Source organism: Yimella sp. RIT 621 (assembly GCF_004146205.1).
Lineage (GTDB): Bacteria > Actinomycetota > Actinomycetes > Actinomycetales > Dermatophilaceae > Yimella > Yimella lutea.
Genome location: NZ_SEIP01000014.1, coordinates 1 through 57,671 on the forward strand (window position 1 = coordinate 1; position 57,671 = coordinate 57,671).

Annotated in this window: 50 protein-coding genes, 3 tRNA genes and 1 other RNA gene (1 of these 54 running past the window's edge); 32 read left to right on the forward strand and 22 right to left on the reverse strand. The window is 67.1% G+C overall.

Annotated features, from left to right (window positions below; all coding sequences use genetic code 11):
* Positions 1 to 62: 62 nt before the first annotated feature.
* A tRNA-Asn gene (locus tag EU513_RS12965) sits at positions 63 to 135 on the forward strand.
* Between the two features lie 43 nt (positions 136 to 178).
* On the opposite strand, the gene EU513_RS12970 is transcribed toward EU513_RS12965, so the two are convergent.
* Complete coding sequence (locus tag EU513_RS12970; protein ID WP_240796052.1) at positions 179 to 1,231, reverse strand: nitronate monooxygenase; 1,053 nt, start codon at positions 1,229 to 1,231, stop codon at positions 179 to 181.
* 285 nt (positions 1,232 to 1,516) lie between these two features.
* Here EU513_RS12970 and EU513_RS12975 point away from each other — a divergent pair, with 285 nt between their 5' ends.
* On the forward strand, positions 1,517 to 3,475 hold the full coding sequence (locus EU513_RS12975; protein WP_129626757.1) for a PhoX family phosphatase: 1,959 nt from the start codon (positions 1,517 to 1,519) through the stop codon (positions 3,473 to 3,475).
* On the opposite strand, the gene EU513_RS12980 is transcribed toward EU513_RS12975, so the two are convergent.
* From EU513_RS12980 to EU513_RS13000, 5 genes are all read right to left on the reverse strand, one after another.
* Positions 3,469 to 3,798, reverse strand: a complete 330-nt coding sequence (locus EU513_RS12980) for a hypothetical protein (RefSeq protein ID WP_129626610.1) — start codon at positions 3,796 to 3,798, stop codon at positions 3,469 to 3,471. The genes EU513_RS12975 and EU513_RS12980 overlap by 7 nt on opposite strands.
* A gap of 58 nt (positions 3,799 to 3,856) precedes the next feature.
* The gene (locus EU513_RS12985; protein WP_129626612.1) at positions 3,857 to 4,306 is read right to left on the reverse strand and encodes an SRPBCC family protein; all 450 of its coding nucleotides are present in this window, start codon (positions 4,304 to 4,306) and stop codon (positions 3,857 to 3,859) included.
* 37 nt (positions 4,307 to 4,343) lie between these two features.
* Positions 4,344 to 5,933 (reverse strand): NAD(P)/FAD-dependent oxidoreductase, encoded by a 1,590-nt coding sequence (locus EU513_RS12990; RefSeq protein ID WP_129626614.1) that lies wholly within the window; start codon positions 5,931 to 5,933, stop codon positions 4,344 to 4,346.
* A gap of 86 nt (positions 5,934 to 6,019) precedes the next feature.
* A complete protein-coding gene (locus EU513_RS12995; RefSeq protein ID WP_129626616.1) occupies positions 6,020 to 6,574 on the reverse strand; it encodes a Dps family protein in 555 nt (184 codons plus the stop codon).
* A 114-nt stretch (positions 6,575 to 6,688) separates the two neighbouring features.
* Positions 6,689 to 7,873, reverse strand: a complete 1,185-nt coding sequence (locus EU513_RS13000; protein WP_129626618.1) for a CdaR family transcriptional regulator — start codon at positions 7,871 to 7,873, stop codon at positions 6,689 to 6,691.
* 95 nt (positions 7,874 to 7,968) lie between these two features.
* On the opposite strand from EU513_RS13000, the gene EU513_RS13005 reads away from it, so the two are divergent.
* From EU513_RS13005 to EU513_RS13025, 5 genes are all read left to right on the forward strand, one after another.
* The gene (locus EU513_RS13005) at positions 7,969 to 9,054 is read left to right on the forward strand and encodes a ferredoxin reductase (RefSeq protein ID WP_129626620.1); all 1,086 of its coding nucleotides are present in this window, start codon (positions 7,969 to 7,971) and stop codon (positions 9,052 to 9,054) included.
* Between the two features lie 24 nt (positions 9,055 to 9,078).
* Entirely contained in the window at positions 9,079 to 10,266 is a 1,188-nt protein-coding gene (locus EU513_RS13010; RefSeq protein WP_129626623.1) for an acyl-CoA desaturase, read from the forward strand.
* A gap of 104 nt (positions 10,267 to 10,370) precedes the next feature.
* A complete protein-coding gene (locus EU513_RS13015) occupies positions 10,371 to 10,760 on the forward strand; it encodes a PPOX class F420-dependent oxidoreductase (RefSeq protein WP_129626625.1) in 390 nt (129 codons plus the stop codon).
* 44 nt (positions 10,761 to 10,804) lie between these two features.
* Entirely contained in the window at positions 10,805 to 12,217 is a 1,413-nt protein-coding gene (locus EU513_RS13020; protein ID WP_129626627.1) for a DUF6226 family protein, read from the forward strand.
* Positions 12,218 to 12,271: 54 nt separating this feature from the next.
* Entirely contained in the window at positions 12,272 to 13,705 is a 1,434-nt protein-coding gene (locus tag EU513_RS13025) for an HNH endonuclease signature motif containing protein (protein WP_129626629.1), read from the forward strand.
* Positions 13,706 to 13,789: 84 nt separating this feature from the next.
* Here the strand turns inward: EU513_RS13025 and EU513_RS13030 are convergent, their stop codons facing one another.
* Complete coding sequence (locus EU513_RS13030; protein WP_240796057.1) at positions 13,790 to 14,368, reverse strand: DUF1349 domain-containing protein; 579 nt, start codon at positions 14,366 to 14,368, stop codon at positions 13,790 to 13,792.
* A 129-nt stretch (positions 14,369 to 14,497) separates the two neighbouring features.
* Positions 14,498 to 14,571 (reverse strand) — tRNA-Ile (locus EU513_RS13035).
* Positions 14,572 to 14,858: 287 nt separating this feature from the next.
* On the opposite strand from EU513_RS13035, the gene EU513_RS13040 reads away from it, so the two are divergent.
* Positions 14,859 to 16,325 (forward strand): serine/threonine-protein kinase, encoded by a 1,467-nt coding sequence (locus EU513_RS13040; protein ID WP_129626633.1) that lies wholly within the window; start codon positions 14,859 to 14,861, stop codon positions 16,323 to 16,325.
* Between the two features lie 174 nt (positions 16,326 to 16,499).
* Complete coding sequence (locus tag EU513_RS13045; protein WP_129626636.1) at positions 16,500 to 17,012, forward strand: DUF3145 domain-containing protein; 513 nt, start codon at positions 16,500 to 16,502, stop codon at positions 17,010 to 17,012.
* 57 nt (positions 17,013 to 17,069) lie between these two features.
* Here the strand turns inward: EU513_RS13045 and EU513_RS13050 are convergent, their stop codons facing one another.
* The 6 genes from EU513_RS13050 to EU513_RS13075 all read right to left on the reverse strand — a co-directional run bounded on the left by EU513_RS13050 (position 17,070) and on the right by EU513_RS13075 (position 23,678).
* Positions 17,070 to 18,518: an acyl-CoA carboxylase subunit beta gene (locus EU513_RS13050; protein ID WP_129626638.1), complete on the reverse strand. Its 1,449-nt coding sequence runs from the start codon at positions 18,516 to 18,518 to the stop codon at positions 17,070 to 17,072.
* Positions 18,518 to 19,762, reverse strand: coding sequence for a beta-ketoacyl-ACP synthase II (fabF, locus tag EU513_RS13055; protein WP_129626640.1), 1,245 nt, complete (start codon positions 19,760 to 19,762; stop codon positions 18,518 to 18,520). Before fabF ends, EU513_RS13050 begins: the two co-directional genes overlap by 1 nt.
* Before the next feature lie 116 nt (positions 19,763 to 19,878).
* Positions 19,879 to 20,127, reverse strand: a complete 249-nt coding sequence (locus EU513_RS13060; protein ID WP_129626642.1) for an acyl carrier protein — start codon at positions 20,125 to 20,127, stop codon at positions 19,879 to 19,881.
* A gap of 89 nt (positions 20,128 to 20,216) precedes the next feature.
* Positions 20,217 to 21,266 (reverse strand): beta-ketoacyl-ACP synthase III, encoded by a 1,050-nt coding sequence (locus EU513_RS13065; protein WP_129626644.1) that lies wholly within the window; start codon positions 21,264 to 21,266, stop codon positions 20,217 to 20,219.
* On the reverse strand, positions 21,266 to 22,441 hold the full coding sequence (locus EU513_RS13070) for an acyltransferase domain-containing protein (protein ID WP_129626646.1): 1,176 nt from the start codon (positions 22,439 to 22,441) through the stop codon (positions 21,266 to 21,268). Before EU513_RS13070 ends, EU513_RS13065 begins: the two co-directional genes overlap by 1 nt.
* 82 nt (positions 22,442 to 22,523) lie before the next feature.
* Positions 22,524 to 23,678, reverse strand: coding sequence for a CdaR family transcriptional regulator (locus EU513_RS13075; RefSeq protein ID WP_129626648.1), 1,155 nt, complete (start codon positions 23,676 to 23,678; stop codon positions 22,524 to 22,526).
* A gap of 103 nt (positions 23,679 to 23,781) precedes the next feature.
* Here EU513_RS13075 and EU513_RS13080 point away from each other — a divergent pair, with 103 nt between their 5' ends.
* Complete coding sequence (locus EU513_RS13080) at positions 23,782 to 24,903, forward strand: glycerophosphodiester phosphodiesterase (RefSeq protein ID WP_205744783.1); 1,122 nt, start codon at positions 23,782 to 23,784, stop codon at positions 24,901 to 24,903.
* A 73-nt stretch (positions 24,904 to 24,976) separates the two neighbouring features.
* On the opposite strand, the gene aceE is transcribed toward EU513_RS13080, so the two are convergent.
* On the reverse strand, positions 24,977 to 27,742 hold the full coding sequence (gene aceE, locus EU513_RS13085; RefSeq protein WP_370447361.1) for a pyruvate dehydrogenase (acetyl-transferring), homodimeric type: 2,766 nt from the start codon (positions 27,740 to 27,742) through the stop codon (positions 24,977 to 24,979).
* Between the two features lie 221 nt (positions 27,743 to 27,963).
* On the opposite strand from aceE, the gene EU513_RS13090 reads away from it, so the two are divergent.
* The 7 genes from EU513_RS13090 (at position 27,964) to EU513_RS13120 (ending at position 33,323) form a co-directional block, all read left to right on the forward strand.
* Positions 27,964 to 28,383, forward strand: a complete 420-nt coding sequence (locus tag EU513_RS13090; RefSeq protein WP_129626654.1) for a DUF3052 domain-containing protein — start codon at positions 27,964 to 27,966, stop codon at positions 28,381 to 28,383.
* A gap of 13 nt (positions 28,384 to 28,396) precedes the next feature.
* On the forward strand, positions 28,397 to 28,864 hold the full coding sequence (locus EU513_RS13095) for a peroxiredoxin (RefSeq protein ID WP_129626656.1): 468 nt from the start codon (positions 28,397 to 28,399) through the stop codon (positions 28,862 to 28,864).
* A 46-nt stretch (positions 28,865 to 28,910) separates the two neighbouring features.
* Positions 28,911 to 28,983 (forward strand) — tRNA-Val (locus EU513_RS13100).
* Positions 28,984 to 29,299: 316 nt separating this feature from the next.
* Positions 29,300 to 30,184: a Nif3-like dinuclear metal center hexameric protein gene (locus tag EU513_RS13105; RefSeq protein WP_129626657.1), complete on the forward strand. Its 885-nt coding sequence runs from the start codon at positions 29,300 to 29,302 to the stop codon at positions 30,182 to 30,184.
* Complete coding sequence (locus EU513_RS13110; RefSeq protein ID WP_129626659.1) at positions 30,181 to 30,921, forward strand: zinc ribbon domain-containing protein; 741 nt, start codon at positions 30,181 to 30,183, stop codon at positions 30,919 to 30,921. The genes EU513_RS13105 and EU513_RS13110 overlap by 4 nt, the downstream gene beginning before the upstream one ends.
* A 7-nt stretch (positions 30,922 to 30,928) precedes the next feature.
* Positions 30,929 to 32,131, forward strand: a complete 1,203-nt coding sequence (locus tag EU513_RS13115; protein ID WP_129626661.1) for a bifunctional RNase H/acid phosphatase — start codon at positions 30,929 to 30,931, stop codon at positions 32,129 to 32,131.
* A gap of 7 nt (positions 32,132 to 32,138) precedes the next feature.
* The gene (locus EU513_RS13120; protein ID WP_129626663.1) at positions 32,139 to 33,323 is read left to right on the forward strand and encodes an O-succinylhomoserine sulfhydrylase; all 1,185 of its coding nucleotides are present in this window, start codon (positions 32,139 to 32,141) and stop codon (positions 33,321 to 33,323) included.
* A 48-nt stretch (positions 33,324 to 33,371) separates the two neighbouring features.
* Here EU513_RS13120 and EU513_RS13125 read toward each other — a convergent pair whose 3' ends face one another.
* Together EU513_RS13125 and EU513_RS13130 are read right to left on the reverse strand one after the other, a co-directional pair.
* Entirely contained in the window at positions 33,372 to 34,436 is a 1,065-nt protein-coding gene (locus EU513_RS13125; RefSeq protein WP_240796053.1) for an SLC13 family permease, read from the reverse strand.
* On the reverse strand, positions 34,429 to 35,178 hold the full coding sequence (locus EU513_RS13130) for a YaaA family protein (RefSeq protein WP_129626667.1): 750 nt from the start codon (positions 35,176 to 35,178) through the stop codon (positions 34,429 to 34,431). Before EU513_RS13130 ends, EU513_RS13125 begins: the two co-directional genes overlap by 8 nt.
* An 82-nt stretch (positions 35,179 to 35,260) precedes the next feature.
* Here EU513_RS13130 and EU513_RS13135 point away from each other — a divergent pair, with 82 nt between their 5' ends.
* The 4 genes from EU513_RS13135 (at position 35,261) to EU513_RS13150 (ending at position 38,908) form a co-directional block, all read left to right on the forward strand.
* Positions 35,261 to 36,700, forward strand: a complete 1,440-nt coding sequence (locus EU513_RS13135; RefSeq protein ID WP_129626669.1) for an RNB domain-containing ribonuclease — start codon at positions 35,261 to 35,263, stop codon at positions 36,698 to 36,700.
* Positions 36,701 to 36,732: 32 nt separating this feature from the next.
* An RNA gene (gene rnpB, locus EU513_RS13140) (RNase P RNA component class A) lies at positions 36,733 to 37,082 on the forward strand.
* A 478-nt stretch (positions 37,083 to 37,560) separates the two neighbouring features.
* Entirely contained in the window at positions 37,561 to 38,007 is a 447-nt protein-coding gene (locus EU513_RS15985) for a hypothetical protein (RefSeq protein ID WP_205744784.1), read from the forward strand.
* Positions 38,008 to 38,053: 46 nt separating this feature from the next.
* Positions 38,054 to 38,908, forward strand: a complete 855-nt coding sequence (locus tag EU513_RS13150; protein ID WP_129626671.1) for a phosphatidylinositol-specific phospholipase C/glycerophosphodiester phosphodiesterase family protein — start codon at positions 38,054 to 38,056, stop codon at positions 38,906 to 38,908.
* Positions 38,909 to 38,975: 67 nt separating this feature from the next.
* On the opposite strand, the gene EU513_RS13155 is transcribed toward EU513_RS13150, so the two are convergent.
* Complete coding sequence (locus EU513_RS13155; protein ID WP_205744786.1) at positions 38,976 to 40,418, reverse strand: GuaB1 family IMP dehydrogenase-related protein; 1,443 nt, start codon at positions 40,416 to 40,418, stop codon at positions 38,976 to 38,978.
* 144 nt (positions 40,419 to 40,562) lie between these two features.
* On the opposite strand from EU513_RS13155, the gene EU513_RS13160 reads away from it, so the two are divergent.
* The 3 genes from EU513_RS13160 (at position 40,563) to EU513_RS13165 (ending at position 42,701) form a co-directional block, all read left to right on the forward strand.
* The gene (locus tag EU513_RS13160) at positions 40,563 to 41,222 is read left to right on the forward strand and encodes an MBL fold metallo-hydrolase (protein WP_129626675.1); all 660 of its coding nucleotides are present in this window, start codon (positions 40,563 to 40,565) and stop codon (positions 41,220 to 41,222) included.
* 60 nt (positions 41,223 to 41,282) lie between these two features.
* Positions 41,283 to 41,459: a hypothetical protein gene (locus tag EU513_RS15990; RefSeq protein WP_168990280.1), complete on the forward strand. Its 177-nt coding sequence runs from the start codon at positions 41,283 to 41,285 to the stop codon at positions 41,457 to 41,459.
* A gap of 102 nt (positions 41,460 to 41,561) precedes the next feature.
* Positions 41,562 to 42,701: a peptidoglycan bridge formation glycyltransferase FemA/FemB family protein gene (locus tag EU513_RS13165; RefSeq protein ID WP_129626677.1), complete on the forward strand. Its 1,140-nt coding sequence runs from the start codon at positions 41,562 to 41,564 to the stop codon at positions 42,699 to 42,701.
* A 60-nt stretch (positions 42,702 to 42,761) separates the two neighbouring features.
* On the opposite strand, the gene ppgK is transcribed toward EU513_RS13165, so the two are convergent.
* Both ppgK and map read right to left on the reverse strand, forming a co-directional pair.
* Positions 42,762 to 43,526: a polyphosphate--glucose phosphotransferase gene (gene ppgK / locus EU513_RS13170; RefSeq protein ID WP_129626679.1), complete on the reverse strand. Its 765-nt coding sequence runs from the start codon at positions 43,524 to 43,526 to the stop codon at positions 42,762 to 42,764.
* A 20-nt stretch (positions 43,527 to 43,546) separates the two neighbouring features.
* Positions 43,547 to 44,407 (reverse strand): type I methionyl aminopeptidase, encoded by an 861-nt coding sequence (gene map / locus EU513_RS13175; protein WP_129626681.1) that lies wholly within the window; start codon positions 44,405 to 44,407, stop codon positions 43,547 to 43,549.
* A 98-nt stretch (positions 44,408 to 44,505) separates the two neighbouring features.
* Here map and EU513_RS13180 point away from each other — a divergent pair, with 98 nt between their 5' ends.
* Complete coding sequence (locus EU513_RS13180; protein WP_129626683.1) at positions 44,506 to 44,682, forward strand: methionine aminopeptidase; 177 nt, start codon at positions 44,506 to 44,508, stop codon at positions 44,680 to 44,682.
* A gap of 74 nt (positions 44,683 to 44,756) precedes the next feature.
* On the opposite strand, the gene EU513_RS13185 is transcribed toward EU513_RS13180, so the two are convergent.
* Entirely contained in the window at positions 44,757 to 45,944 is a 1,188-nt protein-coding gene (locus tag EU513_RS13185) for an MFS transporter (protein ID WP_129626685.1), read from the reverse strand.
* Between the two features lie 114 nt (positions 45,945 to 46,058).
* Here EU513_RS13185 and EU513_RS13190 point away from each other — a divergent pair, with 114 nt between their 5' ends.
* The gene (locus EU513_RS13190) at positions 46,059 to 47,117 is read left to right on the forward strand and encodes an NAD(P)-dependent alcohol dehydrogenase (protein ID WP_129626687.1); all 1,059 of its coding nucleotides are present in this window, start codon (positions 46,059 to 46,061) and stop codon (positions 47,115 to 47,117) included.
* 3 nt (positions 47,118 to 47,120) lie between these two features.
* Positions 47,121 to 48,299 (forward strand): MFS transporter, encoded by a 1,179-nt coding sequence (locus EU513_RS13195; protein ID WP_129626689.1) that lies wholly within the window; start codon positions 47,121 to 47,123, stop codon positions 48,297 to 48,299.
* A gap of 12 nt (positions 48,300 to 48,311) precedes the next feature.
* On the opposite strand, the gene panB is transcribed toward EU513_RS13195, so the two are convergent.
* Positions 48,312 to 49,190 (reverse strand): 3-methyl-2-oxobutanoate hydroxymethyltransferase, encoded by an 879-nt coding sequence (panB, locus tag EU513_RS13200; protein WP_129626691.1) that lies wholly within the window; start codon positions 49,188 to 49,190, stop codon positions 48,312 to 48,314.
* Positions 49,191 to 49,438: 248 nt separating this feature from the next.
* On the opposite strand from panB, the gene EU513_RS13205 reads away from it, so the two are divergent.
* The 5 genes from EU513_RS13205 to EU513_RS13225 all read left to right on the forward strand — a co-directional run.
* Positions 49,439 to 51,688, forward strand: coding sequence for an immune inhibitor A domain-containing protein (locus tag EU513_RS13205; protein ID WP_240796054.1), 2,250 nt, complete (start codon positions 49,439 to 49,441; stop codon positions 51,686 to 51,688).
* A 103-nt stretch (positions 51,689 to 51,791) separates the two neighbouring features.
* Entirely contained in the window at positions 51,792 to 53,129 is a 1,338-nt protein-coding gene (glnA, locus tag EU513_RS13210) for a type I glutamate--ammonia ligase (protein ID WP_129626695.1), read from the forward strand.
* Positions 53,126 to 56,116, forward strand: coding sequence for a bifunctional [glutamine synthetase] adenylyltransferase/[glutamine synthetase]-adenylyl-L-tyrosine phosphorylase (locus tag EU513_RS13215; protein ID WP_129626697.1), 2,991 nt, complete (start codon positions 53,126 to 53,128; stop codon positions 56,114 to 56,116). Before glnA ends, EU513_RS13215 begins: the two co-directional genes overlap by 4 nt.
* Positions 56,117 to 56,185: 69 nt before the next feature.
* A complete protein-coding gene (gene hisD, locus EU513_RS13220; protein ID WP_129626699.1) occupies positions 56,186 to 57,520 on the forward strand; it encodes a histidinol dehydrogenase in 1,335 nt (444 codons plus the stop codon).
* Positions 57,517 to 57,671, forward strand: the beginning of a protein-coding gene (locus EU513_RS13225; RefSeq protein ID WP_129626701.1) for a histidinol-phosphate transaminase. It continues 979 nt past the right edge of the window; only the first 155 of its 1,134 coding nucleotides appear in the window; the start codon lies at positions 57,517 to 57,519; its stop codon lies beyond the right edge, outside the window. The genes hisD and EU513_RS13225 overlap by 4 nt, the downstream gene beginning before the upstream one ends.

Consider the following 57,671-nt stretch of genomic DNA (forward strand, 5'->3'; position numbering starts at 1 on the left):
TCGATTCGGCGGTTGGGCGCCCGATTTGCTAGAGTTTCGTCTCGCGCCCACCAGGGACCCATTCCCCTGTAGCTCAATTGGCAGAGCAGCCGGCTGTTAACCGGCAGGTTGTTGGTTCGAGTCCAACCGGGGGAGCGCACAAGCCCCGACCAGTTCGCTGGTCGGGGCTTCTTCGTGCCTAGGCATCGTGCATCTGTTCCTGCGCAGCTCGCCACAGGTCGTTCGTGATCTGCGCGCCACCGCCGCTCGGCAGGTCGCGCCACCCGGTGCCGGCCCACAGGTGGACGAACCGCGGATCGTTGGCTGCCGTTGCCGCTTTCCGCAACGGCTGGGTGACCTGGTGAACCGCGGGATAGGCCGCCGGCGCGTCGTGATCGAAGCGGTCGATGAAATCGTTGCGCAAACCGCGGGCGAAGCGCCCGGTGAAGCAGCGCGTCACCGCCGTCTCGGTGAAACGCGGGTCGCGCAGCGCGGCGCGGTGAATGGCGGACGTGCCGGCCTCGTCGGCGTCCAGGAAGGCGGTCCCGAGTTGGACGGCGTCCGCCAAAGCCAGGGCGTCGGCGATGGATGAGCCGGCCGACAGGCCACCCGCCGCGATGATCGGCAGGTCGACGGACTGGACGATGTGCGCGAGCAGCGACAGTAGCGGCGTCCGGTCGGGTTCGGTCGACGTGTGGTGAGTGCCCCGGTGGCCGCCGGCGTCCGGACCCTGCACGACCAGCCCGTCGTACCCGAGTTGCTCGGCAGCACGAGCCTCCGACAAGGACGTGACCGTGGCCAGGACGCAGGTGCCCACGGCTTGCAAGGCGCCGACCACGTCCGCGTCGGGAAGGCCGAACGTGAACGAGACCATCGGCACCGGATCTTCCTGCAGCGCAGCAAGTTTCGCGTCCCAGTCCTCCGTCTCAGCCTTGTGGGACGGGAGCTCGTCGAGTCCGAATTCGGACGCCGTGGGCAGCAAGGAGCGGCGGTAGACCTCCAGTGCCGCATCATCCACCGGGTCGTCGTTCGGCACGAAGAGGTTGACGCCGAACGGGCGCTCGGTCAGCGACCGCACCTCGGCGATCTGCGCACTCATCTCCTGCGCGGTGCGGTAGCCGGCAGCCAGGAACCCGGAACCTCCCGCGTCGGCAACAGTAGCGACGAGAGCCGGCGTGGAGGGCCCACCGGCCATCGGGGCAGCGATGATCGGAACAAGCAGACGGGCGGCGAGTGTTTCGAACGAGTTCACCGTTCCATCCTGACAGCGGCGCGATCCCGCCTGAGCCCGGGCGGTCTTGCCATTCCTTGACCGAACCATCATCGTTCGTTCACCCGAGCGTCACCCCGTCGGTGGCACCCGCTCCTAGCGTTGGGAGGCGGCCCGTCCTCGCGGCGGCCACGCGTCCGTGCACCCCGCCGCGGACGCATCGAACGATCCGCCTGGAAGGTGTGAACCTTGACCCCTGCACAGCCTGAACACCGGCGCCTGATCCCGCTTGCCACCGATCGCCCCCACAACGGCAGCCGGTCGCTGATGACCTGTCACTACCGTTGCGCCGACAGCTGCTTCCAGCCCGTCGCCAACGAGAGCGACAACGAGTACTTCGGCGATATCGTCGCCGGCACCTCCCGCCGTACCTTCCTCAAGGCCGTCGGTGCCACCACCGCCGTGGCCGGCGCCGCCGTAGCCGTCGCGGGTCCCGCTGCCGCCGGTGAAGGACGCGGTCACGCCCTCGGTCACAAGGTCTACGAGTTCGAGTCGACGCCGCCGATCCCGTTCGAGACCGACAAGGTCGTCACCCCTGAGGGATTCACCTGGAAGCCGTTGGTCAAGTGGGGCGACCCGATCATCGCCGGCGCGCCGGAGTTCGACTTCGACAACCAGACGGCGGCCGCTCAGGAGAAGCAGTTCGGCTACAACTGCGATTACGTCGGCCTGGTCCGGCACGGGCGCTCGGGTCGCGGGTTGCTGGTGGTCAACAACGAGTACACCAACGACGAATTGATGTTCCGGGGATTCACCGGCTACTCCTCGATGACCAAGGAGCAGATCAAGATCGCGATGGCCGCGCACGGCATGTCCGTGGTCGAGGTCGTCCGCAAGGGACGCGAGTGGGAAGCCAAGATGGGCGCTCGTAAAAACCGCCGCATCACCCCTAACACCGAGTTCGCGATCACCGGCGCTGCTGCCGGATCCAAGCTGCTGCGCACCAAGGCCGACCCGACCGGCCGCCGTGTGTACGGCACGTTCGCCAACTGCGCCGGTGGCACCACTCCGTGGGGCACCGTCCTGTCCGGCGAGGAGAACTTCAACGGCTACTTCAAAACGGCGTCCGCGCCGGCCGGGCAGGAAGCCGCGTACAAGCGGTATGGCATCACCGGCAGCAAGGGCCGCAACTGGGACTCCGTGGACCCGCGCTTCGACACCTCGAGGGAGCCCAACGAGGTCAACCGATTCGGCTACGTCGTCGAGATCGACCCGACCGACCCGACGTCCACCCCGCGCAAGCACACGGCCCTCGGCCGCCTCAAGCACGAAGGCGCCAACGTCCAGATCGCGCGCAACGGACACGTGGTCGCCTACACCGGTGACGACGAGCGCTACGACTACCTTTACAAGTTCGTCTCCAAGCGCAAGTACCGCGAGGGCGACCGCCGCCACAACATGACGCTGCTGGAGGAGGGCGACCTCTACGTCGCCAAGTTCACCGGCGACGGTCAGCAGGACGGCGTCTGCGATGGCACCGGCACCTGGCTGCCGCTGGTGGTCGGCGGCAAGTCGAAGATCGCCGGCATGTCGGTCGAGGAGGTCCTGGTCTGGACGCGTCTGGCCGCCGACAAGGCCGGCGCGACCAAGATGGACCGCCCCGAGGACGTCGAGCCCAGCCCGGTCACCGGCAAGGTCTACGTCGCGCTGACCAACAACTCCAAGCGCACCGCCGCCGAGGTCGACGAGGCCAACCCGCGTCCGAGCAACAAGCACGGTCAGGTGCTGGAGCTGGTCGAGGACCGCGGCGACCACACCGGTACGACCTTCACCTGGAAGCTCGTGCTGATCTGCGGTGACCCGGAGGACCCGACCACGTACTTCGACGGGTTCGACAAGAGCGAGGTCAGCCCGATCTCGTGCCCGGACAACGTGGCCTTCGACTCCGAGGGCAACCTGTGGATCTCGACCGACGGCAACGCTCTGGGCAACGCGGACGCGTTCTTCATGATGCCGCTCGACGGTGCCGATGCTGGTCACCTCAAGCAGTTCCACACCGTGCCTCACGGTGCGGAGTCGGCGGGCCCGCTGATCGTCGACGACAAGACGGTGTTCTGCGCGGTTCAGCACCCGGGTGAGGTCGACGGGGCGAGCCCGTCGGCCCCCGCGAGCCTGTTCCCGTACGACGGCACCGGTCAGCCGCGTCCGTCGGTGATCCAGGTGTTCCGTGACAAGGCGGGCAAGCCGGGCAAGCAGGGGCGACCGGGCAAGCCGGGACGTCACTGAGGCCGACATTCGGCCCCGCTCACCGTCGTGGTGGGCGGGGCCGAACGCATGTGGTGCAGGGACTGGCGAGTGTTCGCTACGGCGGCCAGATGGGGCACCAGCCGTGCCCGCACGATCGGAAGCATCGAGTCGGCGAACAGCTTGGACACGTGCTTGTCGTCGCGATAGACCAGCACGTTCCCGATCACCGGGGGACAGTTCTCGGTGGGGCAGATCCAGTCGTTGACGTTCACGAAGCTGCTTGCTGTTTGCTGCAGGGCCATGCCGATGGCGAGCCGGCGTCGGTGAACAGCACCGCGGGTCGCCAGGACGACCGTGCCCAAGCAGCCGGTTTTCGGCCGGCGCCGGTAGTCGCAAGAGCCCGCTGGTGCCGTGTTCGGTTCAGACCTGGTCGGCGCGTTCGGCCAGTAGAGCCAGGCGGCGCAGAGTCTCCCTGTTGCGAGCGGCGATGCCCACCTGCCGTGCGGGCTTGGGCGTGTGCGCGAGCGGCCCGGAGACCGCGTCCTCCTCCATGCTGATCACGGTGCCACCGTCCGGAGTGGCGATGAGGCGGATGGCGACGATGGCGGTGCCGAACGGACGGGTCTTCGCCTCCAGCCGCAAGGACTTGCCCGGTTCGCAGTCCCGTACCGCGGTCTCGTCATCCAGCAGCAACGGCCAGTTGCCGACACTGTGATGCAATTTTGTTCCGGGTGAAGGGAATCCGGCCTCCACGGCGCGCATGCGCGAGGCTCCCACCACCCACGACGGATAGGCCCACCCGTCGGCGAGCACCGACCAGACGGCATCCGGCGAAGCGGGCGTGGTGTGTTCGACCGAGATGGTGCGCATGGAGTCTCCTGTGGTTCAGCGTGGTTCAGCGGGGGGTTCAGAATCGGGGCAGGGTGGTGTCGATGGAGCGGCGCACACGGCGTTCGAGTGCGCCTCGAACTTTGCCGGCGAGACCGCTGTCGGCCAACGCGGCGCGTGCCGCCATGTGGCCGGCCCCGCCGTGCACGCCGCCGCCGGGATGGATCGCGGCGCTGCCGAGGTAGAGCCCGGGCAAAAATGTGCGGGGTCCACCGAGGCCGGTGGCCGGTCGCCAGAACGCCTGCTGGAACAACTGCATGGTGCCTCCGCCCACGGCACCCTCACCCAGATTGGCGTTCGAGTCCTGCAGCGATCGCGGTGTCTGGTCCCAGCGTTCGACCACCAGATCACGCCACCCCGGCGCGAACTCCTCGAGCATGCGCTCGCAGTTGCGGATCAAGTGTTCGGTGCCGTCGTCGTCGGTGACGCCGCGCGGGAGGTGGCTGTATACCCACATCGACTCGGTGCCGGCGGGGGAGCGCAGTGGATCGGTCGACGTCATCTGTCCGACCAGGGCGAACGGGTGCTCAGGGATGCGTCCGGAGCCCAGATCGGCACTCCAGCGCACGAGGTCGCGATGACTACCGCCGACGTGGACCACCGAGGTTGACCGCCCGGCTTCCGCGGTCCACGGCATCGCACCCGACAGACCGAGGTTGATCTTGATGGTGGGCAGATCCCAGGTGAAGCGCTCCATCCGTGCCCGGAGTCCGGCCGGTACGTCCTCGAGCAACGTGCCGTACAGCATCGGTGCGCTGGTATCGGCGATGACGACCGGTGCCTTGATGAACTCTCCGGACGCGAGGTCGACGCCGGAGGCGCGTGCGTGCTCGGCTCTGATCCGGACGACAGGCGTACCGGTTCTGATCTCGACGCCGGCGGCTTCAGCACGGGAACGCAGTGAGCGGGCCAGGGCGCCGGCGCCCCCGACCGGGGTCGGGAAACCGACGTCCTGGGCGAGCATCGTCATGATCCAGCCGTACACGCCACTGCCGGGCGCTTCAGGTGGGATGTCGGCGTGCATCGCGTTGCCGGACAGCAGATCTCGCGCCGCTCGACCACGGAATCGTTCGACGGACAGTTGCTCGACGGGTAGCAGCGCGAAGCGGACGAAGTCGAGAAGATTCGTCGCGCCGACGGCCTTCGCCAGTTTCGGTGCGTGGCGAACCGGCGGCCAGGACAGCAGGAGGGCGTCGAGCAGCGGTTCCTTGAGCGAGGCGAAGCTGTCGACCAGTTCGAGCCATGCTGCTCCGTCACCCGGAGCGTCCGCGTCCAGACGGGCCGCCGTGTGTGTGGGATCGGCGTGCAGCAAGGCACCCGAGGTGTCGTCGGGCCGGCCGAGATGGGCGACGACCCGCTCGCTGCGCGCCCACTGCAGCCCGTGCTTGTCGAGGCCGAGCCCCTGGATGACGGGTGATGCCGCAGCCAGCGGGTGGAAGGCACTGAACTCGTCCACGACGAAGTCGCCGATCGTCCGGTCGGCAACAGCGCCGCCCACCTCCGGCCGACTCTCGCACAACAGAACCTGACGGCCGTGGTCGGCCAGTTCGATGGCGGCGACCAGGCCATGATGGCCACCGCCGACCACGACTGCGTCGTATGCATTCATGCGGAACGAACTCTCATCGGGTCGGCGGTGGACGGCCGCGAGTGCGACCGGTGATTCAGATGGTTCTCAGACGTGATCAGCCGTGCTCAGACCTTGCGGGTCTTTGCGGCAGCGTCCTTCTCGGTGGTCGTACCGGCGTCCTTGAGCTCTCCGGCGAACGACTCGAGGTGAGCGCGCATGAACCACTGGAACTTCTCAAGTTCGCCGGTCTGTCCGATGATGAGGTCCTGAGTGACGAGGTCGAGGTCGTCGAGTTCCTCGATCGCCTTGCGGTTGGAGGTGATGACTCCGTCGTACACCTTGTCGAGGGCGCCCAAGTGTGCACCGACGGTGTCACGTTCGATGGCGTAGTCGTCCCACGTGCGGTCGCGCTCGATGTCGCTGACGCGGCCGCCGGGGGAGGCGCCCATTGCGGCAATGCGCTCGGCCACTTCGTCGGCGTACCCGCGTACCAGCTCCACCTGCGGGTCGATCATTTCGTGGACGCCGATGAAGTGAGCGCCGACGACGTTCCAGTGCGCGTGCTTCAGGGTGAGGTGCAGGTCGTTGTAGGACGACAGGCGAACCTGCAGGATCTTGATGATTTCGTCCGACTTCTTCTTCGTCAGACCGGGCAATGTGAAGGTCGACTTCTCAACCACGAGATGTCCTTCCGTTGATCGACTATGTGCCGGTCAGGCACTTGTTTTCATCAAAGCACCACGAACGGCTGTCATGGCCTCCCCGGGCTGACTCATCAGGGTGGGATTACTCGATCAGGGGTTGTCGACAGTCTTCGGCTGGAGCGCGATCAGAATGTCCAGGACCTTTGACGGATCGTCCAGACGGTCACCGAACAGTTCCCTGATCTGCGTCATCCGGTAGCGCACCGTCTGAGCGTGAACATGCAGATGGGCTGCGACGGCGTCGCGACGTCCTTGGTGCAACAGCCAGGAACGCAGCGTCTCCCCGAGCCGATCGGCGGTGGCCGGCGGTAGGTCAGTCAGCGGAGCGAGCGCACGAATCCTCAGGTCCTGCAATGCATCCCGGTCCGACTGGAGGACGAGGTCGGCCAGGTGGTCCTCGGTGTCGAGCGGTGTCTGTCCGGTGGCGAGACCGAGTTCGTGTGCCTTCACGGCGCGCTGCCACGAGGACGTGACGTGTGTCCAGGGTCTGGTCGGGCCGACGACCGCGGACGTGTGGCGCAATGTTTTCAGCAAGCGCCGACGTGCGAGACCGTGCAGGTCGGGCACGAGCAGGACGGCGAGGTCGGCGTCCGACAAATCGTCCGCTGCCCGAAGGCAGTTCGCGCCCAACGTCGACATCACGGATGCGGCTGCGTCGGCCGGCAGCAGGACTGCGGTCAGTGACAGGGGCGGCGGCCATTCAGCGCGTTCGGCGAGCGTTACGAGCACCTCCTCCTCACGCCCGGCGAGCAGTTCTCCCGCCAGTCGTTCCCGCCGGCGTTCGCGGACGCGTCCCTCGGTGGCGAGTTCGTCGGAGTGCCCGGCGACGCTGGCCGCCGAGAGCCCGTCGATGTAGGCGAACACCAACTCGGCGAAGCGCGCGATCGTCGCAGCATCGATACCGACGTCGACTGCTGCAGTGGACAGTTCGCGCCAGGACACTCTGGCGCCGACGCGGTACGCGGCGAGCAAAGCGTCCATCGAACGACCGCTGCGTGCCTCGCCCTGACCCAAGGCATAGGCACCGTCGAGGGCCGGGCGCATCGGGGTGGACGGGTCGCTGCCCTGTGGACCGCCGGCCAGCCGTAGAAAACCGGCCAGCGCCTGCTGAACGGCGTCTTCGATGAGTTCGCCGGGTTCGCCACTCAGGGCGCCGGCGTACCCCGGAACCTCGGCCGTGATGGCTGCGACACAGCGTTCGGCGACCTCAGGGAGCTGGTCGGCAAGGCCGGCAACAGCCTCATCAGGGAGCCGGGGCGGATTGAACTGAGCCATTTCGGTCCGTTCTTGTTCGACTCGAACAAATCAGAGCGACGTTTTCACGTCTCCTGGTCAAGAGATTAACTCTCATCGTCAAGCAGGCTGGACCTATGCCGATCACGACGCCCGATGCCGCGCCCTCGCCGTGGCGTTCGCGCGCTTTCCGATTGGCGAAGGCAGTCACCACGCCGTTGCTTCCCGAGGACTACGTCGATCTGTTCGACCCACTGCGCACCAGCACTGTGTTGCGCGGGCGGGTGGAGGATCTTCGATCGGAGACCCAGGACGCACTGACCGTCACGATCCGTCCTGGCAAGCGGTGGCGTGGGCACACGCCCGGTCAGTACATGCGTATCGGAGTCGACATCGACGGCGTCCGGATGTGGCGGGCGTACTCGATCACGTCCGGTCCGCGTACCGACGGCTGCATCTCGATCACTGTCAAGGCGATCTCGGGTGGAGCGGTCAGCACATATCTGGTCGAGCACCTCAGGGTCGGTCAGATCGTCCAGATGGAGCAGGCTGACGGTACATTTGTGCTCCCTGCGACGCTTCCGGCCAAGATCCTGTTGCTCACCGGAGGAAGCGGCATCACCCCTGTCATGGGAATCCTGCGTCACGCCGTCGACGAGATGGACGACGTCGTCCTGCTGCACTCGGCGCCGCGTCCCGAGGACGTCATCTTCGCCTCCGAGCTGCGCGACTTGGCTGCATCAGGCCGAATCTCGTTGCAGGAGAGGCACACCGACGTCCACGGCATGCTCGACACCGACGAACTCGAGCGTCTCGTGCCCGATTGGCGTGAGCGCGAGACCTGGGCGTGCGGCCCGGCAGGAATGCTGGAGATGGTCGAATCCCACTGGGAATCGGCCGAACTCGCCGACAAGCTGCACACCGAGCGCTTCCGTCCCGCGCTCGTCGAACCGGGAGAGGGCGGCACAGTCCACTTCACCGGACTCGACCGCGAGCTCGAATGTGACGGTGCACGACCGATCCTCGACCAGGGCGAGGACGTCGGGATCCTCATGCCGTCCGGCTGCCGCATGGGCATCTGTTACGGCTGCGTCCTGCCCCTGCGCGAAGGAGCCGTCCGCGACCTGCGCACCGGTGAGCTCACCACGGCGAGTCCCGGGGACGGCGTGCTCGTCCAGACCTGCATCTCGGCCGCGGCCGGGCGCTGCGACATCGACCTCTAGTCCACGAACGATCAGGAGAAACTCATGACTGCGCTGCAGAAGAAGGAAACCAACCCGATCGCGCACCTCACCGCGTACGACATCGAGTGCCTGGGTAAGGAGTTGGACGCGATCCGCGACGGCGTGATCCGCCAGCGTGGCGCGAGCGATGCCGCGTACATCCGCCGCACGATCGACGTCCAGCGCAAGCTCGAGCTCGGCTCGCGCGGGTTGCTGTTGTTCTCCAAGTACAAGCCGGCGTTCGTGCTCGGCACCGTCGGGCTCACGGTCTCCAAGATCCTGGAGAACATGGAGATCGGGCACAACGTGATGCACGGCCAGTGGGACTGGATGCGTGACCCGAAGATCCACTCGACCACCTGGGAGTGGGACAACGCCTCGCCCGCGGACCTGTGGAAGCACAGCCACAACGAACTGCACCACACCTACACCAACGTGCTCGGCCGCGACAACGACCTGGGTTACGGCATCATGCGCGTCGACGAGGACCAGAAGTGGGCGCCGTTCTACCTCGGCCAGCCGGCCTGGAACTTCATCAACGCGTGCTTCTTCGAATACGGCATCGCCGCGTACGACCTCGAGATCGGCAAGTACTTCGCCGGGCGCAAGGACAAGGAGCGGTTCAAGACCGACGGTCGCAAGGTGCTCAACAAGATCCGCCAGCAGATGACCAAGGACTACGTCATCCACCCGGTGCTCGCACTGCCGCTCGGCTCGGCGCGTCGGACGCTGCTGGCCAACTACATCGCCAACCTCGGCCGCAACCTGTGGACGCACTCGGTGATCATGTGCGGCCACTTCCCGGAGGGTGTCGAGACGTTCACCAAGACGTCCATCGACGGTGAGACCCGCGGAGACTGGTACCTGCGCCAGATGATCGGCTCGGCCAACATCGACGGTTCGAAGGCGATGCACATCGCGACCGGCAACCTCAGCTACCAGATCGAGCACCACCTGTTCCCCGACCTGCCGAGCAACCGCTACCAGGAGATCTCGCCGAAGATCCGCGACATCTGCGAACGCTACGGCCTGCAGTACGTCACCGGTCCGCTGCACAAGCAGGTCGCCTCGGCGTGGGGCAAGGTCATCCGCCTGTCGCTGCCGAACCACATCGCGGCCAGATTCGCCCCGGCGCCGCGTCGTTCGGTGGTCGAGCCGACCGCGCTGCCGAGTCGTTTGCGCGATGCCGAAAAAACCTCAGCCGCAGCCTGATTCGGCCTCATGCTCGATGCGTCCGAGTGTTGCGAGGACGCCTGCACCGATGCACGTCCCACGGTTCATCCCGTGCCGGCGTGCATCGGTGCTTTCATGACTTCATGACCTCGCTGAGCGACGAGAAGTACTTGCTGTTGACCACCTACAAGAAGGACGGCACTCCGGTGTCGACGCCGGTGTGGATCGCGGCGCTGCCTGACGGTCGGGCCGGCTTCACCACCGACTACGACAGCTGGAAGGTCAAGCGGCTGAAGCGCAATCCGAAGGTGATGTTGCAGCCCTGCTCGGTGCGTGGCGAACCGGTGCCAGGATCGGCCATCACGGACGCGATCGCGGTGGCTGCGCCGGCAGGATCCGCGGAGCACGAGGCCGTCGAGCGCGCCATCAAGAAGAAGTACCCGGTGATGATGAGGCTGCTGATGCTCGGCATGAAGGTGCGTTCCATGAGGGGATCCGCTGTGGCGCGTGGTGCAGTCATCGTCACGATCTGACGGCACCGGAGGGTGTCGAGTCGGGAACAACCGAGAGGTCGATCATGGTGCACGCTCGTCTGGATCACGTCGTCATCGCCGTTGCTGACCTCGACGAGGCGTGCGAACGGTGGGGCGTCGCCGGTCTACCCGCCGAGCCGGGTGGGCGCCACCCGGCGGGCACCGTCAACGCCCTGGTGCGCGGGCCCGGGGACGCGTACGTCGAGCTGATCTCTGCGCCCGGTTCGGAGTCCAATCCGTGGGTGAACCGGGTTCGGGACTCCGGTGGCGGGTTCCTGTCCTGGGCGATCGCGGTCGACGACATCCACGCGGCCCATTCTGCAATCGTCGAGGCAGGGTTCACGCCGCAACGGATCGTCGACGGTTCGCGCCGCACTCCTGAGGGTGACGAGATCGGCTGGTTGATGTGCGATCTCGGGCCGGGACCGTTCGATCCTGACCTGCCCTTCCTCATCCAGTGGACGTCACCGATGATCCCTGGCCCGCAGGACGGACCGGTGCTGGATCACTTGTCGGTCACGCCGAAGGATCCGGACCGCCTCGCCGAACTCCTCACTGCTCTGGGCTTCGTGGGCGACGTGACCTGGCCCCGTCGCGTCTTTCGGGCACCGGGAGCGTCAGCCGCCGGAATTGTGATCCAGCCGTTGGGAGGGCCGGTGCTCGCCGACGGTGCGTGGGCCGTTGCCTGTGTCGCAGACAGCGACGAACCGTCCACAGTTCCGGCCACACTGACCCTTCGCGTGCCTGTCGAGCGCAGTTCGAATCTCGAGTTGGACGGCGTGGGGCTGAGTGTGTTCGGCGACCGGCGCCGGTTCGCCGGTGCCGCATTGCTGCCCATCGTGGAGGTCGTGACCGAGTCGCTACGCGGTGGGCTGACCGGGTGGCCGTCGCCGCGTCTGGACGGATCGCCGCCGACAGAATCCGAGTATTCGCGCGTCAGTCGCCCCGGTCGCCATGCGCTGGTCGGGATTCGGGCGGAGGCGTGGGTCGCAGTCCTCGTCGAAGCTGGTTACGCGACGTCTGCCGACGTGGATTCCTCTGCGGCACTGCCGGATTCGCGAGTGGCACTGTCCCGAGCGACCAGACTCACACCGTCCGAACCGGGTGGTCAACCGTTGACGATCGGGTGGGGTGGAGCAGACGTCCCGGGTTCGGTGCTCGTCATCGCGGTCGGGAAGCCGCCCGTGATCCTCGACGTGTTGCCGGACTGCGCCTGTGACGCCTGTGACTCCGGATCGGCGGACCTGATCGAGGCGATCGACGCCGCCTTCCTGCTCGTCGTGAGCGGCGGTGTCTATCAGGTCGAGCATGCACCAACCCGGACCGTCGTCACTCGGACGCTGGACGGGTGGAGCGCCGAGGGTGACCTGGACTCCGGACGCATCGAGCGACTGCTGGGGGACACCGAAATGGGACGAGTCACGGATGGTGTTCTGCGCGGCGCAGCGTGGTTGTGAAGATGCGTTTTCGCAGGTCAGGGGGTTGTCGGTGGTGGCGCCTAGGTTGGTTCCATGCAGGTCGGACAGATTACCGGTTTCGCGGATCGTCGCGAGTCGATCGGTGATGCCCGGGCCGCGCTGAAGAACATCGCGTCGTCGCTTTTCCAGGCGTCGGGTGCGGAGCTGAGGGAGTTCGTCGGCGATCTCGACGACCTGATGCGGGTCGCTGCGGCCGCTCGTGTCGCTGCGACGGCGGAGGCTGCGGGGCGGGGTGAGATCGTCGCATCGACCTCACCGGGGACGACGGCGTGGGTGCGGGAGCACGCACCGACCACTGCCGAGGGTGGTGCGGCGGACGTGGCGGCGTGTGCCCTGGCCGCGAACACCCGAGGTGATCGGCAGCGCGTCGGTACAGCGGTGATCGATGCGGAGTTCTCTCCCAGGACGGGCGCGACGATCCTGCGCGAGATGGAGAAGCTGCGGGCCGAGGTCATCCCCGGTGCGATGGAGTCGGTCACCGAAGCTCTGTTGATCATGGGGCGCCGGCACGGTCCGGACGGCGTGAAGATGGTCCGCCCGGAACTGTTGTCCAGGTTCGGGTCGCGGGAGTTCCAGCGGGATCAGGACAAGCGCCGGACCCGGGTGGAACTCAGCCGAGGTGTGGAGAACGACGGCATCACCGAGTACGATCTGGCGCTCGACAACGAGTCACGGGCAATCCTCGAAGCGGCGATTGGGCCGCTGAGCAAACCGGTCCCTGGTCCGGATGGTGAACGGGACACGCGTACGTTCGCCCAGCGTCGCGGACAGGCCTTGATCGAGGCTCTGCGTCGTGGGTTGTCGTCGGCGGTGCTGCCGGGAGCCTCGACGAAGTCAACCGTGGTTGTGGTGGTGGACGAGGAGCGGTTGCGCGACGGGCGCGGTGCGGGACGAGTGCTCGGCGGTCTCGATACCGGCATGTTGCTCGGATCGGAGACCGTCCGCAAGCTGGCGTGTGATGGCCAGGTCATGCCGTTGGTGCGGGATGCGTTCGGGCGGATCCTGGACGCGGGTCGTTCGGAGCGGTTCGTCACCCGGGAGATGTTGAAAGCGTTGTGGGTGCGTGATCAGCAGTGCACCTTCGGCGGGTGTACCGCCCCGGCGTTCTGGTGCGACGGTCACCACCTGATCCACTGGGTCGACGGTGGCCCGACCAGCCTGGACAACTCCGCGCTGCTGTGCGGCGGACACCACACGGTCGTGCATCGCGACCGGCTCGCCGGCCGTCTCATCGACGGAGAGGTGGTGTGGGATTACACCGCCGGCTCCTACGACCGTCACTTGAACGAATGGCGGGAACAACACCCGTCCCCTGACCCGCAGGCCGATTCGGTTGCGGCCCAACAGGATCAGCGACCCTGGTTCGGTCCACCGCCGCCAGGAGACGATCAAGCTTGGCAGCAGTTCCGAGACTGGGTCGACGGCGGCGCACTCTGGGTCGACGAAGACGGCAACATCGCCGCTTAGGGCAGCGACGTGTTCGTCGACCCCATGGCTCGAGGCTTTCGCCAGGCAGTACGGACAGTGCGATGAGTCACCAGACGGTGGTTCTCAGTGCTCCGGGTGCAGGCCGGCGTCCGCGGCAGTGACCCTCCACGAGGTGAACTGAACCGTGAAGCCCTCCCGCGAGGGCGCACAGCAGTACGGTCCGGCCGACAGCACCGCTTGAGGATTCAGTGGGGCGACGCGGACGAGCTGCCAGGGCTCTTCGTCGGCACGAGCACGCACGGTGAGCGCATCGCCGGACCGACTCGCACGGATGGTCACCTCTCGGCCATCCCAGTCGGGGACCCGTGCGAGCGACCAGTCGGACACGTTGCGAGTGACGACGGCACCGAGGGAGTTCGTCCCGTCGCTGTGTTCAACGCCGGCCTTGATCCACGTCGCCTCGTCGGCGCGCACGAAGATCCCGGCCTGGTCGAACTGCTCGCTGAAGTCGAGAACGAAGCTCACCTCGACCGCGGTGTCCTGCTCGAACGGCGCGAGCAGAGCGTGCTCGCTACTGCGTACGAACCCGTAGGACGTCGTCCGCCAGGCGTCCGAGCCCTTCCGTGCAGTCACACGTAATCCTGCACCGTCGACGCTGGTGCGCTCGGGTTCGTTGGTCCACCGTCCCGAATCCCAACCCATCACAGTCATGAACAGTTCTCCCATCGGAACGGACGCGTCGCGCGACACTGTCGATGAACAGCCGGAACCTCTGTCAGGCATCAACCGAAGACCGCACGGCAGGTACCAAACGTCGCAATGCGATGTCTGTAGGGCGACTGGGGCTTGAACCCAGGACCGACGGATTATGAGTCCGCTGCTCTGACCGGCTGAGCTACCGCCCCGCGCCCGGCGATCCGGGCCGGTCAGATCCTCCGTCCACCTCGGGACAGCCGGTGCGTTGATGAGCGGACGAGAACCTGACCGGTAGACGAGGGTACGGGAGCGGCGACGCCGGCCGTCAGCCGGTGCCGTGCGGTGGATCCCAGGTCAGGCGGCGTCGGGTCGGGGCGTCGAGCACACTCGCAACGGAGGAGCTCAATCGGTTTGCGGTCTCAGCGTGCCGCCGGGTAGGCACGCCCGCGTGGTGCATGCTTGGGCACAAAGACAGCCACGACGGGGAGGCGCGATCGTGAGACCGGGGGAGACGCTCGGCGGACGGTACGAGTTGCGTTCGCGGATCGCCGGCGGTGGCATGGGGGAGGTCTGGGTGGCGCACGACGCCGTGCTCGATCGCACGGTTGCGGTGAAGGTCATCAGACGCGAGCTTGCCGAAGCCCCTGAGTTCGCACAGCGCTTCCATCACGAAGCGCGCACCGCCGCTCGGCTGAGCCACCCCAACATCGCGCAGGTGCACGACTTCGGACGTGACGCCGGCACCGACTATCTGGTCATGGAGTACGTCCGCGGTACATCCCTCGCAGACCTCATAGATCGTCGAGGTGGACTACCGCCCGAGCAGGTCGTATCACTCGTCGGCCAGGCAGCCGCAGGGCTCGAGGCGGCGCACGAGGCAGGTGTGGTCCACCGTGATGTGAAGCCGGCCAACATTCTGGTCACCGAGAAGGGCACGGTGAAACTCACCGACTTCGGCATCGCCCGCGCACTCGGCGAGGCGAAGATGACCCGCACCGGAGAGGTGCTCGGCACCGCGCAGTACCTCGCGCCGGAAGCGGCGCTCGGACACGACGTCGACGGCCAGGCCGACCTGTACGCGCTCGCGGTAGTCACGTACGAGGCCCTCACCGGCGGTCGACCGTTCCAGGCCGATTCGGCTGTGACACTGGCGATGAAGCACATCAACGAATCGCCGCCGCAGTTGCCTGCGCACGTCCCGTCCGGAGTCCGGGACGCGGTCATGCACGGTCTCGCCAAGGGCGCCTACCAGCGTCCACACGGGGTGGGGGAGTACGCCCGCGCACTGCGGGGTGGCCTCAGTTCGACACCCGGCCGGTTTCCGGTGCAGCCGACCCATGCGCCGTACGCCGGACCGACGTCCATGCCGTCGTCCATGCCGTCGTCCATGCCGCCGTCTGCGGCGCAGACCTACCGCCCGTCATCGGATCCGAGAATGCACGGCGGCTCGGCCGTTGCGAGCCACGGGTACGGCGCACCGTACGGGCAACCGGCGTACGGATTCGCTCCACCGATCAACCGGGAGCGCCCGGCCGACGGCACGGCCAAGGGAATCGGCTGGACCTGGATCATCATGTGTGTGGTGATCCTCGCCAGCCTGTTCATGCCGTGGGCGTCGATGAACGGGCAGAGCTGGAACGCATTCAATCTCGAATGGGCCGAGCTCAACTACAACGTCGAGCCGGCGTCCGCAGGGCTGGCAGAGGTACTACTCGGCGTCACGGTCGTTCTGCTGATGCTGGGCCTGCCGCAAGCACTCGGCAAGGGACATCTGGCGTGGGGCATCGTCGCGCTGTTCGTGTGCCTGCTGGGTGGACTGTTGTGGGCGGCGATGATGGGATACGTGACCGGCACGGACGACGAACCGAGTCCGCTCGATGCCGGGGCCGGACTCACGTTCTGCGGGATTGCGGGGTTGGTGGTGTTCGGCACCGCCATCGCCTCGCTCGCCAAACGACGCTGACGTCGGCGCGCCGGATCGGGCGTCGAGCTGAGCGCCGTTAAGGTCATCGGCTGTGACCGATGGTGCGGAAGTTACGAATTTGGGGCACAATGGCCACAACAACTTCACTGCCGTTGACATGGGCCACTGCGAGGCCGTTGGGGAAGACGTCCCTCGCACAGCTAGGAGGCCCGGATGTCTGCGGTGAATTCGCGTGTCACGCGCGGAGTCGTGTTCATTCACTCGACTCCGACTGCGTTGTGCCCACACATCAGTTGGGCGTTGGAGAACGTCCTCGGTTCTGCCGTCCGCATCGACTGGACCGGCCAGCCGATGGCGCCCGGCCTCGTCCGCACCGAGTTGTCCTGGATGGGGGAACCCGGTACCGGCGCCAAACTCGCCAGTGCTCTGCGCGGCTCGGAGCACGTACGTTTCGAGATCACCGAGGAACCCAGCCCCGGCTGTGACGGCTCGCGCTGGTCTCACACCCCGGCCCTCGGCATCCACCACACCTGGACCTCGGCCAACGGCGACGCCGTCGTCAATGAGGACCGGCTGCGCTCTGCGCTCGCCGCGAGCAAGGGCGACCCCGACCAGTTCCGTGCCGAGATGGCCGAACTCCTGGGAGTCGCATGGGACCAAGAGCTCGAACCCTTCCGGTACGCCGGTGACGGCGCGACCGTCCGCTGGCTGCACCGCGTGAGCTGAGCGTGAAAACAGAAGCCCTGCACCGAGATCCGGTGCAGGGCTTCTGTGTGCAATGACTCAGAGCGGGATGTTGCCGTGTTGCCCCCGCCGGGCCGGTGCGGACGCGATGGCCGCCGCCAGCGCAGACCTGGTCGCGGACGGCTCGACCGCCTCGTCGATCACGCCGATCTCCATCGCTCGGGGGAGCCCGCCGGCGAGCTTGGCGTGCTCGTCGGCCAACTGGTTCTCGACGCCGGGGCGCTCGGCCTCGTCGACCTCCGCCAGTCGGCGGCGGTGCAGGATGCGTACTGCGGCGACGTGGCCCATGACCGCGATCTCGGCGTCGGGCCAGGCGAAAACCCTTGTCGCACCGAGCGATCGGGAGTTCATCGCGATGTACGCGCCGCCGTAGGTCTTGCGGGTCACCAGCGTCACCCGAGGCACCACGGCTTCGGCGAACGCATGCAGCAGCTTGGCTCCGCGGCGCACGACGCCATCCCATTCCTGGCCGACGCCGGGCAGGTAGCCGGGCACGTCGACCAGCACGACCAGCGGCACGCCGAACGCGTCGCACATCCGCACGAACCGGGCCGCCTTCTCCGCCGAGGAGGAGTCGAGGCACCCGCCCAAGCGCATCGGGTTGTTCGCGATGACACCGACGGTCCGACCGCCGAGGCGGCCGAGGGTCGTCACGATGTTCGGTGCCCAACGCGGATGCAACTCGAGGGAATCGGCACCCTCGTCCAGCAGGTCCGCAATCAGCGGATGAACGTCGTACGCACGCTTCACAGACTCAGGCAGCGTGGCAGCGAGGTCGCGGTCCTCCACGCTGTCCACGTCCATCTCGCCCTGTGCGGCAAGCAGATCCACGAGCTGGCGGCCACGCTCGTACGCCTCCTCGGTCGAGTCGGTGACGACGTGGACGACACCGGAACGACGTCCGTGCGGCTCCGGGCCGCCCAGGCGTAGCGCGTCCACCTGCTCGCCCGTCACCGAACGCACGACATCCGGGCCGGTGACGAACACGCGTCCGTCGGGCCCCAGGATCACGATGTCGGTGAGCGCGGGACCGTACGCGGCACCGCCCGCAGCAGGACCGATCACGATCGAGATCTGCGGGATCTTGCCGGACGCGCGGGTCATGATCGCAAAGACCTCGCCCACCGCGTGCAGCGATACGACGCCTTCGGCCAGGCGGGCGCCGCCGGAGTGCCACAACCCCACGACCGGCACCTCGTCGGCCAGCGCACGCTCGTAGGCCACCAGGATCGCCTTGCAACCCTCGACGCCCATCGCGCCACCCTGGATGGTGGCGTCAGAGGCGAAAGCCACGGCGCGCGCACCCTCCACGTCACCGACACCGACCAACACACCACTGGTGTCCTCGTCGGTGATCAGTTCGAGCGTGCCGGCGTCGAAGAACTGCTCCAGACGCTTGCGCGGGTTACGGGGATCGTTCTCCCGGTCGACTTTCGGCTTGGCCGAGGCGGACGCGGCGGCGGACGCTTCGTTGGGCTGACGTGCCATCAGAGGCTCTTCACCATCATGGCGACGTTGTGACCGCCGAATCCGAACGAGTTGTTGAGGGCAGCGATGTCGCCGTCCGGAAGCTTGCGATGCTCACCCTTGACGACATCGAGGACGATCTCGGGGTCCTGGTTGTCGACGTTGATCGTGGCCGGAACCAGGCGGTGGTGCACCGACAGGACAGTCAGCAGTCCTTCGAGTGCGCCGGCAGCACCCAGCAGGTGTCCGGTCATCGACTTGGTGGCGGTGACGGCGATGTTGTCGGTCGCGTCGCCGAAGGTGCGACGGATCGCGTTCGACTCGGCGATGTCACCGACCGGAGTCGAGGTGGCGTGCGCGTTGATATGCGCAACATCCTTGTGCGACAGGCCTGCTCGCTGTACAGCCTCGTTCATCGCACGGCTGGCGCCGGAACCTTCCGGTTCGGGTGCGGTGATGTGGTGTGCGTCGGCGGACATCCCGATGGATGCGAACTCGGCGTAGATCTTCGCGCCGCGTGCTTTCGCGTGCTCGTAGGTCTCCAGCACGATCACCGCAGCACCTTCACCCATGACGAAGCCGTCACGATCGACGTCGTACGGCCGCGATGCAGCCGCCGGGTCGTCGTTGCGCTTGGACAATGCCTGCATCGCGCTGAAACCGCCGATGGTCAACGCGTGGATCGCGGCCTCTGTGCCACCGGCGACGACGACATCGGCGCGGCCCGCACGGATCATCTCCGCGGCGTAACCCATCGCCTCAGCTCCGGACGCACAGGCGGAAACCGTGGTGTGTGCTCCGGCGCGCGCGCCGAGTTCGAGGGAGACATTGCCGGACGCGGTGTTCGGCATCAGCATCGGAACCGTCAGGGGGTAGATGCGACGCGCGCCCTTTTCCTTCATCACGTCGTACTGCGACAGCAGCGTGTGGACGCCACCGATACCGGTGCCGATCGCGACGCCGAGACGCTCCGGGTCGACCTGGGGCTCGCCGGCGTCGGCCCAGGCCTCACGGGTCGCCACGAGTGCGTACTGCGCGGACGGGTCCATGCGGCGCGTCTCCACACGCGCGAGCACCTCACCAGGATCCTGGGCGATGGACGCGGCGAAAGTGGTGGGCAGCTCGTACTGCTGCACCCAGTCGGCTTCGATGGTGCGGGCTCCGGAACGTCCGGCCAGCAGTGCGTCCCACGTCTCGGTCGCCGTGCCACCCAGGGGTGTGGTGGCGCCGACTCCGGTGACGACGATGCGCTTGTCTGCGCTCATGGGGTGCGTACTCCTCGTGGTTGTGGCGCGCGTGCGAGTGCTGTGCGTGGTTCGGTGAGTGGTGCGGCAGCGGGTGGGGGAGCCGGCCCGAAGACGCCGACCGGCTCCCCGACCGGTCAGCCCTGGGCGTTCTTGATATAGGTGACGGCGTCGCCAACGGTGGTGAGGTTCTTGACCTCGTCGTCGGGGATGCGCACACCGAACTTCTCCTCGGCGTTGACGACGATCGTCATCATCGACAGCGAGTCGATGTCGAGGTCCTCGGTGAACGACTTGTCGACCTGCACCTCCTTGGTGTCGAGGCCGGTCTCCTCGTTGACGATCTCAGCGAGGCCCTCGAGGATCTCCTGGTCGCTCTGTGCCATCTTCGACAACTCCTTGTTTCGTGATGTGTTTCCCTGTGGTTCAGGGAAACTCGGGGCTGACCCGGTTTGCCCGCCGAGCCGACGGGGGTTTACGGGAGTTCGATCACCTGGGCGGCATAGACCAGACCGGCACCGAATCCGATCTGCAATGCCAGCCCACCGTGGGGGGCTTCGCCCTCGCGCAGCATGCGCTCGGTCGCGAGCGGGACCGAGGCGGCGGACGCGTTGCCCTGCTCGGCGATGTCGCGGGCGACGGGGATGTCGGCAGGCAGCTTCAACTGCTTGATCATCGCGTCGATGATCCGCATGTTCGCCTGGTGCGGGATGAATGCGTCCAGGTCGTCGGCGGTGATGCCGGCGGCGTCCAATGCCTTCTGAGCAACCGGGGCCATGCCCCACACCGCCCAACGGAACACCGACTGGCCGGCCATTCCGATCGTCGGCCAGGTGCGCTGGTCGCCGGGTTCGTTCTCCCACGAACGCCGGATGTCGAGCCAGGACTCACGCTGGGAGATGACATCCCACTGTTCCCCGTCCGATCCCCAGACGGTGGGTCCGATGCCCGGGGTGTCGGACGCGCCGACCACCGCTGCACCGGCTCCGTCGGAGAAGATGAAGGCGGTGCCGCGGTCGTACTTGTCGGTGAAATCCGACAGCTTCTCCACGCCGATCACCAGGACGTTGCGGGCACTGCCCGAGCGCACCATGTCGTTGGCCAGGCTGATGCCGTAGCAGTACCCGGCACACGCGGCGGAGATGTCGAAGGCCGGCACACCGTTGATTCCCAGGTTCGTCGCGATCAACGGTGCCGCGGCGGGTGTCTGGTACGGGTGGCTGACCGTTGCGACCAGCACCGCGTCGATCTGGCTCATGTCCATCCCGGCGTTCGCGACCGCCTCGCGTGATGCGGCTTCGGCCATCGAGGTGACGGTCTCGTGGTCACCGGCGATGCGCCGGGTGATGATGCCCGAGCGTTCGCGGATCCACTGGTCGGAGGAGTCAATGAACTGGCAGATCTCGTCGTTGGTGACCACTCGGTCGGGGCGGTAGGCGCCCACTCCGAGGATGCGCGAGTGTCGGACGCTGTCGGCGACCTGGAGTTTGCCGGTTTTCTTGGGTTGGGACACAGGGGAATTCATCACAGTTCCGTCGGGTAGAGGCGAAGGATCGGTTGGCCGGGTGCGACGGGATCGCCGTCGTCGACCAGCCACTCCAGCACCTGTCCGCCGTGCAGTGCGCTGACCGGGTAGGAGTCGCGCAGGGTGTTGACCGTCGCGATCTCGGTGCCGGGTCGGACGTCCTCGCCGGCGGTGAGGTCGGCGATCGTGACCGTGCCCTTGGCGGGCGAGATGACCAGGCGCCAGGTGGGGTCCATCGCCTGCTGCGGGTCCCCGTGCTCCCGGATCATCCGGTGAGCGGCGTCGAGGTCGTCGGGCGACTTCAGGGCCAGTGCCTCGACGCCCGGCATGCCGCGTTTGGCGAGACCGACCAGGGTGCCTGCCGGCGGGATCTCGATGATGCCGGTGACACCCATCCCGACGAGCGTCTCCATCGTGAGGTCCCAGCGCACCGGGCTGCTGACCTGGGTCACCAGGCGGCGCAGCACGTCGACGCCACTGTGCACGACCTGCCCGTCCTTGTTCGAGACCAGGGCGACGCGGGGATCGTGGGTCGACATCGCACGGGCGTATCCGCCCAGTTGTTCGACGGCCGACCCCATGTGCTCGGTGTGGAATGCACCGGCGACCTGCAGCGGGATCACGCGAGCCTTGGCCGGCGGGTCGGCCTTCAGCGCGTCCAACTGCTCCATCGTGCCGGCGGCGACAATCTGTCCGCCACCGTTGCGGTTGGCCGGTGTCAGCCCGTGCTTGTCGAGCACCGACAACACTTCATCCTCTGTGCCACCGACGACGGCGGCCATCCCGGTCGGCAGGACGGCGCTCGCAGCTGCCATGCCTTTGCCGCGCTCACGGACGAACACCATTGCCTGCTCCGCCGACAGCACGCCCGCAGCGGATGCGGCGGTGATCTCACCGACGGAGTGACCGGCGCCGGCCCCGACCAGGCGGAAGCCGTCGGCCGGGTGACTGAACAGGGCCAACAAGGAAACCAGGCCGGCGCCGACGATGAGCGGCTGCGCGACTGCGGTGTCCTTGATGGTGTCGGCGTCGGACGTCGTGCCGTGCTCCACCAGGTCCATTGCGGCGACGGCGGAGAGCCAGTTCAGACGGTCTTGGAAGCCGGGCAGTTCGAGCCAGGGAGCCAGGAAGCCGGGGGTCTGGGAGCCCTGTCCAGGGCAGACGATTGCGAGCACGTCCTCAACTCTCCCTTGCCGACCGTGGGGGAGCAGGTCACCGAAACCGACGAAAGTCGGCGGTCCGTCTTTGTAGGAATCGTCAACGACGCTCGGACGGAGATGGCAACACGGCATACATGGCACCGAGCCGGACGGCGAAGGCGTCACGGGAATCGGTGATGTCGTAGCCGCTGTCCTGCTCGAACTTGCCGAGCCGGTAGCGGACCGTGTTGGGGTGCACGAACAGCGCACGTGCGGTCGCCTCGAGACTGCCGTTCTCCAGGTAGGCCATCACGGTTTCCCGGGTGCCGGCACGTCGTTCGAGTGCTTCGTCGACCCGGTCGGTGAGCTGTCGCCGGGCGCGGTGGTCGCCGCCGAGTGCGCGTTCGGCGAGCAGTTCTTCGGCGTGACAGGGACGCGGTGCATTCGGCCAAGCGGCCGCCGCGACATACCCGGATTGCGCGGCCCTGGCACTGCGTCCGGCCGCGTACAGATGCGGAACCAGCGGGCCGACGACGACCGGGCCGGGCGCCCAGAGGTCGGCCAGGTCACCGGCGACCGGCATGGGGTCGGCGACATTGCCGAGGATGGCGATGAGCCTACGTCCCTGCACAGCGGCCAGCGCTTCGGCACCGATCCGGGTCGAGACCCGGCGAACGGCGTCCACCGTCTCGCTGCCCGCACCGGGGGGTGCGTTCCCGGCGATCACCACAATGTCCTTGACCTCGTCCCAGCCCAGCGCCGACACCCGCGAGCGCAACGCCTCGTCGGCCTCGGCGCGCAGCACCGCGTCGAGCACCAACGACTCCAGTCGCGCGTCCCACGCGCCGCGGGTCTCGGCGGCCTGCGCGTACACGTGGGCGCACGCGAACGCGACTTCGCGTGAATAGGTGAGCACCGCGGCGCGCATCTCGACTCGCTCGTCCGGCTCAGCGACCTCGGGCACGGCCTGTTCGACGACATCGATCGTGGTGCGGACGAGGTCGAGGGTCTGCTGGAGCGTGATCGATCGAGTGAGTTCACGCGGCGCGGTGCCGAAGACGTCGGCCGCGATCGGGGGCAACGTGTCTTGGTCGGCGTGCCAGGCGATGAAGGCCGCGATGCCCGCATGGGCGACCATGCCCACCCAGGACCGGTCCTCGGCGGGCAGCGCCCGGTACCAAGGCAGTTCGTCCTCCATCCGCTGCACCGCGGTCGTTGCGAGGCCACCGGCTGCGGCCTCGAGTCGGCGCTGGGTGCTGCGGGGCTGGGGCATGGGGCCAGCTTATTTGTAGAACCTTTACCAAAACGGGCGACCGTTCGTCGATTGGACACCTCGATGTCACCCCTACAGCGACTTGATGGGCTGGCATGGATTCATGAATCGACGTTCTTTCGCCGGCCTCGTCGCCGCCGGCGCCGCATCCGCTGTTGCTGCCCCCGCCCTGACCGACCCCGCGTACGCCGACTCCGGCCACCGACGTGGACCCCGCCGCAAGGGTCCGATCGTCGTCGGACACCGAGGTGCGTCCGGCTATCGCCCCGAGCACACACTTGCCGCGTACACCCTCGCCGCCCGGATGGGCGCCGACTTCATCGAGCCCGACCTGGTCATCACCAAGGACGGCGTGCTGGTCTGTCGGCACGAGCCGGAGATCGGTGGCACCACGGACGTTGCCGAACGCCCGGAGTTCGCCTCCCGCAAGACCACCAAGAGTCTGGATGGTGTCCCGGTCACCGGATGGTTCGCCGAGGACTTCACCCTCGCCGAACTGCGCACGCTGCGAGCGGTGGAGCGCCTGCCGGAACTGCGGCAGGAGAACACCGCGTACGACGGTCTGTGGCAGATCCCGACCTTCGAGGAGGTGCTGAAGCTGCGCGAGAAACTGTCGCGTGAGCTCGGTCGTGTCATCGGGGTCTACCCCGAGACCAAGCACCCGACGTACTTCCGGGAGATGGGAAACCCGTTGGAGGAGAGGCTTGTTCGTCTCATCCGTCGTTTCCGTCTCGACTCGCCCAAGGCCCCGATCTTCATCCAGTCGTTCGAACTGCAGAACCTGATCGATCTGCGGACCGAGATGCGGGTCAAGGCGCCGTTGGTCTTCCTCGCCACGGTCAAGGGCACGCCGTACGGTGACACCCGCAGCTACGACCAGTTGCTGTCCCGCTCGGGCATGAAGGAGTGGGCCAAGTACATCGACGGCGTCGGCCCGGACACCAAGCGCGTCATCGCCTGGAACTCCGACGGCACCCTCGGCAAGCCCACCTCGCTGGTCGCCGACGCGCACGCCAACGGCCTCACGGTCTGCCCGTGGACGGTCCGCGCGGAGAACACCTTCCTTCCCGCCGACTACCGCATCGGCACGAACCCGGCCGACTACGGTCGCGTGCTCGACTTCTTCGCGCAACTGTGGAAGACCGGCATCGACGGCATCTTCACCGACAACCCCGACCTCGGTGTGCTCTCGCGTGAACTGACGCTCGGCATCGAGGCACCCTGACCCCCGGTCCCGGTCGATCATGATGAAGCCCCCCGGCATGTGCCGGGGGGCTTCATCGATCGGTGTCGCGAAGTCAGGCGTCGCCGCCCGCGTTGCCGGAGGTACCCGCGCGGACGTCGAGCAGCTGGTACTTCTCGGCGGCCTTCTTCGGGTAGCTCTCGTCCAGCTCACCGCGCTCGACCAGCATCTGCAGCGCACGCACCGCCATCGACGGACCGTCGATGTGGAAGAAACGTCGTGCAGCCGGACGGGTGTCGGAGAAACCGAACCCGTCGGCACCCAGCGAGGCGAACTCCTGAGGAACCCATTGGCGAACCTGGTCCTGCACGGTGCGCATCCAGTCGGACGTTGCCACGACCGGACCCGGAGCACCCTGCAACTTCTGCGTGATGAACGGGATCCGCGGTTCCTCGTCCGGGTGCAGGAAGTTGTGCTCGTCGGCGGCCAGGCCGTCGCGGCGCAGTTCGCCCCACGAGGTCACCGACCAGACGTCGGCGACGACGCCCCAGTCGTCCTTGAGCAACTGCTGCGCCTCGAGCGCCCACGGCACACCGACACCGGACGCGAGCAACTGCACGCGACGTGCGTCGTCACCGACACCCTCGGTGCTGCCCTCGGACACCTTGTAGATGCCCTTGAGCAGACCTTCGACGTCCAGGTCGTCCGGCTCGGCCGGCTGCTGCATCGGCTCGTTGTAGACCGTCATGTAGTAAATGACGTTCTCCGGTTCGTCGCCGTACATGCGCTCCACACCGTTCTGCATGATGTGCGCGATCTCGTACGCGTACGCAGGGTCATAAGCCACGACGGCCGGGTTGGTCGACGCCAGCAGCAGGCTGTGACCGTCGGCGTGCTGCAGACCCTCGCCGGTCAGCGTGGTACGACCGGCGGTGGCGCCGATCATGAACCCGCGCGCCATCTGGTCGGCGGCCGCCCAAATGCTGTCTCCGGTGCGCTGGAACCCGAACATCGAGTAGAAGATGTAGATCGGGATCATCGGCACGTCGTGCGTCGCGTAGGCCGAGCCGGCAGCCGTGAACGCAGCCACCGAACCCGCCTCGTTGATGCCGGTGTGCAGGATGTGTCCCTGCTCCGACTCCTTGTACGCGAGCATCAGCTCGGCGTCGACCGACTTGTAGTTCTGGCCGTGCGGGTTGTAGATCTTCAGCGTCGGGAAGAACGCGTCCATGCCGAACGTACGTGCCTCGTCCGGGATGATCGGCACGATCCGGTTGCCGAACTCCTTGTCGCGCATCATGTCCTTCAGGATGCGGACGAACGCCATGGTCGTTGCGACCATCTGCTTGCCCGAGCCCTTCTTGGCCTGGGCGTACGCAGAGTCGGCCGGAAGGCTGATCTCCTTCGACTTCGTGCGGCGCGAGGGCAGGCCACCACCGAGGGCAGCGCGGCGCTCACGCATGTACTTGATCGCCTCGTCGTTCTCACCCGGGTGGTAGTACGGCGGCAGGTAGGGGTTCTCCTCCAACTGCGCGTCCGAGATCGGGATCTTGAGCGAGTCGCGGAACATCTTGAGGTCGTCCAGCGTGAGCTTCTTCATCTGGTGGGTCGCATTGCGCCCCGCGAAGTGGGTGCCCAGGCTGTAGCCCTTGATCGTCTTGGCGAGGATGACCGTCGGCTGACCGTGGTGCTCGGTCGCCGCCTTGTACGCCGCGTAGACCTTCCGGTAGTCGTGGCCACCACGCTTGAGGCGCCACCAGACGTCCTCGTCGCTCCAGTCGGCGACCATCGCCTTGGTACGAGGGTCGCGTCCGAAGAAGTTGTCGCGGACGTACTTTCCGTCGTTGGCGCGGAAGGTCTGGTAGTCGCCGTCGGACGTGGTGTTCATCAGGTTGACCAGGGCGCCATCGCGGTCGGCAGCGAGCAACGGGTCCCAGCCGCGTCCCCAGACCGTCTTGATGACGTTCCAGCCGGCGCCGCGGAAGAACGACTCGAGCTCCTGGATGATCTTGCCGTTTCCGCGCACCGGGCCGTCGAGCCGCTGCAGGTTGCAGTTGACGACGAACGTCAGGTTGTCGAGCTCCTCGCCGGCCGCCAGCTGCAGGAGACCGCGCGACTCCGGCTCGTCCATCTCGCCGTCACCGAGGAACGCCCACACGTGCTGGTCGCTGGTGTCCTTGATGCCGCGGTTGTGCAGGTAGCGGTTGAACTGCGCCTGGTAGATCGCGTTCATCGGACCGATACCCATCGACACCGTCGGGAACTCCCAGAAGTCGGGCATGTTCCGCGGGTGTGGGTACGACGGCAGACCGAACGGCTTGCCGTCGATGAAGTGCGACTTCTCCTGGCGGAATCCGTTGAGCTGGTCCTCGGACAGGCGGCCTTCGAGGAAGGCGCGGGCGTACATGCCGGGGGAGGCGTGGCCCTGGAAGAAGACCTGGTCGCCGCCGCCGGGGTGGTCCTTGCCGCGGAAGAAGTGGTTGAAGCCCACTTCGTACAGCGTCGCGGCCGATGCGTAGGACGAGATGTGTCCACCGACGCTGATCTCAGGACGCTGGGCGCGGTGCACCATGATCGCAGCGTTCCAGCGCAGCCAGGCGCGGTAGCGGCGCTCGACCTCCTCGTCACCGGGGAACCACGGTTCGCCCTCCGGAGGGATGGTGTTGATGTAGTCGGTCGTCGTCAACGACGGGATGCCCACCTGGCGTTCGCGAGCTCGCTCAAGCAACTTGAGCATGACGTAACGCGCGCGGTTGCGACCGCCGGCGTCGATGATCCCGTCGAGGGACTCCAACCATTCCTGCGTCTCTTCCGGATCGACGTCCGGAAGTTGGCTGGGTAGACCGTTGAGGATCGGGCCCTTGGCAGGCTCTGGTGACACGATTGGCTCCTTCGCGTACATGATTCGCAATCTCCATCAAACACCGCGGAAGGCGTGTACGTACAAGCGAGTCCGGTTACCTTCTAGTACGTGGGCATATATGCCCGATCTGACCCGATTCGTGCGGTGATCGCAGTCGGCGCCGCTCGTCCACTACCGTGGGGCGGCATCACCGGCGCACGATCGAGCGGGTGGTGCAATCGAACACTCTGGGAAGGAACATGGCTAACGACGCAGGCGGCGGCACCTGGGCGAACCGCATCGGGTTCACCGAAGGACAGGTCGTACTCGAGATCGGTTGGGACGAGGACGTCGAGGACGCCCTCCGGGAGAACGTCGAGGACCTCATCGGATCGGCCCTCGAGGAGGACCAGTTCGACGGCGTCGTCGACGCGGTACTGCTGTGGTGGCGCGACGGCGACGGTGATCTCATCGACGACTGTGTCGACGCACTCGCCATGCTGGCCGACAAGGGTTTCCTGGTCGTGTTGGTGCCGAAGGCCGGCCACCCGGAACACGTTCAGGCCGCAGACATCGAAGAGGCGGCGAAAACCGTTGGACTCAAGGCGAGTTCGACCGCGAAAGCCGGCGACTGGATCGCCACCAAACTGGTCCAGGGCGGCCACCAGAAGCAACGCTGAGAAGAGGCGACACATGACTTCCCCCAAGCAGGTCGGCGAACAGGCTGCCGCGTTCACCGCCAAGGACCAGTTCGGCCAGGAGCAGACCCTCACCGGTCTGACCTCCGAAAAAGCACTGCTCCTGGTGTTCTACCCGTTCGCGTTCTCCGGCATCTGCACCGGCGAACTGTGCTCCATCCGCGATGACCTGTCGCGCTTCGCGAACGACAAGGTGCAGGTCGTCGGAATCTCCTGCGACCCGATGTTCACCCAGCGCGCCTGGGCGGACGACCAGGGTTACGACTTTCCGTTGCTGTCCGACTTCTGGCCGCACGGTTCGATCGCCCAGGACTACGGGGTGTTCAACGAGGACGCCGGCATGGCCATCCGCGGCACCTTCCTCATCGACGGCAGCGCCACGATCACCTGGTCGCAGGTCAACGGCCCGGGCGAAGCCCGCGACTTCGCCGGCTACGACGAGGCCGTCGCGAAGCTGTCCTGAACCCCATTACCCTTGACCGAGCTCCGCACCCGACGGTGCGTGGCGAGGGCCTGTAGCTCAGTTGGTAGAGCACCGCGTTTACACCGCGGGTGTCGTCGGTTCGAGGCCGGCCGGGCCCACTCGATGACATTTGCCGCTCCCTCGGCGTGAAGGCGGGCAGCCGCTCACTTCGTGGCGGCTGCCCGCCTTCGCCGTTCCGCGGCTTGAGCCTTCCAGTGTGGTCGCCCAGGTGCCACCACCGGCTTCGCGGTCCAACCTCGCTCGCTACACACACCTTCGCTGCTCCGTGGCGCAGGGGCCCACCTTTCCCGCTGGTTGAGCCTGGATGCAGCGACGAAGGAGCAGCGTCCGGTGTCGAAACCACGGTGACACTCGACGGCCACCCGACCCGTAGGCTTGGCGACGCCCGCAAACCCGAACCGCTCGAAGGAACCCATGACTTCCGACCCGACGAGTCCCACTCTGGCGCAGGTCATCTCGGTGCTCGAGGAGTTCTTCCCGAGCTCGACCGCCGCCTCCTGGGACCGCGTCGGCCTGGTGACCGGAGACCCCGAACAACCCGTGCAGCGCATCAGGTTCGCGGTCGACCCGACGCTGGCCGTCATCGAACAAGCGCGGGACGACGTCATCGACCTGTTGGTCACCCACCACCCTCTGCTGCTGCGCGGCATCAACTCGGTCGCCACCACCACGGCCAAGGGTGCGGCGATCACCTCCCTGGTGGTCGCCGACATGGCGCTGTACTGCGCGCACACCAACGCCGACGTGGCGCGGCCCGGCGTCAACGACGCGCTGGCGGCCGCGTGCGGTCTACCGGATGACTGCGAGGCCCTCGACGACGAGGACGGCCAGCCCATCGGGCGCGTCGGCGACCTGCCGCAACCGTTGTCGCTCAAGGCTTTCGCCGAGCATCTTGCGTCCGCACTGCCGCCTGCCCCGGTCGGCATCCGGGTCAGTGGGGAAGCGAAAGCACAGGTCCGTCGGGTCGCCGTCCTGGGTGGTGCCGGCGACGACCGTTTCGAGGCCGTGCGACGCTCGGGTGCGGACGTCTACGTGACCGCCGACCTGCGTCACCACCCCGCCATCGAGGCGCGCGAAGAGGCGCGAGGCGGGCCGCCCTACCTTATCGACGCGGGCCACTGGGCCACCGAGTCGCTCTGGCTCGACGCAGCCGCCGACCGGCTGCGGGAGCGCCTGGCCTGCGACGGACTTACAGTTGACACCGACATCTGCACAGTGCGCACCGATCCGTGGGATTTCCTCGTCGGCAGCACCCACTCGACAACCGACTCGACACCGGACTCTGGGAGCCAGGAATGAAAGCCGACCTCGCAAAGCAGTGGCGCATGCTCGACCTGCAGGCGCTCGACACGCGCCTGACGCAGCTCGCCCACAAGAAGCGCACGCTGCCGGTGCTCGCCGAGATCGAGAAGGCGACCAAGCAGCAGGACGAACTCTTCGAGGAGGTCGTGCTCGCTCGCACGGCCGCCCAGGACGTCGAGCGGGAGATCACCAAGGCCGAGGACGCCGTCCAGCTCGTCCGCGACCGTGCCGCTCGCAACCAGCAGCGCCTGGACGCCGGCCAGGGTTCGCCGAAGGACCTGCAGGGCATGCAGCACGAACTGCAGACCCTCGCGCGCCGACAGGCCGAACTCGAGGACGAGGAAATCGCCGTGATGGAGCGTGCCGAGGAGCTGCGCGCCGTTCTCGCCCGGCGCGAGGCACAGAAGGCGGAGCTCGACGAGAAGATCGTCTCCCTCGCGAACGACCGCGACCAGGCGATCGCCGAGATCGACGAAGAGTCGAACAGCGTTGCAGCGCAGCGTGATCAGATCGCGCCCGGACTCGGCACCGATCTGCTCGGCCTCTATGAGAAGGTGCGCGAGCAGTGCGGCGGACTCGCAGCAGCGGCGCTCACGCAGCGTCGGTGCGGCGGCTGCGGTCTTGAGCTGAACGCGACCGAGCTGGCGAAATTCAAGAACGCACCCGAGGACGAGATCCTGCGCTGCGAGGACTGCCGCCGGATCGTCGTCCGCACATCCGAGTCGGGGCTGTAAGCGCTCGATGGCACGGGCTCTCATCGTCGAGGCCGACGGCGGCTCTCGGGGCAATCCGGGGGTGGCCGGATACGGCGCCCTCGTCCGGGACGCATCCACCGGAGAACTGCTTGCCGAACGCGCCGAGCCGCTCGGTTCGGCCAGCAACAACGTCGCCGAGTACTCCGGTCTGATCGCCGGGTTGGAGGCTGCCGCCGAGATCGACCCGTCCGCGCGCGTCGAGGTGCGGATGGATTCCAAGCTGGTCGTCGAGCAGATGGCCGGTCGTTGGAAGATCAAGCACGAGGACATGAAGCGCCTCGCCCTCGAGGCGCAGGAGATCGTCCGGTCATTGACGACCGCGGGCGGCACCGTGACCTGGACGTGGATCCCGCGCGAGAAGAACAAGGACGCCGACAAGCTGTCCAATGTGGCGATGGACGGCGAAACGGTCGTCCGGAATCTTTGGCGGACAACCGAACCCGACGACCGCGACGACCCCGCCGAGGTAAGTGAGCCCGCCGTCGATGCCACCGACGCCGAGGCAGCCGCTGCCCCCGCACCGGCGCCTGCGCAGGCAGGTCGTCCGGTTCGCGTCCTGCTGGTGCGCCACGGAGTCACCGACTTCACCGTCGAGGGAAGACTCGACGGTCGCGGCGGACCGAACCCCGACCTCAACGAGCAAGGGCTCGCCCAAGCCCGATCGGTCGCTGCGGGCATCGCCGCCAAGACGGGCGACCTGCCGGTGCGGTTCATCGCATCTGACCTGTCGCGCGCCCAGGAAACCATCCGTCCGGCGGCTGAAGCTCGTGGCCGGCAGGTCGAGATCGACCCGGACTGGGACGAACAGAACTTCGGCGAGTGGGACGGCGAGCTCGTGCGGGATCTGGTGCAGCACAAGGACTTCGCGCGACTGCGTGACGACCCGACCTACGCGGCGCCGGGCGGGGGAGAGACGCACGAGCAACTCACGTCCCGCGTCCGGGACGCCCTGCGCCGGGCCGTCGAGTCGGCGTCCGACGGGAGTGTGGTCGTGGTGGCCACGCACCGCAAGCCGATCATGGTCGTGCTTGCCGAGGTGCTCGGCCTCGATCTGGCACACGCCTGGATGCTCGCGATCGGTCCGGGTTCGTTCACAGGTCTCGAACTCTGGGCCGACGGGCACGGCTCGGTGAGCTTCGTGAACGATACGAATCACCTTCGCGCGACGCGCGGTGCTCGAGCGCAGTAGGAGCGAGATGGACGACCAGCAGTTTGCCCCCGACACCGTCGCGGTACGAGGAGGCTTGTCCCGCAGCGGTTTCGAGGAGACGGCGGAAGCCCTTTATCTGACGTCGGGTTTCGTCTACGAGACCGCCGAGGACGCCGAGGCGGCGTTCAAGGCAGAGGTGGATCGGTTCGTCTACAGCCGTTACGGGAACCCGACCGTCGCCGTGTTCGAGGAGCGCCTACGTCAGTTGGAGGGCGCCGAGGCCTGTTACGCGACCGGCTCAGGCATGGGCGCGGTCTTCACGGCACTCGCGGCTCTGCTCGGTGCCGGCGACCGCGTCGTGGCATCCCGCGGACTGTTCGGCTCCTGCTTCGTGATCCTGGACGAGATCCTCCCGCGCTGGGGCGTCGAGACCGTGTTCGTCGACGGTCCCGATCTCGATCAGTGGCGCGAGGCCCTCAGCGTTCCTACGACGGCGGTCTTCTTCGAGACGCCGAGCAACCCGATGCAGGAACTCGTCGACATCCGCGCAGTCTGCGATCTCGCCCACGCTGCCGGCGCCCAGGTGGTCGTCGACAACGTGTTCGGCACGCCCGTCTACTCCAAGCCGCTCGAGCACGGCGCCGACATCGTCGTCTACTCCGCGACCAAGCACATCGACGGACAGGGACGCGTCCTCGGTGGCGCGATCCTGGGGCCGAAGGACTACATCGAAGGTCCTGTCCAGAACCTCATCAGGCACACCGGCCCGTCGCTGTCGCCCTTCAACGCGTGGGTCCTGGTCAAGGGTCTGGAGACCATGCGTCTGCGCGTGGATCAGATGGCCCGGTCGGCTATCGAGGTTGCGCGCACCTTGGCGAATCACCCTGCGGTGGAACAGGTTTGGTACCCATACCTGGAATCGCACCCGCAGTACGAGTTGGCACGCAAGCAGATGGGTGGGGGCGGCACGGTCGTCACTTTCCGCCTGGCCGGCGGCAAGGCCGAGGCGTTCAAGCTGATGAACGCGCTGCAGATCATCGACATCTCCAACAACCTGGGCGACTCCAAGTCGCTGATCACCCACCCGGCCACCACCACTCACCGCCGCATGGGCGAGGAAGCGCGGCTGGCGATCGGGATCACCGACGGCGTCCTACGCATCTCGGTCGGCCTGGAGGACGCCGCCGACCTGGTGCGTGACCTCACCCAGGCTCTCGACAAGGCGACCTGACACAGGCGTCCGACCGGTGGTCCGAGGAGCGCGGAGGCGGTCTCCCCCTCAAATCACGAGGGTTGCTGCAACGACCGCGCACACGGCGACCAGCGCGCTCTGCCAGGTGTAGGTGCGCAGGGGCACCTCCACCCCGGCACGGCGGCAGCGTTGCCGCCACAACAGCGTCGCGACGGTGCCCCAGACCGTGACGATCGATCCGGTGTTCACCCCGACCAGCAGGGCAGCGTGCCGATCGAGCGATCCGGTGACCGGCTCGATCGCGAGGTACGTGGGCAGATTGTTGCCGAGGTTGCCGAGTACTGCGGAAACACCCGAGAGCCGCATGAGATCAGTCACCGACGAACCCTGGCCCGTGAGTGCTCCGATCGCGTCGGTGAGGCCGTGTCGTCCGGCGAGGTCGACCACCACGAACAGCACGACGAGCGCTGCGACGGTGCGCCACGGCAGGTCGAGCGCGCGCAGCCCGGGACGGTCTCGGACCGCCAGGACGACCAGCAGAAACGCCGCCGCGACAGCCGCCGGGAACACCGGCATGATCCCGCTGACGAAGAGCGGGCCGAGGGCGACACAGACCCCGGCTGCGGTGAGCAGCAGAACGCGGTCGTGCGGGTCCGCAGGACGCGCGGTCACGTACCGTCCACGTAGTTGTCTGCGGTACAGGATCGCGGCCACGACGACCGTCGCGAGGATGGCCGCGAGAGCCGGACGCCACATCACGCTCAGGTAGGACGGATGGTCGGGGATCCGGGAAAAGCTGTGCAACGCAAGCAGGTTCGTCAGATTCGAGACCGGCAACAGCAGCGACGCCGTGTTCGCCAGCCACACGGTGGTCAGCGCGAACAGTGTGCCATCGAGCTTGGCCTGGCGGGCGACCGCGAGTACCACCGGAGTGAGCAGGACAGCCGTCGTGTCGAGGCTGAGCACGATGGTGCTCGCGACAGCCAGCACGACGATCAGCAGCCAGAGTCGAAGAACGCTTCCGCGCGCCACTCGTGCTGCCCAGTGGGCGGCCACGTCGAAGACACCGGCCCGCTCGGAGATCTCTGCGACGATCGTGAGCGCGACCAGGAACCCGATGACCGGTCCGACGCGCTCGATCAGGTCAACCACGCGTGGTCGTCGACAGAACCCAGGGCCTGCCCGGCTTCGTGGGGGCGTCCCATGACACCTCGAACTGCTCGGAGAGGCCATCGGCGAGTTGTTCGGGACAACGGGGGTCGAGTCCGAGTTCGCAGATGGCGCGCGCAACCAGGCCGCGGGTGTGCTTGGCCATGTGGGTGGCTCCGGGCACCTTGATATGCACCCAGCGGGCAGCGAGGTCGCCCGACGGTGTCCAGGCGGCGGCGTACGTGCTGGAGCGGCAGTCGACGATCAGACCCTTGCCCGCAGCCGAGGTCATCGGTTCGTCGAGCAAGGGTTTCCAGAACGACGCGAGCGGACCGACACCCGGCAGGTTGACTGCCATCGAGAGCCGGTACGGCGGCACCTTGTCCTTCATCCGAAGTGCTCCGAACAGCGCGGATTGCACGACGAGCCAGCGGTTCGCCCGTCGCAGCGCGGCAGCGTCGAGGGAAGGAAGATCCAGCGCGTCGTACAGGACGCCGGTGTAGAGGGCCGCGACCGGTACCGCCGGCGCGGACCGCAGACGTGTGTTGCGGGCTATCTCCTCGGTGAGGTTCGGGCTCACCCCGAGCACCGTTGCAGCCGTGTCGGATTCGCTCAGCTCGCCGGCCCGCGCGATGACAGCCTCCCGGGCGTCGACCAGTTCGGGAAAGGACATCGCCTCCGGTCGGTACGCCCCACCTCGGGAGCGGGGAGTCTTGGATTCCGAGGGAGGCAGCAGCACGAGCACCCGGTGAGTCTACGAGCGGGCGCCTCCATCCGTTCAGTCACTAACCCGCGCGGCCTACGTCCGGCTCCCTAGGGTGTGAGCCATGGTCAAACGCGTCATCAAGGTCACCAGCGAAGTCCCCTCGGATCAGGTCGAGAGCCCTGAGCTCGCCGCTGCCTTCGACGGCCTGCGGCAGCGTCTGGAGCTACCGGCGCAGTTCCCGGCCGAGGTGGAGGAGGAAGCAAGGCGGGCTGTCGCCGCGCCGGAGTTGCCGGAGCGCGACGAGACCGCCGTGCCGTTCTTCACCATCGACCCGGAAGGCTCGACCGACCTCGACCAGGCAATGTGTCTGGAACGGGACGGCGACGGCTACCGCGTGAGGTACGCGATCGCCGACGTCCCCGCGTTCGTGAAGGCCGGGGGAGCACTCGACGCCGAGACGCACCGACGCGGACAGACCATCTACCTGCCCGATCAACGAATTCCGTTGCACCCCACAACGATCAGCGAGGACGCAGCCAGCCTGCTCGAAGGGCAGACGCGGCCCGCGTTCGTGTGGAACATGAAGCTGGACGCGTCCGGCGACTGCACCGCCTACGAGGTGTACCGGGCGATGGTGAGCAGCAAGAAGCGTCTGGACTACACCTTCGTCCAGGAGCAGGTCGACTCCGGCAACGCCGACGAGTCCCTGATGCTGCTGAAGGAGATCGGCGAGAAGCGGATCGACATGGAACGTGCCCGTGGCGGCGCGAGCCTGCCGATGCCCGAGCAGGTCGTCACCAGCAAGGAGAACGGGTACGAGCTGACCATGCGTCCGCCGGTACCCGCCGAGGACTGGAACGCACAGATCTCGCTGCTGACGGGCATGGCGGCCGCAGAGATGATGCTGCACAACCAGATCGGCGTGCTGCGCACGATGCCCGAACCTGAGGGCAACGCGATCGCACGGTTCAAGCGGGCCGCTCAGGCGCTCGGCGCCGAGTGGCGTTCGGACCTCACCTACGGTGAGTTCCTGCGCACCCTCGACCGCGACAACCCCAAGCACCTCGCGCTGATCTACGAGGCCACCGGGCTGTTCCGCGGAGCCGGTTACACCTGCTTCGACGGCGACATCCCCGAGGTCACTCAGCAGGCTGCGGTGGCAGCGCCGTACGCCCACGTCACCGCGCCGCTTCGGCGCCTCATGGACCGCTACGGCCTGGTGATCTGCGAGGCGCTCAGCCGTGACGCCGAGGTGCCGCAATGGGTGCGATCGGCCCTTGCGACCCTTCCGGACGACATGAAGAAGTCCGACGAGCTGGCCCGCAAGGCCGAACGGGCCGCGACCGACATCATCGAGGCGGCGTTCATGTCCGGCCACGTGGGAGAGTCCTTCGAGGCCGTCGTGGTCGACAACAACGGCAAGGAGGGGTTGCTGGTGCAACTGACCGAGCACGCGGTGATCCAGCCGGTGCCCGGCACCGCCGAGCTCGGTTCCACCGTTCAGGTGAAGGTGGTCTCCGCCGACATCGCGGCCGGCAAGGTGGAGTTCGCGCTCGCCTGAGGTGAACGGACACCGATAGACTCGACCACGGATGAGCCGGCCAGGCGGCCGCGTCGGGAGTTCGCTCCCGCCGAGGAACGTCCGGGCTCCGAAGAGCAGGGTGGTGGCTAACGGCCACCCGGGGTGACCCGCGGGACAGTGCCACAGAAAGCAGACCGCCTGCGCTCGCGCAGGTAAGGGTGAAACGGTGGTGTAAGAGACCACCAGCGCCCCAGGTGACTGGGGCGGCTAGGTAAACCCCACCCGGAGCAAGGCCAGACAGCATGCGCCCGAGGGCTGCTCGCCCGAGCATGCGGGTAGGCCGCTGGAGGCGACTGGCAACAGTCGTCCTAGATGGATGGTCGCCCAATGACTGAACCCGGCGTATCGGCCGGCTCATCCCCGGCACGCCCACTTTCTGCGGAACCGGATCAACACCCACGCACGTCGGTGTTGAAGCTTCTTCGACCGGTGGGCCGTCACCGAAATGCGTTCGTGCGGTCTGGCGTCGCGCCCTACGGTCGAGGACAACAAGAGAACACAGCTGAGAGTCGGGGCGGGCCGAAGACCGTCGGTCACCTTTCGCCGAAGCCACCGGTGGTCGTTCGCGCCTGTCACCCTCCTCGCTTGTTCCGAGAGGGGTCCGCCGTGACCGGCGTTCTGCGTACCTTCAACACCCCGCCGCACCGCTCAGACGTCCAGTTCGGATGCCCGACAGATGCCCAACCATGCAGGCGGCTAATCCTTCGAACTCGCCCACGTGCAGCGGCTGCGCCGGTTCCTGACGCTCGGCACCTATTACGTCACTGCAACCGAGCTGACCGCGCCGCGCCGTCGCCGACTGGTACACGTGCAAGGACGCCGACACGGTCGCCTTCCAGGTGGTCAAGTACCGACAGCGCGAGGGCTGGTCTCATCGGGAGATCGTCGGCGCGTTGGACGCGGCGTTCTACAACGCGTTCGGTGCGGTGCACCCGTCCGGCAAGCGCACGTTGCTGGTCCTCGACGTGTCCGGTTCGATGACGATGCCGATCAGCAACATGCCGCTGACCTGTCGGGAGGCGTCCACGACGCTCGCCTTGGTGACGATGGCGACCGAGCCGGAGTGCGAGGTCGTCGGGTTCACCGGTTCGGGCGGGGACTGGCGCGAGGCGCCGTTGCTGACCGAGCTCGGTATCAGCCCGCGGCAGCGACTAGACGACGCGGTGCGCGCCGTTTCGGATCTGCCGTTCGGTGGCACGGACTGTGCGTTGCCGATGGTGTGGGCGAAGGAGAGCGGTAAGGAGTTCGACTCCTTCGCGGTCTTGACGGAGTTTGCGAAGTCCTGACTCCACGTTCGCCCGCCGGTCACCGTCCGGGGCGTTGGCTGGACGCATGTCTGCTCACTCCTGCACCCGCCGCACGCTGCTGACCGGAGGTCTGGTCGCTTCGGCCACCCTCGCGCTCAGCCAGGAACAGGCCGCCGCTGCTGCCCGGTCGCCGCTGGCTAGCGTCCGTCCGCTGGCCAAGGCCCACGCCCACAACGACTACGAGCACACCCGTCCCCTGTTCGATGCTCTCGAGCACGGCTTTACCAGCGTCGAGGCCGACGTCTGGCTCGTCGACGGCGAGTTGTACCTCGGTCACGACGGACCCGACCTGTCGCGCACGCTACGCAGCTTCTACCTCGAGCCGCTGGATCGGCTGGCCCGGCTCGGCAACGGCCGGACCTTCCCGCGTCGCAAGACGCCGATCCAACTGCTGATCGACATCAAGTCTGACGGCGACGCCGCTTGGCCCGTCGTCCAACAGCAACTGAGCCAGTACCCGAAGCTGATGACGCACTGGGTGCGTGGTCGCCGCCGCGACCGCGCGGTGACCGCCGTCCTCAGCGGCAACCTGGCGCAGCGCACGTCAGAAGTCGCGGTGCGGTGGGCCGGCTTCGACGGTCGCCTCACGTCGCCGCTTCCGGCGGGCGCGAACAGCGAGCAGTTGCCTCTGCTCTCGGACAACTGGACCAAGTTGTTCACCTGGCAGGGCTTCGGTCCCATGCCCGCGGCAGAGCGCACGAAACTGCACAGGATCGTTTCGGACGCGCATGCCGGGGGATACCGCGTGCGGTTCTGGGCAACTCCCGACCTCGCGCTGCCCAACCGTGAGGCATTGTGGAGCGAACTCGTCGCGGCCGGGGTCGACCACATCAACACCGACGACCTCGCCGGATTACGGAGTTTCCTCAGCAACCGCTGAAAGCCGCCACAGCGAAGGGATCCGGTCGCCATTGCGACCGGATCCCTTCACTACGGGTGTAGCGGCCTCAGCTCCAAGAGGTTTCGCGGGGGCGGCCCTCGTCGTAACCACTCGCGCTCTGCACACCGACCGTCGCGCGCTCGCGGAACTCGGCGATGTTGCGGGCACCCGCGTAGGTGAAGCTGGAGCGGACACCGGCGATGATCGAGTCGATGAGGTCTTCCACGCCGGGGCGCTGGGCGTCGAGGTACATCTTCGAGGACGAGATGCCTTCCTCGAACAACGCCGAGCGGGCGCGGTCGAACGCGGTGCGTCCCTGCGTCCGGTTGCTCACCGCACGGGCGGACGCCATGCCGAACGACTCCTTGTAGAACCTGCCGGACGCGTCCCGGTTGAGGTCACCGGGGCTCTCCCAGGTGCCCGCGAACCACGAGCCGATCATCACCGAACCGGCTCCGGCGGCAAGGGCGAGAGCGACATCGCGCGGGTACTTCACGCCGCCGTCCGCCCAGACATGCGCGCCGAGTTCCGTTGCCGCAGCTGCACATTCGAGCACCGCCGAGAACTGCGGGCGTCCCACGCCGGTCATCATGCGGGTGGTGCACATGGCGCCCGGTCCGACTCCGACCTTGATGATGTCGGCACCGGCGCTCGCCAGGTCGCGGGCGCCGTCGGCGGTCACCACGTTGCCGGCGGCGATCGGGATATGGGTTCCGGTGGACGCCTCGTGCTCGTCACGGGCGGACTTCACGACGTCGAGTGCGTCGAGCATCTTGTCCTGGTGGCCGTGCGCGGTGTCGACGACCAGCACGTCCGAGCCCGCTTCGAGCATCGCCTTCGCTTTGGCGGCGATGTCGCCGTTGATGCCGATCGCGGTGCCGATCCGCAGGCGCCCCCGGTCATCCAGCGCGGGCTGATAGATCGCGCTGCGCAGGATGCCCTTGCGGGTCAGCACGCCCTGCAGCTCGCCGTCCTTCACCACCGGTGCGAGGCCGAGGTGGTGCTTGGCGAGGTCGTCGTAGACCTGGTCGAGGTCGGCGTCCGGAGTCACGCTGAACAGGTCGCAGGACATGACCTGACCGACGGTGGTGAAGCGGTCGACATCGCGCAGGTCGCCTTCGGTGACCACTCCGACCGGACGGTGGTCGGCGTCCACGACCACGGCGGCCTTGTGCGCGCGCTTGCCCAGCAGGGCGATCGCGGACGCCACCGGAGCCTCGGCCGACACCGTCACCGGGGTCTCGTAGACGGTGTGTGCCGCCTTGACGTAGTCGATCGTCTCGGTGACCGCGTGCACCGGAATGTCCTGGGGCAGCACCGCGATCGCGCCGCGTCGAGCGACGGTCTCGGCCATGCGTCGACCCGACACCGCGGTCATGTTCGCGACCACCAGCGGGATGGTGGTGCCCACACCGTCCGGCGTGGACAGGTCGACGTCGAGGCGACTGGTCACCGATGACCGCGACGGAACCATGAACACGTCGCTGTACGTGAGATCGAACGGGGGCATTTCACCGAGGAGTTTCACGGGAGGTAATGGTACGTCGCGCCCAGGAACACCCGCGCGTTCGTGTCGTGTTCGCGATGTGGGCGCTCGTCAGTTGTTCGCCCGGAACGCCTCCGCGTCCGTGCGCCGACTCGTACGGTGGCTGGCATGAAGATCACCCACCTCGGTCACGCCTGCCTCCTGGTCGAGTACGCCGACGCACGCATGCTCATCGACCCGGGTTCGTTCTCGGACGTCGCGGCCGTCAGTGTCGTCGATGCCGTCCTGATCACCCACCAGCACGCCGATCACCTGGACGTCACGAAGCTGAGGGGTGTGCTGGAACGCAACCCGGACGCCTCGGTGTTCGCCGACACAGGATCGCTGAGAACGTTGCAGGAGAACGACATCGAAGCGACCGAGAACCGTGCCGGTCAGAGTTTCGAGATCGGCTCGGTGCGGGTCACCCCGATCGGGCAGCAGCACGCCGAGATCCACCCGTACGTCGACCGCATCCCCAACCTCGGCCTGATGTTCCAGGTGGAGGGAGAGCCGACGCTGTTCCACCCCGGCGACGCACTGGATGGTCAGCCCCTCGACCGGATCGACATCCTCGCGGTGCCCGTCTCCGCGCCGTGGGGCGCGGTCAAGGAAACAATCGCCTTCGTCCGGCGGATCGCACCACGCGAGGTCGTCCCGATCCACGACGGCACCCTGTCGGAGGCCGGTCGTGCGATGTACCTGCAGCACATCGGCGACTTCGGGCTGGATGGTGGCGTCCCCGTGCGTGATCTGCGCCGGGAGAAGGCCACCGAGTTCACCCTCTGACGCCGTAACCTCGCGCCGTCGGATTCACCGTCCGGGCTCAGGTGAACCTAAGCTCGAACGGTGCCCCAACTCACCGCCAAGAAGAAGTGCTGCAAGAAGGACACCCGGTGCAAGAAGTGCCCGGTCGTTCTCTCGCGTCTGGCCAAGTGGGGACACGCGGAGCGGATCGACCGCCGCCGTTACGAGCTCGCCGAGTCGGTGCCCAAGAAGGTGCGCAAGCGCGCCCGCGTCCGGTGAAGAACCTTCGACTACGCCCTTAGTAAAGAACGTCGGCCGCTGTTGCGACCGCGCACGGCCTCTGCCCACCCGTCGAAGTCAGGTGGTGGATAGCCTGACCGCATGACTTTGAGCGTCACCCTGTGCACCGATCAGACCGAATGGGACGAACTCGTCGACGCCGCCGGGGGACACCCGCTGCAACTTTGGGGCTGGGGTGAGCTGAAGTCGAGGTATGAGTGGACCGCAGACCGGCTCGTCGTCCGCGACGGTGACCGGATCGTCGGATCGGCGCAGGTGCTGCACCGCAAGCTGCCGCAGCCGTTCCGCAGCCTGTCCTACATCCCGCGCGGGCCCCAGGTGCAGGATGAGGCTCGGCGCGCCGAGGTGCTCGACGCGCTCGCGGTCTGGGTGAAGCGCGAGCGGCAGCCGATCGCACTGTCGATCGAGCCCGACTGGGAGGCCGGCTACTCGCCGATGCCGAAGGGCACCGACGACGAAGCTCTCGCACAGCTGCAGTCGCAGCCGGCGCCGCAATGGTTGAAAGACATTGCAGCCAAGGCCTTTTCGCCCAGCGAGAACACCGGTCTGATCCCACGGACGCTCGTCGTCGACTGCAGCCAGGACGACGATGCCCTGATGAAGGGCCTCGGTTCAAGTGCGCGACAGAACGTGCGCAAGTCGTTCAAGGCCGAGAACGTCCGCTTCGGACTGGTCGAGACCGACGAGGACCTCGCCCAGGTGCTGGCGATCAACAACGAGACCGCGCGGCGAGCGGGCTTCGCGGTGCACAGCGACGACTACCACCGCGGCATCCGCGACCTGATGGGGGAGCGGTCCCAGCTGATCGCGGCCTGGGAGGGCGACCAGGTCGTCGCGTTCGTCTGGCTGGTGGTCTCGGCGACGACGGCCTTCGAGTTGTACGGCGGCGTCAACGAGCGCGGCATGAAGCTGCGCCTGAACTACGGCCTAAAGTTCCACGCGATGAAGCATGTCCGTGAGCAGGGCGTGTCCCGTTACGACTTCAACGGCCTGCTCAACGACGGCATCAGCGACTTCAAGCGGCAGTTCGCCAAGCACGAGAACATGCTCATCGGCACCTGGGACCGGCCGCTCTCGCCGCTGTACCCCGCGTTCGCCAAGGCCCTGCCCAAGGTGCGCACGGTGCTGAAGAAGGGTGTGCCGCAGGTGAAGTCGGCGGTCAAAGACCCGAAGGGCACATTCGCCAAGCTGCGTCCGAACAAATCCGAGCAGGAAAAGTAGATTCGCGCACCGTGACAGGTGCGCGGATCACCGCAGGATGCGCGGATTCGGCGCTCGGGGTCAGTCGCGCTTGTGGCGGGCGGTCCATGCGGCACCGATGATGCCCGCGTCGTTCTGGAGCTTCGCCGGCACGATCTTGGTACGCAGGTCGAGCAGCGGCAGGAACTTCTCGTGCTTCTTGCTCACCCCGCCGCCGACGACGATGAGGTCAGGCCACAGCAGGTTCTCCAGGGTGGAGTAGTACTTCTGCAGGCGCTCGGCCCACTTCTCCCAGGAGAGGTCCTCCTTATCGCGGACGCTCTCGGCAGCGCGTGATTCGGCGTCGTGACCGTCGATCTCGATGTGTCCGAGTTCCGAATTCGGAACCAGCACACCGTTGTTGAAGATCGCGGTGCCGATGCCGGTGCCGAGCGTGGTCATCACGACCACACCCTTCTGGTCCTTGGCGGCGCCGAAGTGCAGTTCGCCCACGCCGGCCGCGTCGGCATCGTTGAGGACGCTGATGTCGCGGCCGAGCCTCTTCTCCAGCTTCTGCTCGATCTCGGTCTCGATCCAGGACTTGTCGATGTTCGCCGCGGTCTTCACCACGCCGTGCATCACGACGGCGGGGAAGGTGATGCCGATCGCCTCGCCCTTGGTCTCGTCCGCGAAGTTCTCGGCGATCTGCTCGATGACTTCGGCAACCGCGTCCGGGGTGGCCGGTTTCGGAGTGTCGATCCGCAGACGGTCCGTCGCGAACTTGCCCTTGTCGAGGTCGACCGGGGCGCCTTTGATGCCGCTGCCGCCGACGTCGATGCCGAGGGCGTAGGTCTTGGCCTTTGCCATTGTGTCGTTCTCCTTCTCCGTCACGGGAGGGTGAGGATCTCCGGGCCGTCCTGCGTCATCAGGACGGTGTGTTCGAACTGTGCGCACCACGACTTGTCGGCCGTGGTGACCGTCCATCCGTCATCCCACAGTTCCCATTCGTGGGTGCCGAGGGTGATCATCGGCTCGACGGTGAAGGTCATGCCGGGCTCGATGACGTCGTCGTACGCCGGCGCTGCGTCGTAATGCGGGACGATCAGGCCGGAGTGGAAACTGGTGCCGATGCCGTGTCCGGTGTAGTCGCGCACCACGCCGTAGCCGAAACGGGCGGCGTACTTCTCGATCACTCGTCCGACCACGTTGAACTGCCGACCCGGCATCGCGGACTTGATGCCGCGCAGCATCGCTTCCTGGGTGCGGTCGACCAGGTCGCGTACTTCGGGGGCGACGTCGCCCACCAGGAAGGTGGCGCAGTTGTCGCCGTGGACGCCGTCGATGTAGGCGGTGACGTCGATCTTGACGATGTCGCCGTCCTGCAACTCGCGATCGTCGGGGATGCCGTGACAGATGACCTCGTTGACGCTGGTACACAGCGACTTGGGGAAGCCGCGGTAGCCGAGCGTCGAGGGGTAGGCGTGGTGGTCGAGCAGGAACTCGTGTGCGACGCGGTCGAGTTCGTCCGTGGTGACACCCGGCCGGACGGCAGCACCGGCGGCCTGCAGCGCCTGCGCACCGAGGCGTCCGGCGAGCCGCATGCGTTCGATCGTGGCGGCGTCCTTGATCTCCGATCCCTCGAACGGCGTCGGTTCCGGCCGGTCGACGTACTCGGGGCGGGCGATTGAGGACGGCACCGGACGGCGAGGACTGATCGTTCCGGCGACCATCGGACTGCGTAGCGGCATAAGGTTCAGCTTAGGACGCGGACCTACGGGCTACGTCCTAAGCGGTCGACCCGGACATCGCCGCACATGAACCGACAACGGTGGACGAAGGAGTGATGATGGCCTACTGGTACAACGTCAACACGGGCCAGATCGAGCAGGACGGCAGCACCGAGAGCAAGGACCACCTGATGGGTCCGTACGCGTCCGAGGACGAGGCGCGCTCGGCGATCGAGTTGTCCCGCAAGAAGAACGAGTTGGCCGACGAGGCCGACCGGGCGTGGAAGGAAGGCTGAGCGTGCCTTCGAGCTGAAGGGCGTGAGGCGACGGCCTCACGCCCTTCACCGTTGTTCGGGCTTCCCCCGGCAGCTCAGGCCCGTTTGCGGCGCAGGAACGCGCGCCCGGCCACGGCCAGCAGCAGCGCGATGCCTCCTGCGGCGACCGGCACCCAGAATCCGGCGTGCGGACGGACCTGCTCGATCACGATGCCGGACAGCGCCGAGCCGGCCGCGATCCCGATGATCAAACCGGTGAGTACCACGCTCATCGCCTCGTTGACCTGCGATGAGGGCACGAGTTTCTGCGCCAGTTGCATGGAGATGATCAGCGTCGGCGCCGTTGCCGCGCCGGCGACCATCATCACCAGGGCGATCGGCACCAGATGCTCGGTGAGCAGGATCGGCGCTTCGAGCAGGAACATGCCGGCGGTGCCGACCACCAGCAGAGACTGCAGCGATCGCGTGAGGGTTCGACTGCCGAACCAGAGCCCGGCAGCGGCCGAACCGACCGCGAAGAGCGCGACGATGAGTCCGGACGCCGAAGGGTTGCCTTGGTCCTTTGCGACGGCGATCGCGGTCACCTCGTTGGATCCGAAGATCGCCCCGGTCATGAACATCACGCAGGTCAGGATCAGGATCCCGGGCGTGCGGATGGCCAGCGCACTGCCGTGGTGGGCCACCTCGTCGACCGGAGGTTCGGTACTGCGATCGGACAGGAAGATGAGCGTGCCGACCAGATAGAACAGTGCCGCAGCGATGTAGCCGGCCTCGGGGAACCACAGGGTGGCCAGCGCGATGGCGAGGGCAGGGCCGAGTACGAACGACAGTTCGTCGACCACCTGTTCCAGCGACATGGAGGTGTGCAACTTGTTCGGCTCGTCGCGCAGTTTGTGCGCCCAGCGTGCGCGGCTGAGCGTGCCGACGTTCGCCACGATCGTCGCCATCGCGTAGGCCCCGAACAACGTCCAGGTCGGCCATTCCAGCGCTGACGCCGCAACCATCACCGCGCACCACACCGACGACCAGACCAACAACGGGTAGGTCACGCGGCGCTGACCGAACCGGTCGGTGAGCCGTCCGGCGACGACCGCGGTCAAGGCCAGGAGCACCAGACCGGTCGCCGACACCGCCCCGGCGAGCGCGAACGAACCAGTGCGGGTGGAGATCATCGCCACCAAGGACATGCCGAACATCGCACCGCCGAGGCGTCCGATCGCCGAGCCGATCATGAAACGGCGGGTGGCGGAGTCCTTCAGCAAGGGGGTGTACGTCGACAGCACCGGGTCATCTCATCACCCGATCAGCGGCGTCGACGAATCGAGTGGCGCGCGCCACTGCATTGTCGGACTATGAAAGTCCTCCGGCGGGCGCTCGCAGTCGTACGGTGGGAGGCGATGACTACGCAAACACCCGCGCTCGCGGTGACCCAGGCCAACGGTTCCTTCGAAACGATTTCCCTCGACCGCCGCGCCCTGCGCGACGACGACATCCGAATCGACATCAAGTTCGCCGGCATCTGCCACAGCGACATCCACACGGTGCGCCAGGAGTGGGGCGACATCGAGTTTCCGATCACCCCCGGTCACGAGATCGCCGGTGTGGTCTCGGCTGTCGGCGACGGCGTGACGAAGTACAAGGTCGGCGACCGCGTCGGCGTCGGCTGCATGGTCGACTCGTGCGGCGAGTGCGAGAACTGCAAGAACGACCACGAGCAGTTCTGCACCAAGCCTGCGGTCTTCACCTACAACTCCCTCAACTATGACGGTGAGCGTGCCCAGGGCGGCTACGCCCAGCAGATCGTCGTGACCGAGCGTTTCGCCTGCCGCATCCCCGACGAGATCGGGTTGGATGCAGCTGCGCCGCTGCTGTGCGCCGGCATCACCACGTACTCGCCGCTGAAGCGCTGGGGTGCGCGTCCGGGTACGAAGGTCGGCATCGTCGGCGTCGGCGGCCTGGGACACCTCGGCGTGAAGATCGCGGCCGCGATGGGTGCGCAGGTGTACGGCATCTCGCGCAGCATGGCCAAGGCCGAGGACTCCGAGGCGCTGGGTGCGACCGCGCACCTGGCCACCTCGGACGAGCGCACCTTCTCCGACCACAAGCGCAGTTTCGACATCATCCTCAACACCGTCAGTGCGGACCTGCCGATGTTCGACTACATGAAGCTGCTCAAGCCGTTCGGTGTGATGGTGAACGTCGGTCTGCCGAACGGCACGTACGAACTGCCGCCGCGCGCGTTCAGCGGCAACACCGCGATGGCCGGCTCGATGATCGGCGGCATCGCCGAGACCCAGGAGATGCTCGACTTCTGCGCCGAGCACGGTATCGGCGCGACGATCGAGACGATCAGCGCCGACCAGGTGGACGAGGCGTACGAGCGGGTCGTCGACGGCGACGTCCGGTACCGCTTCGTCATCGACACCGCCACCATCGGCGCATCGGAGAAGGCTTGACCCGTGAGTGAGTCCGGCGCAGGTTTCGACCTGCGCCGGCTCGCTGTTCCGGCGTACGGCCCGTCGCTGCTGTTCGGGCTCGCGGAAGGCGCGATTCTCCCGGTCGTCACGTTGACCGCACGCTCGCTCGGGGCGAGCGTCCCGGTCGCGGCCTTGATGGTGATGCTGACGTACGTCTCGTCGCTGGTCTGCAACGTGCCGGCGTCCGTGATCACCCATCGGGTGGGGGAGCGCAAGGCGATCGTCGCAGCCGCCCTGCTCGGTGCTGTCGCCGGTGGGATCTGTTGGGGCGCAAGCCAGTTGTGGCACCTGGTCGTCGGAGTACTCGTGTTCGGCGCGGCGGCCTCCGTCTTCATGTTGGCTCGGCAGAAGTACCTCACCGAAGCCGTCCCCATCGCCTACCGGGCACGCGCGCTGTCGACGCTCGGTGGGGTCATGCGCATCGGAGTCTTCGCCGGTCCGTTCCTCGGCGCCGCGGCGATCGGGGTGTGGGGCCTGCCGGCGGCGTACCTGGTCTGTTCGGTGGGACTGCTGCTGGCCGGTGTGCTCGCGATGACGCTGCCCGACCTCGAGGGTTCTGCCTCGACCGGACAATCCCGGGTGACCGTCGCCCACGTGCTCCACGAGCACGCGCGCGTCTTCCTTACCGTCGGTCTCGGTGTCCTGTTGATCGCCGCCGTGCGTGCCTCCCGGCAAGCGGTCATCCCCTTGTGGGCCGAACGCCTCGGTCTCAGCCCGCAGCAGGCTTCGGTGATCTACGGCATCTCCGGTGGAATCGACATGCTGGTCTTCTATCCGGCCGGCAAGTTGATGGACGTGCGCGGACGTCGCTGGGTGGCCATCCCGTCGATGATCGTGATGGCTGTGTCATTGCTGGCAATTCCGTTGACGCACAACCCGATCGCTTTCACGATCGTGTGCTGCGTCCTCGGTTTCGGCAACGGCATCGGCGCCGGCATGGTGATGACGCTCGGCGCGGACTTCTCCCCGGACGTCGGACGGGCACAGTTCCTCGGGATCTGGCGAGAACTGTCGGATCTGGGAGCCGTCGGGGGACCGGCGCTGCTTTCCGGAGTCACCGCGGCGCTCGCCCTCGGTCCGGCGATCGCAGCCACCGGGGCGGTCGGACTCGCCGCGGCGGCCGTGCTGTGGCGTTACGTGCCGAACCACCCGTCTCGCTGATCGAGGCGGGCATCACTCGGCGAAGGACTGCTCCTGGTTGGGGAAGGTGCCGGCGGCGACGTCCTCACGGTACTCACGCGCGGCCTCCAGCAAGGTGCTGCGAATGTCGGCGTAGCGCTTGACGAAGCGGGGAGCCTTGCCGCCACGCAAACCGGCGAAGTCCTGCCAGACCAGCACCTGGGCATCGCATTCCGGCCCGGCACCGATGCCGATCGTCGGGATACGCAACGCCTTGGTCACCTCTGCGGCGACCGGGGTCGGCACCATCTCCATCACGATCGCGAATGCGCCCGCGTCCTGCAGCGCTCGCGCGTCGGCGATCATCTTGGCTGCCGCTTCGCCTCGCCCCTGGACCCGATAGCCGCCGAGATTGTGCTCGCTCTGTGGAGTGAACCCGATGTGCGCCATGACCGGAATGCCTGCGGCCGTGAGGGTCTGCACCAGCGGCGCCATCGCGGCACCCCCCTCGAGCTTGACCGCGTGTGCACGCCCTTCCTTCATCAACCGGACCGCGGAGTCGAAGCCCTGCTGGACGCTGCCTCCGTAGGTGCCGAACGGGAGGTCGGCGACGACCATCGCGTACTTGACCGCGCCGGACACCGCGCGCACCAGCGGAACGAATTCGTCGAGAGTCACCGGAAGAGTGGTCTCGTACCCGAACACGTTGTTGCCGGCCGAGTCACCGACCAGCAGCACCGGGATCTGCGCCTCGTCGAAGATCTCGGCCGCGTACTGGTCGTACGCGGTGAGCATCGACCACTTCTCGCCCCGCTCCTTCATCTGGTGCAGATGGACGGTGCGGGTGCGACGGCGGGGACGCATGCCGTCGCCCTGTGGAGCATCGGAGGACTTGGCCGGGCTGCCACCGTAGGGTGCGGGCTCTTCGCTCATGGCCGCAAGGCTAGCGAGCGTGCCGCCGTGTGCACGGACGAGCCCACGTGCGGGAAAGTTCCACCTCTACGGGTGGGGAAAGGTAAGAAGATGTTAAAGAAATCAGATCGCCTATCGCTGTGGCGATGATTTGGAGCCAAACTTCCTGGATGACCGGGCTCCACCCCCGCAGCCCGGGATCCCCTGGAGGAACAGTGAACCGACGGATTTTCCGTGCCGTGGTGGGCACGACAGCTGCCGTGACGGCAATGACATGCGCAGGAGGCGCAGCGACCGCGGCCCCGGTCGTGGGCCAGGTGGCCACTTCGGCGGTGCCCGGTGACGACGCACCCTCGAAGGTCCAGCGCGACAACCTGCCCGACCCGATGCACGAGGCGCAGGGCAAGTTGCGCAACGACGCCGTCAAGCAGGTCGTCGCCGGCAAGGCCAACCTGAAGACCATCAACGGCAAGCGTGTTGTCGAGATGAAGAAGGCCAAGGGCGCTCAGAAGGGCAAGTACGTCCAGTACGACGTCAACCGAACCGCCTCGATCTTCACGATCCTCGCCGAGTTCGGAGACCAGACCAAGCCGGCCCAGGGTGGTGGCGCAGGTCCGATGCACAACCAGATCGAGCAGCCCGACCGCTCGGTCGACAACAGCACCATCTGGAAGCCGAACTTCGACCGGGCACACTTCCAGGACCTCATGTTCGGTCCGACGAACTCGATGCAGCACTTCTACAAGGCGCAGTCCCAGGGGCGCTTCAACGTCACCGGTGACGTCAGCGACTGGGTCAAGCTGCCCTACAACGAGGCGCGCTACGGCCACAATCCGGTCCCGGGCGACGGCACCAGCGAGGCCGAGGGCTACTGGTCGTTCATCGGCGACTCGGCCACCGCGTGGTACAACGCGCAGAAGGCTGCCGGCAAGACCGACCAGCAGATCAAGACCTACCTGGCGCAGTTCGACAAGTGGGACCGTTACGACTACGACGGTGACGGCAACTTCGATGAGCCGGACGGCTACATCGACCACTTCCAGGCCATCCACGCCGGCCAGGGCGAAGAAGTCGGAGGCGGCGCACAGGGCGAGGACGCGATCTGGTCCCACCGCTGGTCCGTCCAGTCGGGTACCGGCACCACCGGTCCGGCCAACTTCAAGGCCGGCGGTGTGCAGATCGGTAACACCGGCATCTGGATCCGCGACTACACGACCGAGCCGGAGAACGGTGGCCTCGGTGTGTTCGCGCACGAGTTCGGCCACGACCTCGGCCTGCCGGACCTGTACGACACCGCGGGTGGCGACAACAGCACCGCGTTCTGGTCGCTGATGAGCGCCGGTTCCTACCTCAACGACGGTGGCCCCGACGGCATCGGCACGATTCCGGGCTATATGGGTGCCTGGGAGAAGATGTTCCTCGGTTGGTCCGACACCAAGACGGTGAACTACGCCAAGGGTACGAGCCAGACTGTCACCACTGGACCGGCCGACCTGGACGACAAGAAGCTTCCGCAGGCTGTCGCCGTCAACCTGCCGAACCGCACGCTCGTGGAGCAGTACACCAAGCCCAAGACCGGAACGATGGAATGGTGGAGCGGTCGTACCGATGGCACCACCACGTCGCTCACCCGCGACATCGACCTGACCAACGCCTCGACCGCGTCCGTCTCGGCTGCTGTCGCCTACGACATCGAGACGAACTACGACTACCTGTACTCGCAGGTCTCCACCGACGGTGGCACCACGTGGAAGAACGTCGCCGCGCCGCTGACGGGTAAGAACCTCAACTGGGCGACCAAGACGGTCGACCTGTCGGCGTACAAGGGACAGAAGATCAAGTTCCGTTTCGCCTACGTGACCGACGAGGCCTACAACGAGGCCGGCGCGTTCCTGGACGACATCGTCACCACCATCGACGGTGTCTCCAGCACCGAGGGTGCGGAGTCCGAGACCTCGGCGTGGACCGCGAAGGGCTTCACCCGAATCGACGGAACCGTCACCAAGCAGGTGCCGCAGTACTACCTCGCCGAGTACCGCCGTTACGCCGGGTACGACGCCGGCCTGCGGACCGGTCCGTACAACTTCGGTTTCGCGAACACCAAGCCCGACTGGGTGGAGCACTTCCCCTACCAGGACGGCCTGCTGATCACCTTCAGCGACGGTCGCTACGAGGACAACAACACCTCGGTGCACCCGGGCGGCGGACTCGTCCTGCCGGTCGACGCCAACCCGGCGAACATGAAGTTCTCGGACGGTACGAAGGTCGGCAACCGTCGCCAGCCGTACGACGCGACGTTCACCACGCAGGCTCGTGACGAAATCACGTTGCACCGCAACGGTGTTCCGACCACCTTCCCGTCCAAGCCGGGCGTGACCACGTTCGACGACAGCGACCCGGACCGCTACTACGACGCCACCAACCCGTGGGCCTCGACAAAGGTCGCCGGCTCCGGCACGACGATCCGCGTCCAGAACCACGCGGCTAAGTCGATGAAGCTGGTCATCTCGTTCAAGTGATCGCACAGCAGTAAGCCGCGACCCTCGCGGTGAGATGCGTGGCCCCGGGTGTGAATCACCCGGGGCCACGCGTATGACGCCGCAGTAGGCCAAGATGGGAACCATGGATCGGCAACAGGAATTCGTGCTGCGCACCATCGAGGAACGCGACATCCGGTTCGTACGGGTGTGGTTCACCGACGTGTTGGGAACCTTGAAGTCGGTGGCGGTCGCCCCGGCCGAGCTCGAGGGGGCGTTCGTCGAGGGCATCGGCTTCGACGGCAGTTCGATCGAGGGACTGGCCCGGGTCTACGAGGCCGACATGCTCGTACGGCCGGACGCTTCGACCTTCCAGATCCTGCCGTGGCGCGGTGAGCGTCCCGGCACCGCGCGGATGTTCGCCGACATCCGGTTGCCCGACAACTCACCGAGTGCCGCTGACCCGCGCAGCGTGCTGCGTCGGGCGCTGGGCAAGGCGGCCGAGAAGGGGCTGACCTTCTACACCCACCCGGAGATCGAGTTCTATCTGTTCGAGAAGGACCTGTCCTCCTCCGGTGAACCGGTGCCGATCGATCAAGCGGGCTTCTTCGACCACGTCCCGCAGGGTGCCGGCCACGACTTCCGTCGAGCGGCGATCTCGATGCTGGAGACGATGGGCATCTCGGTGGAGTTCAGCCATCACGAGTCCGGTCCAGGCCAGAACGAGATCGATCTGCGTTATGCGGACGCGTTGTCCACCGCAGACAACATCATGACCTTCAAGACGGTCGTGAAGGAGGTCGCGCTGGAGCGCGGCATCTTCGCGTCCTTCATGCCCAAACCGCTTGCGCACCAACCGGGTTCGGGCATGCATACGCACGTGTCGCTGTTCGAGGGTGACACCAACGCGTTCTACGAACCCGGTGCGCCGTACCAGCTGTCGCTCACCGCACGCCGCTTCATCGCGGGCGTCCTGAAGCATGCACCGGAGATCTCCGCCGTCACCAATCAGTGGGTCAACTCCTACAAGCGGCTATGGGGCGGCCAAGAGGCTCCGGCGTACATCTGCTGGGGCCACAACAACCGCAGCGCGATGGTGCGAGTGCCGATGTACAAGCCGAACAAGGGCGCCTCGACCCGCGTCGAGATCCGGTCCCTCGATCCGTCCTGCAACCCCTACCTGGCGTACGCGCTCGTGCTGGCCGCAGGCATGCGCGGCATCGAGCAAGAGTACGAGTTGCCTCCCGAGGCGGAGGACGACGTCTGGAACCTCACCGACCGCGAACGCCGAGCGATGGGCATCGACCCGCTGCCGGCGTCCCTCGACCACGCGATCCACCTGATGGAGGAGAGCGAACTGGTCGCCGAAACCCTTGGCGAGCACGTCTTCGACTTCTTCCTGCGCAACAAGCGCGCCGAGTGGGCGGCCTACCGCGAGCAGGTCACCCAGTTCGAGATCCAGCAGTACCTCTACCGGCTGTGAGCGCCGAGTCCGCCCTGACCGACGGCGCCCTCACCCGCGTCGGCTTCCTGGAACCGTCCCGGAGCAAGGGTCTGCTGGAGCAGGTGCCCGACTGGTCGCCGGAGGCGTTGGTCGGCCCGTTGTCGAAGGTCGCCGATCCCGATGGCGCGGCCCTGGGCCTGGTCCGGTTGTACGAGGCGCTGGACGCCGGTGATCGCCAGGAGGTCGGCGAGCTCTTGGCACAGGACGGCGACCGCGCCGATCGGTTGTTGCATCTGCTCGGTGCATCCTCCGCACTCACCGACTGGCTGGTGCGCCGCCCCGAGCAATGGCGCGAGGTCGCGGACGCCACGATCGGCGACGAGGCGACGCTGCGCGAGGCGGTCTCGAACGAGGTGAGCGACAGCACCGGTCCGGAAGCGGTCGATCTGCTGCGGATCGCCTACAAGCGCCAACTGCTGAAGATCGCGGCTGTCGACCTCTGCGGCAACTCGGTCGAACTGCTGCCCCAGGTCTCGCAAGCGCTTGCGGACCTGGCCGGCGCCGCGCTGCAGACCGCCCTCGACATCGCCTCCCGTGAACACGACGACAGTGATCGGTGCCGGCTCACCGTGATCGCGATGGGCAAGTGTGGGGCACGCGAGCTCAACTACATCTCCGATGTCGACGTCGTGTTCGTGGCCGAGCCGGCCGACGGTGCCGACGAGGACGAAGCCCTTTCTGTGGCGACGAAACTGGCGATCGACCTGATGCGGATCTGCAGCACCTCGACCGGGGAGGGAAGCCTGTGGGAGGTGGACGCGGCGCTGCGCCCGGAGGGCAAACAAGGCCCGCTGGTGCGCACGGTGGCCAGCCATCGTCGTTATTACGAGCGTTGGGCGAAGACGTGGGAGTTCCAGGCGCTGCTGAAGGCACGACCGGTTGCGGGCGACATGGAACTCGGCGCGGAGTATCTCGACGCCATCCAGCCGATGATCTGGCAGGCCGCCCACCGGGAGAACTTCGTCGAGGACGTCCAGGCCATGCGTCGCCGCGTCGAGCAGCACGTGCCCGCCGGGGAGGCGGCCCGGCAGATCAAGCTCGGGCCTGGCGGCCTGCGCGACATCGAGTTCAGCATGCAGCTGCTCCAGCTGGTGCACGGCCGCACCGACGAACGATTGCGGCTGCGCAGCACTCTGGCGGCGATCGACGCGCTCGCCAACCGCGGTTACATCGGTCGTACCGACGCCGCAAAGCTGGACCAGGCGTACCGGACCCTTCGGGCGATGGAGCACCGCATCCAGGTCTCGAAGATGCGGCGCACCCACTTGATGCCGACCTCCGAGACCGACCGTCGGCGGATCGGGCGCGGACTCGGCTTCCGTAGTGACGCCGACACCGAGATCGAGTCGCTGTGGCGCAAGCAGTCGCGCGAGGTGCGCCACCTGCACGAAAGCATCTTCTACCGTCCGCTCCTGTCGGCCGTTGCGCGGTTGTCCGACGACGACGCTCGTCTGAGCCCGCAGAGTGCGGCCGACCGGTTGAACGCGCTGGGTTACCGCGACGCCAAGGGAGCCATGCGTCACCTGGAGGCTCTGACCGGGGGAGTGACCCGGCGCGCGGCGATCCAGCGCACGCTCATGCCGGTGATGTTGCAGTGGTTCGCCGAGGAGCCCGATCCTGATCTGGGCCTGCTCACGTTCCGCAAGATCAGTGAGGCCCTGGGCACCAGCCCCTGGTATCTGCGCATGCTGCGCGACGAAGGCTCCGCCGCCGAGACCCTGGCGCGGGTGCTGGCCACCAGCCGGTTCGTGTCCGGGCTGCTCGAACGCGCCCCGTCCGCTGCCGCGCTCGTCGGCGACAAGGACGCGCTCGTCCCGTTGTCGAGTGAGGCGATCATCACCGCGATGAAAGCGGCCGCGTCCCGCCAGGAGGATGACGAAAAGGCCGTCGTCGGGTTGCGGTCCACCCGGCGCACCGAACTCATCCGCATCGCGATCGCCGACCTGTCCGGCGACCTCGACACGGACGCGGTCGAGAACGCACTCAGCGACCTCACCGCAGCCACCCTGCATGTCACGCTGGGAATCGCGATCCGAGCGGTGGAAAGGGAAGCGGGAGAACGACTTTCGACCCGCGTCGCGATCATCGGCATGGGCCGGCTCGGGGGCCGCGAGTGCGGTTACGCCAGCGACGCCGACGTGCTGTTCGTGCATGATCCGGCCGAGGGTGCTGACCCGAAGACTGCCGAGAAGCAGGCCGAAACCGTGGTCGGCTTCGTCCGCAAACACCTGAGTTCCGCAGGCCCTGACCCAGCCTTGGGCGTCGATGCCGACCTGCGTCCGGAGGGCAAGACCGGTCCCTTGGTCCGCACGCTGGAGTCGTACGCCGCGTACTACGAGCGCTGGTCCGAGGGCTGGGAGGCGCAGGCCCTGCTGCGTGCCTCGCCGGTCGCCGGCGACCCGGACGTCGGTCGCCGGTTCATCGAGATCATCGACCCGCTTCGTTACCCCGAAGGCGGCATCGACGACAAGGCCGTTCGTCAGATCCGCACCCTGAAGGCCCGCATGGAGGCCGAACGCATCCCGCGCGGCGGCGACCTGAAACGGCACTTCAAGCTCGGTCACGGCGGTCTGTCGGACGTCGAATGGACCGTCCAGATGCTGCAACTGCAGCACGCCGCCGCCTACCCCGACCTGCGTCACCCGGGCACGATGACTCCACTCAAGGCGCTTGCCGAGCACGGTCTGATCGACGACGAGGCGGCGTCGATGCTTCGGCAGTCCTGGACGCTTGCCTCGCGCCTGCGTAACGCGTCCGTGCTGTGGCGCGGCCGTGCCGTCGACGGGTTGCCGAGCAACATGACCGACGCGAACGGCATCGCCCGGGTGATGGGCTGGCCGGTTGGCTCGGGCAACCAGCTGTCCGAGCGGTATCGCCGAGCGGCGCGTAAGGCGCGTGGTGTGGTCGAGGAAGTGTTCTACGGCGAGAAGGAACGCCTCGGCCGGGACCCCAATCCGACCCGGTGAGCAGCTGGTCGGGCGGCCGTTCGGTGGACGGTTCTACATCACACCGGCGAGCTTCGTAGACTGAAGCACGTGCTTTCCCGTATCGATCTGCGCGGCACCGCCCTGTCCGACCTGGACGCCCGTGGCCTGCGTAACACCCTGCCCCGTGCCGAGTTCGACGTCGAGGCCGCGCTGGACACGGTCCGTCCGATCTGCGAGCAGGTCGAGCATGGTGGCGTCGAGGCGCTGCTGGAGCTGGGGGAGAAGTTCGACGGCGTCCGACCCCCGCAGCTTCGGGTGCCCGCCGAGGTCATCACCGCCGCGCTCGAAACGCTCGACCCGGCCGTCCGCGCCGCGCTCGAGGAGTCGATCCGCCGCGCTCGCCTGGTGCACGCCGACCAGCGCCGCACCGAGGTGACCACGAAGGTCAGCGACGGTGGCACGGTCACCGAGAAGTGGATCCCGGTCGATCGGGTCGGTCTCTACGTCCCCGGCGGCAAGGCGGTGTACCCGAGCTCGGTGGTGATGAACGTGGTGCCCGCGCAACTGGCCGAGGTCGGCTCGATCGCGGTCGCCAGCCCCCCTCAGAAGGACAATGGCGGTTACCCGCACCCGACGATCCTGGCCGCGTGCGCGCTGCTCGACGTCGACGAGGTGTACGCGGTCGGCGGGGCACAGGCGGTCGCGATGTTCGCGCACGGTGCGCGGGACGCGTCCGGAGTCACGGTCTGTGAACCGGCCACCTTGGTCACCGGCCCGGGCAACATCTACGTCGCCGCCGCCAAGCGGTTGCTCAAGGGGCTCATCGGAATCGACGCCGAAGCGGGCCCCACCGAGATCGCGATCCTCGCCGATGCCACCGCGCAGCCGGACCTGGTGGCGGCCGACCTGATCAGCCAGGCAGAGCACGACGAACTGGCTGCATCGGTGCTGGTCACCGACTCGGTGGAGCTGGCCGACGCGGTCGACGCCGCGCTGGAGCGCCGGGTGCCCGCGACCAAGCACACCGAGCGGGTGCGTATCGCGCTGACCGGGCGCCAGTCGGGCACTGTCCTCGTCGACGACGTGTCGGCCGGACTGCGGGTCGTCGACTCCTACGCGGCCGAGCACCTGGAGATCCAGACCGCGGACGCAGCCTCGGTGGCTGCCAAGGTCCGCAATGCCGGCGCGATCTTCGTCGGCGACCACTCGCCGGTGAGCCTGGGCGACTACGCCGCCGGTTCGAACCACGTCCTGCCCACGGGCGGATGCGCGTGCCACAGCAGCGGTCTGTCGGTGCAGTCCTTCCTGCGCGGTGTCCACGTCGTCGACTACTCTCGTGACGCGCTCGACGAGATCGCCGAAACCGTTGTGACGCTTGCAAATTCGGAAGATCTACCGGCGCACGGCGAGGCCGTGACCGCCCGCTTCGAGGCGCGCTCATGAACGAACTCGACCGACTGCTGCGCGCGGATCTGCGCGGCCGCACCGCCTACGGCGCTCCGCAGCTCGACGTGCCCGTGGCGCTCAACACCAACGAATCCTCCTACGGCGTCTCACGCGAGGTGGTCGACGCGATCCTCGCCGAGGTGGAGGC

Bases quoted from the DNA above. Each gene is read 5' to 3' on its own strand.
- EU513_RS12975 (WP_129626757.1), top strand. From the start codon at position 1,517: ATGACCTGTCACTACCGTTGCGCCGACAGCTGCTTCCAGCCCGTCGCC.
- EU513_RS12985 (WP_129626612.1), bottom strand. From the start codon at position 4,306: ATGCGCACCATCTCGGTCGAACACACCACGCCCGCTTCGCCGGATGCC.
- EU513_RS12990 (WP_129626614.1), bottom strand. From the start codon at position 5,933: ATGAATGCATACGACGCAGTCGTGGTCGGCGGTGGCCATCATGGCCTG.
- EU513_RS13000 (WP_129626618.1), bottom strand. From the start codon at position 7,873: ATGGCTCAGTTCAATCCGCCCCGGCTCCCTGATGAGGCTGTTGCCGGC.
- EU513_RS13005 (WP_129626620.1), top strand. From the start codon at position 7,969: ATGCCGATCACGACGCCCGATGCCGCGCCCTCGCCGTGGCGTTCGCGC.
- EU513_RS13010 (WP_129626623.1), top strand. From the start codon at position 9,079: ATGACTGCGCTGCAGAAGAAGGAAACCAACCCGATCGCGCACCTCACC.
- EU513_RS13015 (WP_129626625.1), top strand. From the start codon at position 10,371: ATGACCTCGCTGAGCGACGAGAAGTACTTGCTGTTGACCACCTACAAG.
- EU513_RS13020 (WP_129626627.1), top strand. From the start codon at position 10,805: ATGGTGCACGCTCGTCTGGATCACGTCGTCATCGCCGTTGCTGACCTC.
- EU513_RS13025 (WP_129626629.1), top strand. From the start codon at position 12,272: ATGCAGGTCGGACAGATTACCGGTTTCGCGGATCGTCGCGAGTCGATC.
- EU513_RS13030 (WP_240796057.1), bottom strand. From the start codon at position 14,368: ATGGGTTGGGATTCGGGACGGTGGACCAACGAACCCGAGCGCACCAGC.
- EU513_RS13045 (WP_129626636.1), top strand. From the start codon at position 16,500: ATGTCTGCGGTGAATTCGCGTGTCACGCGCGGAGTCGTGTTCATTCAC.
- EU513_RS13050 (WP_129626638.1), bottom strand. From the start codon at position 18,518: ATGGCACGTCAGCCCAACGAAGCGTCCGCCGCCGCGTCCGCCTCGGCC.
- fabF (WP_129626640.1), bottom strand. From the start codon at position 19,762: ATGAGCGCAGACAAGCGCATCGTCGTCACCGGAGTCGGCGCCACCACA.
- EU513_RS13060 (WP_129626642.1), bottom strand. From the start codon at position 20,127: ATGGCACAGAGCGACCAGGAGATCCTCGAGGGCCTCGCTGAGATCGTC.
- EU513_RS13065 (WP_129626644.1), bottom strand. From the start codon at position 21,266: ATGAATTCCCCTGTGTCCCAACCCAAGAAAACCGGCAAACTCCAGGTC.
- EU513_RS13075 (WP_129626648.1), bottom strand. From the start codon at position 23,678: ATGCCCCAGCCCCGCAGCACCCAGCGCCGACTCGAGGCCGCAGCCGGT.
- EU513_RS13080 (WP_205744783.1), top strand. From the start codon at position 23,782: ATGAATCGACGTTCTTTCGCCGGCCTCGTCGCCGCCGGCGCCGCATCC.
- EU513_RS13090 (WP_129626654.1), top strand. From the start codon at position 27,964: ATGGCTAACGACGCAGGCGGCGGCACCTGGGCGAACCGCATCGGGTTC.
- EU513_RS13095 (WP_129626656.1), top strand. From the start codon at position 28,397: ATGACTTCCCCCAAGCAGGTCGGCGAACAGGCTGCCGCGTTCACCGCC.
- EU513_RS13105 (WP_129626657.1), top strand. From the start codon at position 29,300: ATGACTTCCGACCCGACGAGTCCCACTCTGGCGCAGGTCATCTCGGTG.
- EU513_RS13110 (WP_129626659.1), top strand. From the start codon at position 30,181: ATGAAAGCCGACCTCGCAAAGCAGTGGCGCATGCTCGACCTGCAGGCG.
- EU513_RS13115 (WP_129626661.1), top strand. From the start codon at position 30,929: ATGGCACGGGCTCTCATCGTCGAGGCCGACGGCGGCTCTCGGGGCAAT.
- EU513_RS13120 (WP_129626663.1), top strand. From the start codon at position 32,139: ATGGACGACCAGCAGTTTGCCCCCGACACCGTCGCGGTACGAGGAGGC.
- EU513_RS13135 (WP_129626669.1), top strand. From the start codon at position 35,261: ATGGTCAAACGCGTCATCAAGGTCACCAGCGAAGTCCCCTCGGATCAG.
- EU513_RS13150 (WP_129626671.1), top strand. From the start codon at position 38,054: ATGTCTGCTCACTCCTGCACCCGCCGCACGCTGCTGACCGGAGGTCTG.
- EU513_RS13155 (WP_205744786.1), bottom strand. From the start codon at position 40,418: ATGCCCCCGTTCGATCTCACGTACAGCGACGTGTTCATGGTTCCGTCG.
- EU513_RS13160 (WP_129626675.1), top strand. From the start codon at position 40,563: ATGAAGATCACCCACCTCGGTCACGCCTGCCTCCTGGTCGAGTACGCC.
- EU513_RS13165 (WP_129626677.1), top strand. From the start codon at position 41,562: ATGACTTTGAGCGTCACCCTGTGCACCGATCAGACCGAATGGGACGAA.
- ppgK (WP_129626679.1), bottom strand. From the start codon at position 43,526: ATGGCAAAGGCCAAGACCTACGCCCTCGGCATCGACGTCGGCGGCAGC.
- map (WP_129626681.1), bottom strand. From the start codon at position 44,407: ATGCCGCTACGCAGTCCGATGGTCGCCGGAACGATCAGTCCTCGCCGT.
- EU513_RS13180 (WP_129626683.1), top strand. From the start codon at position 44,506: ATGGCCTACTGGTACAACGTCAACACGGGCCAGATCGAGCAGGACGGC.
- EU513_RS13190 (WP_129626687.1), top strand. From the start codon at position 46,059: ATGACTACGCAAACACCCGCGCTCGCGGTGACCCAGGCCAACGGTTCC.
- panB (WP_129626691.1), bottom strand. From the start codon at position 49,190: ATGAGCGAAGAGCCCGCACCCTACGGTGGCAGCCCGGCCAAGTCCTCC.
- EU513_RS13205 (WP_240796054.1), top strand. From the start codon at position 49,439: ATGACATGCGCAGGAGGCGCAGCGACCGCGGCCCCGGTCGTGGGCCAG.
- glnA (WP_129626695.1), top strand. From the start codon at position 51,792: ATGGATCGGCAACAGGAATTCGTGCTGCGCACCATCGAGGAACGCGAC.